Genomic DNA, 55,095 nt, shown 5'->3' on the forward strand with positions numbered 1-55,095 from the left:
CCCTCCCGCAGTCAGGGCGGGCCGCACCCCCGCGCCGGCGGTCGGGGGACCGCTGCCCGGTCCCCCGACCGCCTCCCCGCCCCCGGCGGTGCGGTCCGGCGGTGCGGCTATCGTGCACGGGTGCACGAGGCGGCCCGGAACACCGGGCACGGCACGTGAGGGGAGTCCCAGGTGATCGGACGGGCGCTGAACGGGCGTTACGAACTCGTCGAGATACTCGGCGTCGGCGGCATGGCCACCGTCTGGCGCGGGCTGGACCACGTGCTGGGCCGTCAGGTGGCCGTCAAGGTCCTCAACGGGGGACTCGCCGACGACCCCCGCTTCGCCGAGCGGTTCAGCCGCGAGGCGCAGCACGCGGCCATGCTGGTGCACCCGAGGATCGTCATGGTCTTCGACTCGGGCGTCGACCAGGGCACGCCGTTCATCGTCATGGAGCTCGTCCACGGCCGTTCGCTCGCCGCCGTGCTGGCGCAGCAGCCGGGTCTGCCGGTGGAACGCGCCGTCGGCATCGCGGCGGCGGTCTGCGAGGCGCTGGCGGTCGCGCACGCGGCCGGGCTGGTCCACCGGGACATCAAACCCGGCAACATCATGATCACCGACGACGGCGGGGTGAAGGTCGTCGACTTCGGCATCGCCCGGGCCGGTTCGTCCAGCAACCTGACCCAGACGGCGAGCGTGCTCGGTACGGCCGCCTACCTGTCGCCCGAGCAGGCCACCGCCTCGCCCCTGGACGGCCGCACCGACCTCTACGCGGTCGGCTGCGTGCTCACCGAAATGCTCACCGGCGAGACGCCGTTCACCGCCGAGACGCCGGTGGCGATCGCCTTCAAGCACGTCAGCGAGCAGCCCCTGCCGCCGTCCTACCGCCGCCCCGGCCTGCCGCCCGCGCTGGACGCGGCCGTGCTGCGCCTGCTCGCCAAGAACCCCGCCGACCGGCCGGCGGACGCCGTCGCGGCGCGGGCCGAACTCCTCTCCACCATCCCCGGGTTGGCGGTCGGCGACCCGACGGCGGAACTCCTCGCCACCGCCGCCGCCACCCAACTGCTGCCGCCCGTACGGCCGGTGAACCCCAACCAGCAGCACACCACCCTGCTCCCGCCGCAGGCCCCGGCCGTCACCTCGCTGATGGCGCCCGTCCCGCAGGCCCCGCCGGCCACTTCGCTGATGGCGCCCGTCCGGCAGGCCCCGCCCGGGGCCGCCGGCCGCAACCGCAACCGCCGCCGCAGGCCCCTCGTCCTCGGCGCACTGGGCGTGGCCGGACTCGCCGGCGTCACCGCCCTGGCCGTCGCCGCCCTGGACGAGCCCGCCGGCAACGCCGCCGCTCCCGCTCCCGCCAAGCCGCCGGCGGCCACCGCCCCCAGCACCCCGGCTGCCGCGCCCAGCACCCCGGCCCGCGCGTCCACCCCCGCGGCGACCCCGACGCCCACCACCGCGGCCCCCACCACCCCGGCCGGTCTCCCCACGGCCCCCAACCCGGGCGTCCCCCGCAACCAGGGGGCGGCCCTCCAGCTCAACGCCTTCCGCCAGGCCGTCGTCCAGACCCCGGTCGGGGGCAAGGAGCACGACCGCCAGGCGGAGCTGCTGCGGATCCTCGACGACGCCTCCGCCCGCCTCAACGAGGGCAATCCGGACGACGCGGCCCAGGAGCTCAAGGACGCCCAGAAGGTGATCCGCGACCTGGCCAAGAAGCACGCCATCGACGGCCCCACCAGCGCCAACTGGAACGCCCGCCTCGGCGCCCTGCTGATCACCCTGCACGCCACGGCCGCCGACAACCAGGACTGGTGACCGCAGGGCCCAAGTTCTGTCCGGCGGGGCGCTTCAGCGCGCGGCCGCGGGCTGTTCGGCGGCCCAGGCGAACCCGTCCGGGTCGGTGAAGGTTCCGGCGGTGCCGCCGATCACGAGCCGGTGCGATCCGCTGCCGTCGGGGGAGACTCCGGCGTCCTTGGCGAGGGCCCGGCGCTTGTACAGCGCGAGCTTGACCGGGCTGGACCCGGTGGCGAACTCGACGTACACCGGGCCGAAGCTCTTCGCCACGGCGAGGCCGCGGTCGACGTAGAACCGCTTGCTCGCGGAGACGTCCGCGACTCCCAGCAGGAGCACGAGCCGGTCGATCCGCCGGGTGGCCGGGCCGGTGTCCTTCTTCGCGGAGGTCGCGATCTTCCAGATCGTCCCGTCCGGGGCCTGGACGACGCCGCCGTAGCCCCAGAGCGACTTCGCGGCGGGCTTGAGGGCGGTGGCGCCGGCGTCGAGGGCGGCGTCGACGAAGCCGTCGACGGTGGCGGGCTGGGACACCGTGAGCGACAGCGTGAACCCGCGGAAGCCGGTGGTCGGCTCCTGCGAGGCCCGCAGGCGCAGCTGCGTGTCCAGGCCGAAGGCGGTGGTGTAGAAGCTGCGGGCGGCCGTGGGGTCGGCCACGTCGAGGATGAGGGAGTCGATGGAAGTCATGTCCTCCACGCTAGGTGGGGCCCGGTGGCCGGGGCTTCTCGAATCCTGACCGGTCCGGGGGCCCGTCGTGCGCGGCGCCGGTAGTCGTCGGGCGGCATGCCGACCAGTTCGGTGAAGCGGGTGCGGAAGGCGTCCGGCGAGGTGCAGCCGACCGCGCGGCGGACCGCGGTGACGCCGAGGCCGCCGCAGCGCAGGAACGCGGCCGCGCGCTCGACGCGACGCGCCGTCAGGTAGTCGTACGGCGAGTCGCCGTAGGCCAGCCGGAACTCGCGGCTGAGCTGCCCGGCCGCCAGGCCGGCGTCGCGCGCGAGCGCCAGGACGTCGAGCGGCCGCGCGTACTCGCGGTCGATCCGGTCCCGGACGCGGCGCAGCCGCGCGAGGTCTTTCAGTCGCTGCGCCGCCGCGCGGGCGCGGGCCCACGAGGGGTGACACACGGGAGGACTCCTCTCACCGGGCCCGACTCCGGCCGTCGCGGCCGTCAGGGACTGCACGGCCCGTACGGCCGGCGCGCGGCCGGACGGCTCAGCGCAGCTCCTGGATGCGGATCAGGTTGCCGGCGGGGTCGCGGAAGGCGCAGTCGCGCATGCCGTACGGCTGCTCGGTCGGCTCCTGGACGACCTCGGCGCCGCCGGCCTGCACCGCCCGGAAGGCGCCGTCGAGGTCCCGGGTGGCCAGCAGGATCCAGCCGTAGGTGCCCTTGGCCATCATCTCGGCGATGGTGCGGCGCTCGTCCTCGGTGACCCCGGGGTCGACGGCCGGCGGCGCCAGGAGGATGGAGGTGTCGGGCCGCCCGGCGGGGCCGACGGTGATCCAGCGCATCTTGCCCTGCCCGACGTCGCCGCGGACCTCGAAGCCGAGGACGTCGCGGTAGAAGACCAGGGACGCGTCCGGGTCGTCGTGCGGGAGGACGCTGGTGTGAATGGTGATGTCCATGGCGCCGATGCTAGGTGTGGCCGCGCGGGCGTGCTTCTCGGATCCTGACCGATCGGGCGCGGCCGTCCACAGCCTGTGGACAACGTCACGGCTTGCGGTGGCTCCGGGTCTCGACGTTCGCCCGGATCGCCCGCGACAGCGTCCCCGCCGCCGTGGCGAGGAAGACGAAGGTGTACCCGATCTGCAGGATCACCACGAGGCGGGGCGCCTGTGCGGCCGGGGTGATGTCGCCGTAGCCGACGGTGGCCAGGGTGACGACGGTGAAGTACAGGGCGTCGAGCCGGGTGACCAGCCCATCGAAATCGCCCGGACGGGCGGCCATGACGTAGTAGGTCGCGGCGAAGATGGTCATCGCGAGGAAGATCAGGAAGGACAGCCAGGCCACCGGGCGCTTCGCGTCGCCCCGCAGCACGGCGGTGGTCTTCGCCAGCAGCAGGCCGCTCAGGCCGACCAGCGCGGCGGTGAACACCAGCCAGCTGAGGACGGGGTGGTGGTAGCCGAGCCGGCGCAGGGGGAGAATCCAGTACGCGAGGATCAGCGCGGTGCAGGCGCCCAGCAGCCAGAGCGCGGACCTCGGGTCGACCCGGCCTTGCGGTGGTGGTGGCTGGCTTCCGGACATCGCGTCCAGCCTGCGGCTGCGCCGGGCCGGCCGCGTCCCGGGCTGGGCCGTTCGGGCCGGACCGTCCGGGGGCGGGCCGGCGGCGGCCGCGGCACCGGCCCCCGCCGACCGCCCCTCAGGCGGAGGCCGGGGCTCCTCCGTCCGGTCGGCCGGGCTCGTCCAGCAGCTCCAGCACCGCCAGGACGGCGACCAGCGCGAGCGCCAGACAGAGCGTCACCAGCACCGTCGGATAGCTCCACAGCACGAACGCCAGCGCCGCGCCCGCGACCGCCGCCCAGCCCAGCCAGGCCTTCCAGCGGTGGACGAACCGCCCGACCGGCCCGAGCCGCAGCCCGGCCCGCTCGGCGGTGCTCCGGGCCGCGCCGAGCCCCGCGTGCCAGCTGCCGCGCGCGGTGCGGGCCCAGCGCCCGCCGCCGCTGATCCAGGCGCCGAGCGCGACGATCAGGCCGAGCGCGATCACCACCCGGACGGCGGAGCGCAGGTAGCGCACCAGCGCGTCGTACACCGCCTGGGCGGCCGACTGGTCCACCCCGGCGGGGAGCCCGTCCAGGTAGACGGCCCGGAACACGCTCAGCCCGATGCCCAGCAGCAGCGCCCCGCCGGCCATCCCCAGCGCCACCGTGACCGCCGCCCGGCGCCGCCGGACCGCGAGCAGCACCCCGCCGACCGCGCAGGCCAGCGTGATCACCGGCATCCAGAAGCCGGCCAGGTCCAGCAGCCGCAGGCCGGTGCGGACCTTGGGGATGGCGGAGGACTGCACCAGCGTGAACGAGGTGTGGATCTCCGGGATCCTCGCGGCCGGCGTGAGCCCGTTGTCGACCAGCGCGGTCTTCACCCGGGCGATCACCGGGGCGAGGTCGAGCACCACGGTGTCGTTCCTGACCTCGACGGCGCCGCCGCCCTGCCCGGTCAGCATCCGGTCGATCGCGGTGTGCGCCTGCCGGTTGACGTCCGTCCAGAGGGTGGCGAAGGCGTCGCTGTCCACCACCCGCTGGACCTGGTTGCGGACGAAGCCGGTGAGCCCGTCGGTGAGGGCCTGGCCGATGCCGTTCAGCAGCGCGCCGAGCTTGGGCCGGTCGTCGGGGGCGATGGTGTCGAGCAGCGAGTCGACCGGGATCCGCGTCACGATCTCGTCGGTGACCCGGTTGGTGACGGCCGCCCTGACCGCCGGGTCCCTGGCCAGCGGCGCCATGGTCGCGACGTACCGGTCGGTGTCGCCGATCTCCGACCTCGCCCACACCGCGACGGCGCTCAGCGGGGTCAGCACGCAGGCCAGCAGGATCAGCAGGACGGCGAAGAGGGAGCGCACCCGGTGGCGGTCCGGGCGGGTCTCCAACTGCCGGGTGAGCCGCGCCTGGTGGGCCTCGGCGGCGTTCAGGCGGGCCCGCAGGTCGGCCAGCTCGTCGGGCGACCCGGCAGGCGGTTCACCGGGGGATTCACCGGGGGGTCCGCCCGGGGGTCCGACGGGCGGTCTGACGGGCGGCTCGTCGCCCGGTTCGTCGGTGGGCATGCCGCGACTCCGTTCCTCCGGTAGGTGCATACCAGGAGATAACGGATCAGATCGGACGGCCAGTCGGGAGGGCCGTGAGCAGCCCGGATGCAGCAGAAACCCCCGGCACCGTCATCGGACGGTACCGGGGGCTTCCGGAAAAGAGCGGGACTCAGACGGCCGTCTCGGGCCGCTTCGTCTCGGTGGCCTTGGTCACGTTGGTCGGCGTGACGGCCGGCGGGGTCGTGGCGGCCGGCTGCGGCGCGGCGGTGCTCTGCGCGGTGCCGGCGCTCTGCGCCGCGTCCGCCGGGGCTTCGTCCTCGCGCAGCGCCTTCGTCTCCGCCTTCAGGATGCGCATCGACTTGCCGAGGCCGCGGGCCATCTCCGGCAGCTTCTTCGACCCGAACAGCAGGATGACGATCGCCAGCACCACCAGGAGGTGCCAGGGCTCAAGACCGTTCCGCAGCATCCCTGGCCACCGGTCCCTTCTTGTCTAGAGTCAAGGGTGGGCGAGCGCCCGTGCTGGCCAGTATGCCTGGCGACGACGGCGAACGGATACACCGGTCGGGAAACGCTGGCCAAAAAGCAGGTGCCGTTCGAGCGGAACGCGAGCGCCCGCGGCAGCGGCCGGAACCGGCCCGGTCCGGCTCGCACACCCGTGACCAGCCCGCACGGCACCGCGCCGCGCAACACCCGCCCCTCGGGCCCCTTCGCTCCCGTCGCCAGGGGTCGCAGCCGACAACCGCCCGATCGGCGGCGGCTCAGTACACGAAGGGCACGAGTCGCTTCGACATCCGCCGGTATTGCGCGTACTCCGGCCCGAAGGCGGCCAGCAGCAGCCGCTCCTCGGCGGCGATCCGCCAGCCGTACGCGCCGAGCAGCAGCGCCGGCACCAGCAGGGCCGCCGGCCAGCTGCCCAGGCCGAGCGCGTAGCCCGTCCAGACCAGCAGGCTGCCGGCGTAGCCGGGGTGGCGGATCTGCCGGTACGGGCCGCTGCGGACGACGCGCTGGGTGTCCACGGTGCGCAGGGTGCGGGTGTAGTAGCGGCCCAGGGTGCGCATGCCCCAGGCCCGCAGCGTTAGCCCGGCGGCGATCAGTGCGATCCCGAACCAGCGGGCCCAGGGCGGCAGTTCGCCGATCCCGGCGCGGCCGAACAGCACCACGACCAGCACCGCGGCGACGTAGCAGGCGAGCAGCAGCCGGGTCGAGCCGCGGTCGCGGCCATCCGCGCGCCAGGTGCCGGCGGCGGAGTCCTCGCGGCGGCGCAGCATCAGCTCGTAACCGACCCAGCACAGCATGCCGAGGAGGGAGAGCAGGGTCGTCAGGGACATGCGGCGGCTCCCGGCGGATAGGAGGGACGGGCCAGTACCCCTTCACGGTCCTCCCCGGGGGCCGCCGACGCACGCCCCCGGGGGTGGACGCCCCGCCCTCCACCCCCAGGTGGACCGTCCGGCCCGCCCGTTGACGAGGCCCGTCCGTTGCCGCCCGCGATCTGCGGTCGTGCCGCCGACCTCGGCACACCAATGGACGTACAACCGCTACCTTGATGCCATGGGCGAGCCAGTGATCGAGCCGATGGCCGAGGTCCGGAGCCACCTCGCGGACGTGATCGACCGGGCCCGACGTGACGGAACTCCGACGATCATCACGAGGCGCGGCCGGCAGGAGGCGGTGGTGATCGACATCGCCGAGTACCAGCACCTCGTGGAAATCGCCGAGCAGGCCGAGAACGAGAGGCTGAACCGCCTCGCGGCCGAGGCCGAGGCCGAGGGCCTCGAAGGCTCCGTCTAGCTGGAGGGGATGGCCGCCCTGCTCCGCGATCACCACGGCCGACCGTGAGGGGCTGCTCCACACTCGCCGGGTGCTGTACACCGTCGAGGGCGGGGTGCTGATCGTCTGGGTCATGGCGGTCGGCAACCGTCGTGAGGTCTACCGGCACCGGTAGGGGCCGGCGGGAACGGCGGAGAGCCCCCGCCCGTGGGGGCGGGGGCTCTCGATGACTCGCGTGGATCGGTCCTGGTGGGTCAGACGGTGACGGCCTCCGGGGCCGGGGCGGCGGCGGGGAGGTGGCGCATCAGGCGGTAGGCCAGCAGGGCGGCGCCGAGGGCGAAGACCAGGCCGACCACCGCGGCGACGTGCAGGCCGTCGGTGAAGGCGGCCCGGGCGGTCTCCAGCAGGTCCGTGCCGATCCGGCCGGGCAGGTGGCCGGCGACGGTGACCGCGCCGCCGAGGGTGTCCTGGGCGGTCCGGGCGGCCTCGCCGTCGACGCCCGCGGGGAGGGCGCCGTCCAGCTGGTGGCGGTAGACGGCGGCGCCGGCCGCGCCGAGCAGGGCGATGCCGAGTGAGCTGCCGAGTTCGACGGCGGTCTCGGAGGTGGCGGAAGCGGCGCCGGCCTGCTCGACGGGGGCGGCGGAGACGACCATTTCGGCGGTCATGGTCATGGTGCCGACGGTGCCGGCGGCGAGGACGCCCGCCGCGACGAGGATGAGCGCCAGCGGGGAGTGCGCGCCGACCTGGGTCATCAGCGCGAAGCCCGCCGCGCCGACCAGGAACCCGCCGCCCATCAGGGCCGCCGGGCGGACCTTGCCGGCCAGCGCCGAGCTGGTGCCGACGGCCGCGCCGACGCCGACGCTGGGCACCAGCGACCAGAGCGAGGCGGTGAGCGGGCTCATGCCCTTGACCAGTTGCAGGTACTGCGAGGTGAAGAGGGAGAAGCCCATCATCGCGAACATCGCGATGGTGTTGACGCTGATCGCGCCGCTGAAGGTGCGGATCCGGAACAGGCCGAGGTCGATCAGCGGGTCGGCGGCGGTGCGCTGGCGCCGGACGAACGCGGCGGCCAGCAGCAGGCCGACGGGGACGGCGAGGGCGGGCAGCGGGCTCCAGCCGTCCACGGCGAGGGTCTTGACGCCGTAGACCAGCGGCAGGATCGCGGCCATCGAGAGCGCGGCGCCGGGCAGGTCGAAGCGGCCGGTGCGGGCGGTGGAGCGGTACTCGGGGAGCAGGGCGGGCGCGGTGAGCAGCACCAGGGCCATCACCGGGACGGCGACCAGGAACGTGGAGCCCCACCAGAAGTGGTCGAGCAGCAGGCCGCCGACGACCGGGCCGAGGGTGGCGCCGGCGGTGAGGACGCCGCCCCAGGCGCCGAGGGCGATCTGCCGCTGCTTGGGGTCGTGGAACATGTTGCGGATCAGCGCGAGCGTCGAGGGCATCACGGTGGCCCCGGCGACGCCGAGCAGGGCGCGGGCGGCGATCAGCTGGTCGGCGGTGTCGGCCCGGGCGGCCAGCAGCGAGGCGCCGATGAAGCCGGCGGCGCCGATCATCAGCAGTCGGCGGCGGCCGATCCGGTCGCCGAGCGAGCCCATGGTGATGAGCAGCCCGGCGAGCAGGAACGAGTACATGTCCATGATCCACAGCTGCTGGGTGCCGCTGGGCGCCAGCGTGGTGGAGATGAAGGGGACGGCGAAGAAGAGCACGCCCATGTCCATGGCCAGGACGAGGGTCGGGAGCAGGAGGACGGCCAGGCCGATCCATTCGCGACGGCCTGCGCGGCCGGTGGTTGCGGTCATGGGGAAGACGGTACGGGCGTGTCAGACGCCTGTCTAGTACATCCGTGTAAATCGCTCGTGCGAGACAAATGTATGAGACGACCGTGCGAGACATTTGTGCAGTCCTTCCGTAGGATCGGGTCATGGGAAACCGCGAAGACCTGATGGCCGGCGCCAAGCGCTGCCTGTACGAGAAGGGGTACGGGCGCACCACCGCCCGTGACGTCGCGACCGCCTCGGGCGTCAGCCTGGCCGCGATCGGCTACCACTTCGGTTCGAAGGACGCGCTGCTCAACGCGGCGATGATCGAGGCGATCGGGGAGATGGGGGCGGCCCTGGGCGCGGTGGTGGACGCCGCCAACCGGGTGTCGGACGACCCGGAGGAGCGCTTCGCCGCGGTCTGGGACGGCCTCAGGACCGTCTTCACCGAGCACCGCGGGCTCTGGGCGGCCCAGTTCGAGGCGCTCGCCCAGGCCGCGCACGCGCCCGAGCTGGCGCACGCGTTCGCGGAGGCGCAGAAGGAGGGCCGGCTCGGTCTCGCCGCGCTGTTCCAGGGGCTGCCCGAAGTGCCGGACACCGAGGAGGAGATCGTCCGCGGCTCCTTCTACCAGACCCTGCTGGCCGGGTACGCCGCCCAGTGGCTGGCCGCCCCCGAACTGGCGCCGAGCGGGCGGGACTTCCTGCGCGGGCTGCGGCTGGTCAGCGCAAGCGTGCTCAGCCCCGCGGTGCCGTCACCGCCCGCTGCCGCCCGCTGACGGCTGCCGCCCGTCGCCCGCTGACAGTTGCCGCCCGCTGTCGACGGCGCCGCCCCGCTAGGCGGTGACCACCGTCAGCAGCACCACCGAGTCGACGTGGGCCAGCAGCCCGTGCCGCTCCTGCGGCACCGGCTCCAGCCGTCCGACCGGCAGCTCCTGGTGCCGGCCGGCGATGGTCAGCGAGACCCGGCCGCGCAGCACCTGGACGCTGCCGGCGGTCGGCGGGGTGTGCTCGTCCAGCGAGGTGCCCGCGGTCAGCGCGATCACGGTCTGCCGTAGGACGCCGTCGTGGAGCACCAGGTGGGCGCTGCGCCCGTGTGGGCTCTCGGCCGCCCGGGCGAGGTGTTCCACGGCGAGCTGTTCGAGATCGGGCATCGCGCGTCCTCCTGACCCGGCGTGCCGGGCCGACCCCGGGCGCCCGGACCGGCGCCGTGTGCCCAGGTTCGCGGACGCGCCCGGCTCGCGCACCCGGAGCCGTTCGACGTGCAGCCCCCGGCGAGTGCCCGCATCGTGGAGGCATGGCGATCAACGAGACAATCTCCGGCGGGTTCCAGGTCAACCGCTCGCTGCTGGCCGGCGGCGCGCTGCTCACCGGTATCGGTGCCGTGCTCGGCGTGGCCGGGGCGGCGATGGTGTGCGCGGCGCTGGCCACGGCGGGCCGCAGCTGGGTGCGCAGCCTGGAGACCGCGCCGGCCGCGTTCGCCCAGCGGGCGCTGCGCGAGGCGAAGGTGGCGTCCAGTGCGGGCTGGGAGGCCTGGCGCGCGGAGCACGGTTCGCCCAACTGAGCGCACCCGCCCGCCTGAGCCGCACCCGCCCGCCCCGCCGAGTGCCCGCACCCGTCCGGGTGCGGCGGGCCGCCATGGGGGTGCGGCCCGCCGCGGCTGTGGACCCGCCTGCCCCGCCTACAGGCCGAGCGACTTGGCGATGATGCTGCGCATGACCTCGCTGGTGCCGCCGTAGATCCGGAACACCCGGTTGTCGGTGTAGAGCCGGGCGATCGGGTACTCCAGGATGTAGCCGTAACCGCCGTGCAGCTGAAGGCACTTGTCGATGACGGTGGAGGCCGACTCGGTGCAGAACAGCTTCGTGGCGGCCGCGTCGGCGACGGTCAGCTCCCCCTGCTGGTACAGCTCCAGCGCGCGGTCCACCATCGACTGCTGCGCCACCACCTGGGCCTCGCAGTCGGCCAGGGTGAACTTGGTGTTCTGGAACTCGGCCACCGCCTTGCCGAACACCTTGCGGTCCTTGACGTACTGGAGCGCGAACCGCACCGCCGCGGCCGCCGACGCGTACGCGCTGACGGCGATCGCCAGCCGCTCCTGCACCAGGTTGTGGGTCAGGTAGGAGAAGGCCCGGCCCTCCTCGCCGAGCAGGTTCTCCACCGGCACCTTGACGTCGCTGAAGGCCAGTTCGGCGGTGTCCGAGGTGCGCAGGCCGATCTTCTGCAGCTTGCGGCCGACCGTGTAACCGGGGGACGTGGTGTCCACGCAGAGGATGGACAGGCCGGCCCGGCGGTTGTCCGGGTCGTACGGGGCGGTGCGGCAGACCACCAGGACGAGGTCGGCCAGCACGCCGCCGGTGATGAAGGTCTTGGCGCCGTTCAGGACGTAGTGGGTGCCGTCCTCGGAGAGCCGCGCGGTGGTGGCGATGCCCGCGAGGTCGGAGCCGGCGCCCGGCTCGGTCATCGCGATGGCGGTCATGATGTCGCCGGAGACGAAGCCGGGCAGCCAGCGCCGCTTCTGCTCCTCGGTGGCGTACTCCAGCAGGTAGGGCAGGACCAGCGCGGTGTGCACGCCCGAGGAGCCGAAGCTCACGCCCGCCCGGGCGGTCTCCTCGGTGATCACCGTCTGGTACTTGAAGCCGCTCTCGCCCGCGCCGCCGTACTCCTCCGGCACTTCGATGCCGTAGACGCCGAGCGCGCCGAGCTGTCGGTAGAAGTCGCGCGGCGGGTGGCCGTCGGCCTCCCAGCTCTCGTAGACCGGGACGACCTCGTTGGCGATGAAGTCCCGGATGGTCTCCCGGAAGGCCTCGTGGTCCTCGTTGAACACGGTGCGGCGCACGGCGGCGCTCCCTTCGGTGGTGACCGGCTGCGGGCGCCGGCGGGGGCTGAACGTGCCAGGTGATGGCCTCACAAGTTAATCCCGGGTAGCTTCGGCTGTCCAGGGTCGACGGCCCCGGAAAAGGCCGGTGGCCACCGGCGGTCGGCGCCCTCAAGTGAATCCTTGCTAGCCTTCGGTCGGCAGTCCGGAGCGCGGGAGGGAGGCTCGCCATGGTGGTCCGACGACCGCCCGGGCGGCGCGCCCAGATCCTCGCCGTGGCGGCCGACCGGTTCCACCGCAGCGGCTACCACCAGGTCTCCATGACCGAGGTCGCCGCCGGGGTCGGCATCACCGCGCCCGCCCTCTACCGGCACTTCCGCGGCAAGCCCGAACTGCTCGACCGTGCCGTCCGGCTGGGACTGGACGCGCTGGCCTGCGGGCTGCGCGGGGCCCGCACCACCGGCGACCTCGGCGCCGCGCTGGCCGCCGTCGCGGTCGGACACCGCCCGCTCGGCACCCTGGTGCAGCGCGACGCCAGGCTGCTGCCGCCGGCCCGGCGGGCGGCGCTGCGCCGCGAACTGCGCGCCGACGTCGCGCTGATGACCGCCGTGCTGCGCGCCGGACGGCCGGAACTCCCGTCGCCGGACGCCGAGTTGCTCTGCTGGTCGGCGCTCTCCGCCTGCACCGGGCTCTCCTACCAGTCGGCCGCGCCGCAGCCGCGCCGCGCCGAGGCGGTGCTGCGCGAACTCGTGGCCGCAGTCCTCGCGGCCTCCCTGTGCGGCGCCGCTGCTCATCCGGATCCCGCCGCCCACCCGGATCCCGCTGTCCACCCAGGTCCCGCCCTCATCCCCGTCTCCGCCGCCGATCCCGTCGCCCCCGGGCCGCCGGAGCCCAGGCCGCAGGCGCGCCGCGAGGAGCTGCTCGCGGCGGCCGTCCGGCTCTTCCACCAGCGCGGCTTCGACAACGTCAGCACCGACCAACTCGGCGCCGCCGTCGGCATCTCCGGCCCCAGCGTCTACCGGCACTTCGACAGCAAGGCCCAGTTGCTCGCCGCCTCGCTGGTGCGCAGCCGCGAACGGCTCTGGCAGGAGGTGGACGGCGCGTTCGCGGCCGCCGCCGGGCCGGAGGCGGCGCTGGCGGCCGGCCTGGGCGCGTACGTCGGCTTCGCGCTGCGCAACGGCGACTACCTGGGCGCGATGCTGAGCGAGACGGAGCGGCTGGCCCCGCCGGACCGCCGGGTCGCGGTGGACTTCCGGCGCGACTTCCTGCGCACCTGGGTCGGCCTGCTGCGGCGGGTCCGGCCCGAGTACGACGCGGTCGAGGCCCGGATCCGGGTCCACGCCCTGTTCGCGCTGGTCAACGACGGGGTGCGGAACCGCCCGCACAGCGCCCGCCCGGACCTCGGGGACTGCCTGCTGCACCTCGGCCGGGCCGTCCTCGGACTGCCCGGAACGGACGGCGGCCGGGTGCCCGCCCCGCGCTGACGGGGCGGGCACCCGGCCCGTGGGGTGTGGCTGCGCCCGGGGCGGGGCGGCTCTAGCCGACCGGGAAGAAGGCCCGGGCGTCGAGGTTGCCGTTGCCCTGCAGGGCGCCGATGTTGCCGCCGTTGCCGGTCGCGGCGAGGCCGTTGTTCTGGTTGCTCGCGCCCGAGCCGGTGGCCGTCTGCTGGGTGACGACCACGTTGCCGTGGACGTTGCCGATGACGTTGGCGGAGCCGGTGTTGCTCACGACGCTGCTGTTGGAGTGGTCGAGGGCGCCGGCGCCGTTGTCGGCGTGGGCGCTGGCGGCGCCGAAGCCGACGAGGAGGAACGCCCCGAGGGCGGTGACGGCGGCGGCTGCGCGGATACGGGACACGGTGGTCTCCCTGAGCTGGGGGTGCGAAATGTGGCGCGATCCGGAGTGGCCGCTCCGTGGCGCCGTTGCCTGACGTCGCACGTTCAGCATTCACCAACAGCGCGGACGAACTCCACCAAACGGGTGGCAATTCCCCCGATGGTGTCATGGTGACGCCGTATCCGGAGATTGCCCGATGGTCGCGACGAAGGCATCTCAACCCATCAAAACTGCTGGTGGAGAGGGAAGTTGATGCACAAGCGGCGGAGTCGGACAACCCTGTGCAGTCAACACAGAGTTGACTGAGTTTTCTCAGAGAGAAAGAAATGGTGGCCGGATAGTCGCACTGGCACACTGGGGACCCATGTCTGAAGGTGCCCCGCCCGAGCCCGCCCCCGCCGAGGATCTGCGTACGACCGAGGTCGATCTCGGCGGACTGGTGAACGTCCTCGCCACCCACCTCTACTCCACCCCGCTGGTCGCTCTGCGCGAACTCGTCCAGAACGCCCACGACTCGCACACCCGCCGACTCCTGGAGGACCCGGACGGCGACCACCGCCCGCTGATCCGGGTGCGCGGCGACGCCGCCCGGCGGACCGTCTCCATCGAGGACACCGGCGCCGGCCTCACCGAGCCGGAGATCCACTCCTACCTCGCCACCGTCGGCACCGGCTACACCCGGATGCTGCGCGACCTCACCGGCAACCAGGAGCTGATCGGCGCCTTCGGCCTCGGCTTCCTCTCCGCCTTCTCGGTGGCCGACGAGGTCGCCGTCACCACCACCTCGCACCGCGAACCGCACCTCGGCCACCGCTACCGCAGCCGGGGCGGCGAGCAGTACCAGGTCGACCCGGTGGCCGCCCGGCCCCGCCCCGGCACGGTCGTCGAGCTGACCCTCAAGGCCGAACACGCCCACCTCGCCGACGAGGACGCGCTGCGCGACGTGCTCGGCCGGTACTGCGTGCTGCTGCCGATCCCGGTCTACGTCGGCGACGACGAGCAGCCCGTCAACAACGTCGAGGTGCCCTGGCGCCACAGCGTGCCGGGTGACCAGCACGCCGCCCGGATGCGCTTCGCCACCGCCTTCGGCCGCCGCTTCGAGCCGCTCACGGCCTTCCCCGTCCACCCGGCCGAGAGCGGCACCGAGAGCGGCACCGGGGGCGGCACCGGGGGAGGGGCCGAGGGAGGCATCGACGCGATCGGCCTGCTCTGGGTCCAGGACGGTGGCACCTACGGCAGCAGCGACAACCGCGACCTCGCCGTCTACCTGCGCGGCATGCTGCTCGCCGAGGACGCCCGCGACCTGCTGCCCAGCTGGGCCGGGTTCATCGGCGGCGTGGTCGAGTCCAGCCGGCTCACCCCCACCGCCAGCCGCGAGGACCTCCAGCGCGACGACCACTACCGCGCGCTCCAGCGCGCCCTCACCGACGCCATCGTCGACGGCCTGTACGAGACCGCCCGGCTGCGGCCCGCCGCCTGGCGCCGCATCCTCACCCGGCACGGCCAGGACCTGCTCGGCGCCGCGCTCTGCGACGAGCGGCTGTTCACCCTGCTCGCCGACGACGTCCCCGTCCCCACCTCCCAGGGCGACCTCACCGCCGGCGCGCTGCGGGCCGCGGGCGGGGGCGCGGTGCACGTCGCGCTCGGCAGCGGCGGCGGCTTCGAGGAGATGCTGTACCGGGCGATGCGGGTGCCGATCGCCCGCGGCGACCGTTACGCCGTCCTGCCCTTCCTGCGTCGCTACGCCCAGCTGCGCGGCTGCCGCCTGGTCGAGCTGGGCAGCGAGCACGGCGACCGCGAGCTGTTCCGCGACCCGGAGCGGCCGCTGCCGGCCGGCGAGGCGGCCTGGCTGGCCGGCGCCCTCGCCGACGAGGGCGAGCAGCTCGTCCCGGCCCGGTTCGACCCGCCCGGCCTGCCGCTGGTCCTGGTGCCGGACCGCGAGGCCGAGCTGAAGGCCCGGATCGAGGACGACCAGGCCGACGCCCGCATCCCGTCCGCGGCGCTGCGGCTGGCCCGGGCGTTCACCGCCCGCACCGACGGCGAGGTCAGGGCCCGCCTCTACCTCAACCTGTCCTGCCCGGCCGTGCTGGACCTGCTCGCCGCCTACCGTGCCGGGCACACCGGCAGTGCCACGGCGGCCGGGCTGCTCCGCTCGCTCAAGGTGATCATGGCCGCCGCCTCGGCGGGCTCGACCGGCGCGTCCGGCGGCGACCTCACCGCCGCGCTGTCCGGCGTCGGCACCGCGGTCTCGGCGCTGACCGCCGCCGTCCCGGCCGGCCTGCCGGGCGTCCCGGACACCCTCGACGCCCTCCCGGACGAGGCGTGACGGACGAGGCGTGACGGACGGATTGTCAGTGGTCCGCGGTAGACATCACATCAGCACCACGCAGGGGGACACCACATGAGTACCGACATCTGGGCCTGGGTCCACGACGCCCACCGCCAGCTGGCCGAGGCCGGCCACCGGCGGCTGGCCGACGCCATCTACGAGCTGCCCGGCCACGCCAACGAGGGCCGCAACGACCAGGTGGACGCCGTATACCCGGAGGCCCTGGCCGCCTCCCGGGCGCTCGGCCTGCCCTGGGTCGAGGTCTACCTGCGGCACTGGCGGATGCAGAACCTGCTGAACAAGCGCCACCAGGGCGAGCAGGCCCTGCCCGAGGCGGTCGACCTGCTGGAGTTCGCCCACCGCGAGGAGACGGCGGGCTGCCCGCAGTCCGTCTGCGTGGTGCAGGACTTCGCGATCTGCCACGCCCGGGTCGACGGCCCCGGCTACGTGCCGGAGCGGCTGGCGGTGCTCGGCGAGACGCTGGAGCGGATCGAGCCCGGCCGCGCCTGCTTCGACTGCCTCTCCCGCGAGTACTCCGACGCGCTGGAGGACGACGGCCGCCACACCGAGGCGCTCGCCCACCTGGACACCGCCGCCACCCGGATCCAGGCGGCCGGCGAGCGGCTCTCGCTGCACTTCCACCACGCCCGGGCCGGCACCCTGCACCGGCTCGGCCGGCACCAGGAGGTGCTCGCGCTGCTCGACACCGCCGAGCAGGCCGAGCGCTCCCGCGGCCACGAGATCGACGAGAGCGACCGGCTCTGGGGCGGCCTGCTGCGGGCCCGCGCGCTGGCCTCGCTCGGCCGGACGGAGGAGGCGCTGGCGCTGCTGCCCGACCGGGAGGCCGCCGAGCGCCACGCCGACCTGCGGGACGGCTGGACGCACACGGTCGAGCTGCTGGTCGCGGCCGGCGCCTGGGAGAACGACGCCGAACTGGGCGCCGCCGTGGCCGGCTGGGTCGGCTACCTGGACGGCACCGGCTCGCACCGCCCGTGCGTGGACCTGCTGCTGGCGGCGGGTCGGCTCGCCCTCGCCCGCGGCGCGCGGACGGTGGCGCTGACCCTCGCCGCGACGGGGGAGCGCAAGCTCGCCCAGCTGCGCCGCACCGACGGCGTGGCCGCGGAGGTCGCCGCGCTGCGGGCGGCCGCCGAGGCGCTGCCGGAGCCCGAGCTGCCCGTCCCGCCCGGCGAGCTGACGGCGCACCTGGCCGAGGTCGGAGTGCCCTACGAGACCGGCGCCGACCTGCTCTCCGTCGCCCTGGACCGGTACCGGGGTGAGCAGGCCGGCGCCACCGAACTGGCCGTCAACCTGGCCGCGGTGCTCGGCGGCCTCGGCCACGCCCGGGCCGCCGCCGACCTGCTCTGGCACTGGCTCGACACCGCCCCGGCCGACGAGGTGCTGATCGGCATGCTCGGCTCCGCCCTGATCGACGCGGGGGACGGCGAGGGCGTCCGCCGCCTCGCCGACCGGCTGGCCGACGACAGCCCGGAGGACGGGCACTGGATACGCGCCCGCTGGGCCGCCGCCGAGGGTCGCTGGGCCGAGGTGCTGGAGCAGTGCGAGGCGATCCTCGCCCTGGACGCCGGCCGGATCAACACCCGCCGGCTGGCCGCCGGCGCCGCCACCGAGCTGGGCGACCACGCCACTGCGCAGCGGCTGTACCAGGAGCTCCTGGAGCACGCGCTGCCTGCCGAGGCCGCCCCGGAGGAGGAGCGCCACCGCACCGTCCAGGAGCCCGACCTCTGGCACCTGATCACGGCGGCCACCGCCAACCGGGACTGGGCCGCGGTCCGTTCCGCGGGCGCGCTGCTCGGCATCGAGTTCGACGAGCCCGAGGGGCCGGTGGACGAGGAGTGGCAGCTGGTCACCGTCCGGGCCACCCGCACCAACGGGGCCACCGCCGACCTGCCCGCCGTCCGCACCGGTCCGGCCACCGCCCGGATACTGCCGGTGCTCGGCGAGGACCTGACGCTCAACCACGGCGACGTGGTGGTCTTCGCCCCGGCGCTGCTGGAGCCGCCGCCGGCCGAGGACGCCCCCGAGGAGGAGCGGCGCGGCTGGCACCCGGTGTTCGAGCTGCTCACCCTGCTCGACCCGGCGGGGTACACCACGTACTGGATCGACGGCGGCTGGCCCGGCGACGAGCCGTGGGCGGCGCTGCGCGAGAGCCTCCAGCAGGCCGGCTTCGCGGTCTGGGCGTACAGCGGGGAGCAGTACCGCATCACCGACCCGGCCGACGAGGACGGCACGCTGCCCGGCGTCTACGCCGCCCTCGGGGTGCCGCCGACGGCCTCCGCCGCCGAGGCCGACGCGCTGCTGCACCGGCTCACCGGCGACTGGCCGCACCCGCTCGCCTGGCTCGACCTGGCCAAGGCGGCGGGCGCGGACGCAGCCCGGCACGAGGAGATCGTCGAGCGCTACGGCCTCTGACCCGTTCCCGCTCCAGCCCGGTCCGGCTCTGACCCGGTCCGGGCACGCGCGCCACGGGGGCGGGGCGCGCGTGCCCGGGGCGGGAACCATCCCGGGATCTGTCGAGTCTTGGTAAATGCTTTACCATTTCATTGCCAAGACTCGACCCCCAGGAGTGTCCGCCCGTGACCAGCCTCGCCCTCGGCCCGTCCTGGCTCGATCCGACCAACCTGATCTCCGCCTTCAACCTGTTCGGTGTCCTGGCCATCGTCTTCGCCGAGTCCGGGCTGCTGATCGGCTTCTTCCTGCCGGGGGACTCGCTGCTGTTCACCACCGGCCTGCTGGTGGCCGACGGCACCTACCTGCACCAGCCGCTCTGGCTGGTCTGCGCGCTGATCGTGGCCGCCGCGGTGGCGGGGGACCAGGTCGGCTACCTGTTCGGCCGCAAGGTCGGGCCGAGCCTGTTCCGCCGCGCCGACTCCCGGCTCTTCAAGCAGGAGAACGTGGAGAAGGCCGCCGCCTTCTTCGACCGGCACGGGCCCAAGGCGATCGTGCTGGCCCGCTTCGTGCCGATCGTGCGCACCTTCACCCCGATCGTCGCCGGGGTGAGCAGGATGAACTACCGCACCTTCGTGGTCTTCAACCTCGTCGGCGGCGTGCTGTGGGGCGCCGGCGTCACCGTGCTCGGCTACTTCCTGGGCCAGATCCCGTTCGTCCGGGAGAACATCGAGGCGATCCTGGTCGGCATCGTGCTGGTCTCGGTGGTCCCGGTGGCGGTCGAACTGCTGCGGGCCCGCCGTTCCGGCGCGGCGTCCGCCGACCGCCACCGCGCCGGGTAGGAGTCCGCGGCCCCCGTCGGGGTACGCCGCGTACATGTGCGTCCGGCAGTTCGATCAGGCAAGGTGTAACCCGAGATCGAACGGTGGCCGACGGCCGCCAGGGGTGGCAAGGAGCGGAAGTGCCTAAGCGGGGCCGACCGGGCGCAGGCAAGCGGGCGAGGGGAGGCCGGGCGGTCCGTCAGACCCGGCGGACGCCGCCGGTACGGCCGGTGGACCCCGCCGAGGCGCCGCCCACCGAGGGCCTGCTGGGCCATCCGGCCCCGACCGTCGAGCCCGCCACCGTCGTCCCCTTCGTCCCGCCGATCACGGAGACCAGGGGCCTGCTGTCCCCGGAGCCGGAGCCGGAGCGGGAACCGCCCGCCGAGTCCGGGCCGCCCCCCGCGCTCGGGCCGCACCCTGCGCTCGGACAGGCACCCGGCCCGGAGGACGCGCGCCCCGCCCGCCGCCGATCGGTCGCCGAGGACACCCTCACCCCCGAGGAGTGGCGGGCCGCCGGCTACACCCCGCCGATGGGCATCCCGGTCCCGGAGCTGACCGCCGGCGCCCCCGGCGAGGCGCCCTGGCCGGACCGGATGCGCACCCTGCTGCGCATGCCGATGTCCGAGCGCCCCGCCTTCGAGCGGACCGCCCGCGAGCTGCACCCCTCCGCGGGCGCGACCCGCAACGTCCCCCGCATCCTCGACCTGACGCTGCGCATCGGCGAGCTGCTGCTCGCCAGCGGCGAGGCCGCCGAGGACGTCGAGGCGGCGATGCTCGGCATCGCGCACGCCTACCGGCTGGACCGCTGCGAGCCGCAGGTGACCTTCACCCTGATCGGCATCTCGCACCAGCCCTCGCTGGTCGAGCCGCCGATCACCGCCGACCGGGTGGTGCGCCGCCGCACCTCCGACTACACCCGGCTGAACGCGGTCTACGAGCTGGTCGCGGACATCACCGCGGAGAAGGTCACGGTCAACGACGCCTACCGCCGGCTCGCCCTGATCCGCCGCAACCGGCACCCGTACCCGGGCTGGATGCTCGCGCTGACCACCGGTCTGCTGGCCGGCGCGGCCACCTTCCTGGTCGGCGGGCGGATCGACGACAAGGCCTGGCTGGTCTTCGCCAGCGCCTTCGTCGCGGCCGTCCTCGGAGACCGGCTGGCCTCCACGCTGGCCCGGCGCCGGCTGCCGGAGTTCTACCAGTTCGTGGCAGCCGCGATGCCGGCCGCCGCCTCCGGGATCATCCTGTCCTTCAACGACTGGGGCCTGCGCGGCTCGGTGGTGATCACCGGTGGCCTGTTCGCGCTGCTGCCCGGCCGGGCGCTGGTCGCCGCCGTCCAGGACGGCCTGACCGGCTTCTACATCACCGCCGCGGCCCGCCTGCTGGAAGTGATCTACCTGGTCGCGGGCATCGTGATCGGCGTGATGCTGATCCTCTACCTGGGGGTCGGCTTCGAGGCGAAGCTGCGGCCGGACGAGAGCCTGGCGGGCGTCACCTACCCGCCGGTCCAGATGATCGCCGCGATGCTGCTGACCCTGGCCTTCGCCACGCTGCTGCAGACCGACCGCCGCTCGCTCGCGCTGGTCACCCTGAACAGCGGCATCGGCTGGGCCAGCTACGGCGTGCTGGCGTACAACGCGGGCATCTCCCCGATCGTGGCGACGGGGGTGGCGGCCGGCCTGGTCGGCCTGTTCGGCCAGCTGATGGCGCGCTACCGCAACGGCTCCGCGCTGCCGTACGTGACCGCCGCGATCGGCCCGCTGATGCCCGGTTCGGCGCTCTACCTGGGGATGCTGTCCTTCGCCCAGGGCCACGCCAGTGCGGGCCTGGTGTCCGTCTCCCGGGCGGCGGCGATCGCGATGGCACTGGCGATCGGGGTGAACCTGGGCGGTGAGATCGCCCGGATGTTCATGAAGCTGCCGGTCGGCGGCGAGCGCCCGTCGCTGTACCCGGTCGTGCCGCGCCGGGCGGCCAAACGCACCCGCGGGTTCTGACCGCACGTTGGACCGGTGTTGGGCTCCGGGCCATGTCACGGCAGGCCGCACGCAGGACCAGGAACGAAGGTAAGACGCATGACCACACTGCTGGACGGCTACCGCGAGCACATCGTCGCCGCGCACAAGCAGCCGTTGTTCCTGCTGCTGGTCGGCTTCATCACCTCCTTCGTGTTCATCCGGTTCAGCGTCCGGATGATCCGCGCCGAGGTGCGGTGGTGGTTCGGCAACGTCACCCCCGGCGGCCTGCACATCCATCACATGGTGTTCGGCCTGGGCTTCCTGCTGGTCGGCGGCGTCGGGGTGTTCGCCACGTACGGCGGGCACCCGTGGATCGACTGGTTCGGGCTGGTCTTCGGCATCGGCTGCGGCCTGGTGCTGGACGAGTTCGCGCTGATCCTGCACCTGGACGACGTGTACTGGAGCGAGCAGGGCCGCAAGTCGGTGGACGCGGTGATCTTCGGGATCCTGTTCACCGCCCTGCTGCTGGTCGGGTACGTGCCGCTCGGCGTGGTGCCCAGCCAGGAGACCAGGTGGGGCCTGATCACGGTGATCTCGGTGAACGCCCTGGCCTCGGTGATCACCCTGATCAAGGGCAAGATGTGGACCGGCCTGCTCGGCATCATGGTCCCCGGCCTGTCCTGGATCGGGGCGATCCGGCTGGCCCGCCCGAGCAGCCCGTGGGCCCGCTGGCGGTACGCCACGCGCCCGCGCCGCCGGGCGCGTGCGCTCCGGCGCGAGCGCCTGCTGCACCGGCGTGCGGACCGGGCCCGCACCTGGCTTTTCGACCTGATCGCCGGCGCCCCCGACAAGGTGCCCGCGAACCACCCCGCCGCCCACCGGGTGGCCGAGCGGATGTCGGCCCGGGCCACCGCCCACCTCGACGCGCACGCCGCCCGGGCCCTGGCCCGGCGTCAGGCGCGGCTGGCGGACCGCCGCTCGGCGGCCGCCGCCGGGGCCGCCCCGGCGGCGGTGGGCGGGGCGTACGGCGCGGGCGACAGCGGTGGGGGCCCGTCCCTCGGGGCGCAGCAGCGCCGTCGCGCGATCCGGGCGGGGCGCAACCGGACGTACGCGGTTCGTCCGACCGGGGTGGAGCACCGGTCCGGGCGACACCCCCACCTGCGTCCGCACACCCGCCGGATCCATCGGTAGTTCGTATACCTGGTGCGCCTGACTGAAGGTGACCAGCGGTCAGATCATCTGATGGTCACCCGCTCGGCGGAGCGCGTTCGAGGTGTGAAAAGCGCCGGAGTTGAGAACATGATCGACGAGTGACCGTTCTGTCATGTGATGGGATGATTCGTCGGACCTGCTCCGCCCGGCCGCCCCGCCCGAGCGCCGCGGACCGTCCGCCGCCGTCCCCTCCGGACCCGTGAGAAGGGGATGTCTCGTGGCGCGCAGGCTCCTGCCGACCCTCCTGTTGTCCCTCACCGCCCTGCTCGGGCTGCTCCCCGCAGCCCAGGCCGCCCCGGCGGACCCCGAACCGGCCGCCGGCCCCGCCCGGACGGAGGACCCGTACCCGACCACCGGGGAGATCGACCGGGCCCGCGCCGAGGCCGACCGCACCGCCGCCTCCGTCACCGCCATCGAAGCCGGCCTCGCCGCCGCCCGGACCGAACTCGACCAGGCCGGCCGCAGCGCCGAACAGGCCGTCGAGGCCTACAACGGCGCCCAGCTTGCCCTCGTCCGGGCCCGCGCCGACGAGACCACCGCCGCCCGGCGCGCCACCGCCGCCGAGGCCGACCGCACCGCGGCCGCCGAGGACGCCGCCCAGCTCGCCGCCGAAACGTACCGCCAGGGCGCGGGCGCCGCCCTCTCCGCCCTCAACGCCCTGCTCGGCGCCCACGGCCCGCGCGAAGCCGGCGACCGCGCCGCCGTGATCGGCGTCGCCAGCGAGCGCACCCGGCAGATCCTCGACGCCGCCACCTCCACCGCCGCCGCCGCGACCCGCGCCTCCGCCGCCGCCCGCGCCGCCACCGAGACCGCCGAGAAGGCCGCCGCCGAGGTCGGCGCCGCCAAGGCCAGGGCCGAGGCCCGGCTCGCGGCCCAGCAGGAGGCGGTCGTCGCCGCCGACCGCCGCCGCGAACAACTGCTCACCGACCTGGCCGCCGCCCGGCACACCACCGTCGACCTGGAACGCCGGCGCAGCGAGGCCCTGGAGGCGATCGCCGCCCGCGAGGCCGCGGCCGCCGCCCGCGCCGCCGCCGAGAAGGCCGCCGCCGAAGCGGCCGCCGCGGCCGAGGCCGCCGCCAGGGCCACCCCGGCCGCACCCCCCGCCGCCGACCGCCCGTGGTCCGCCGAGGGCGCCGCCGCCGCCATCGCCTTCGCCCGCTCCAAGATCGGCCTGCCCTACATCTGGGGCGGCGAGGGCCCGGCCGGCTACGACTGCTCCGGGCTCACCATGATGGCCTGGCGCGAGGGCGGCAAACAGCTCAACCACTTCGCCGCCGACCAGTACGCCGAGAGCACCCCGGTCAGCTACCGCCAGCTGCGCCCCGGCGACCTCGTGTTCTGGACGGGCACCGGCCGGGCCGTCGACATCCACCACGTCGGCCTCTACATCGGCGACGACCAGATGATCGAGGCCCCCCGCGTCGGCATGCCGGTCAAACAGGCCAGCCTCTGGATCATGGGCACCCCCGACTTCTACGCCCGCCCGTAGCGCCCCGGCTGTCGGCGGCGGGCGCTAGCGTGGCCGCGTCGATCACTCGGGAGGAGACGCGATGAGGCTGCGGGACGTCGAGGCGGGGGACGTCGGGGCGTACGTCCGGATGCGGTGCGACGCGGTGATGATGGCCGAGCTGGGCGGGCCGCTGCCGGAGGAGCGGGTGCGGGAGCGGCTGCGCAAGGACGTCGTGGAGGTCGCCGAGGACCGTTCGTGGATCAAGGTGATCGTCCCGGACGGCGCCGGGCCGGAGGTGGTGGCCGGCTCCGTCACGCTCTGGTCGCACGAGGAGGACGGCGCCGCCGTGGCCGAGATCGGCTGGATGGTGCTGCCCGAGTTCCAGGGGCGCGGCCTCGCCAAGGCGGCCGTCCGGGAACTGCTGGACGCGGCCGCCCGGGACGGCCGGTGGGGCCCGGTGCACGCCTTCCCGGCGACGGCCAACGGCCCGTCCAACGGGATCTGCCGGGCGCTCGGCTTCCGGCTGCTCGGCGAGCTGGACGTCGACTTCGCCAACCGCGTCCTGCACTGCAACCACTGGGTGGTGGTGCCGGGGGAGCACCGCGCATCGGGCACGGAATAAATGGGATGCCGCCCGAAAGCGACGCCCGTACGGTGGCCCGATGGGCAACACAACCGATGACGGGGCCGTCGACATCGTGAACGGCCTCCAGACCCGCGCGATCGCCGAGAGCGAGGTGGCCGCGTGGGACCGGGCGCTCGCTCTGGGCTTCCTGCGCTCGCACGCGGAGAGCACGGCCGACTTCCGCCGCCTGCAGTGGGAGCCGGGCCGGATGCTGGCCGGCTTCGACGGCGACCGCTGCATCGCCACCTTCCGCAGCTTCGACGTCGAGCTGACCGTCCCGGGCGGGGCCACCGTCCGGGCCGACGCCGTCACCGCCGTGACGGTCAGCGCCACCCACCGCCGCCGCGGCCTGCTCGGCACGTTGATGCGCCGCGACCTCGCGGCCGCCGCCGAGCGGGGTTCGGCGGTCGCCATCCTGATCGCCGCCGAGTACAACATCTACGGCCGCTACGGCTTCGGCCCGGCCACCCGCGGCCACGGCTGGAACATCGACCTGCACCGCACCCGCGGCCTGCGCGACGGCCTGCCCACCGTGCCCGGCGGGCGGATCGACTTCGTGACCATGGAGCAGGCCCGCGAGCTGGGCCCCGACCTGCACGAGCGCTGGCGGCGCACCCAGCCGGGCGCGATCGCCCGCGACGAGCTGTGGTGGAAGCGGAACACCGGCGAACTCCAGTTGCCGGGCCACGAGTTCAAGGAGCCGTTCGTGGCCGTCCACCGGGACGCCGACGGCACGGTCACCGGCCTGGTGGCCTACCGGGTCGACGACGCCTGGGACGGCAGCTACCCGAACTGCACCCTGACCGTGGCCGACTTCCTCGCCCTCGACCGGGCGACCGCTGCCGAGCTGTGGCGCTTCGTCCTCTCCGTCGACTGGGTGCGCAAGGTCGTCGCGGAGAACATCGGCCCGGACGACCCGCTGCCGCTGCTGCTCCAGGAGCCGCGCGCCGCCACCCCGTACGTGGACAACGCCGACTTCACCTGGCTGCGGGTGCTGGACGTGGCGGCCGCGTTCGACGCCCGGACGTACGGCGCGCCCGGCCGGGTGGTCCTGGAGGTCGAGGACCGGCTCGGCTACGCCTCCGGCCGCTGGGCGATCGAGGTCGCCGCGGACGGCACCGGCCGCTGCACCCGGACCACGGACGACGCCGACCTCGCCCTGGACGCCTCCGAGCTGGCTTCGCTCTACCTGGGCGGCGAGACGGCGCCCCGGCTGCTCGCGGCCGGCCTGCTCACCGAACTGCGCCCCGGCGCGGCGGTCGCCGCCGACCTGCTGCTGCGCACGCCGCTGCAACCCTGGAACCCGGACGGCTTCTGAGCGGCCGTCACGCCGGGGGCCGGACCGCACCGCTGCGGTCCGGCCCCCGACGCGTCCGAGCTGCCCTCGGGCGGGCTACTTGACGGCGGTTTTCCCGATGGTCGGCAGGATGAAGTCCTGGATGAGGCCCTTGGCATCGCGGACGATCGGGCGGAATACCCGATAACGCGAGAGGTTGATCACCCGGGCCGCCATGGGGGTGGACCGGCGGACGAATTCCCGTGTCCGCTCGGTGTCCTCGGTCCGGTCGAAAACCCAGTAGAGCACCACGACCATCAGGTGCAGCCAGAGCACGTCGGGCAGCAACTCTCCCAGCTCGGCATCCAGCTTGGGCGCCAGCTCCGAGCCCTGCAAGACGTCGCGGAACAGTTCCACGGCGGTTGCCCGGGCCGGGTGGGACTCGTTGGAGAACGGGCTCAGCGAGCTGGTCGGGTCGGCAGCGGTGCGGAAGAACTGGGCGGCGAACTCGTGGTACGGCGCGGCCGTGTCGAGCCAGGAGGTCAGCGCGATTTCCAGGCGCTCGGCAAAGTTCCGCGTATTGGCCATGCGATTCCTGGCCTCCGCCGCATGGTCGTACGTCATTCGGTCATAGAATCCCTGAATTAGGAATTCCTTCGCCGAAAAATAGTAGTAAGCATTGCCGACCGAGACGCCCGCCTCGGTGGCGATCGCGCGCATGGTGGTCTTCTCGTAGCCGCGCTCCTGGAAGAGCCGCATCGCGGTCTCCAGGATCAGCGCCCGGGTCTGCTCGCTCTTGTCGGTCTTCGGCTGCGCCCGACCGCCGGGCATGGGCCCGCTGTCGGTGCCGGGCCCGCTGTCGGCACCGGGTGCGGTCGCGGGGTCGGTCGCGGTGTCGGCTGCAGGGTCGGTCGGGGTGTCGGCCGGGGTGTCGGCCGGGGTCGCGGCCGCACCGCTCGTGCCGTCCGTTCGGTTCGTCGCTGCCAGGTCGTCCACGGGCACGAGCCTAACCGGAGACGAAGCTCCAACCCGTGTCGGTGGACGCGGCACCGGGCGTCCCCTCCGTGCTCGGTGCCACATCCACCACCCCCGCCATTTCGAACGCGTTCAAAATGATGTGAGCACTGTAGAGGTTTCGCTTGAACATGTTCAACTCCAATCTGTGGGAGGCTCGTCACATGATCAGTCCCGTGCAGACCACCATCCGGCGCGGCGGAGCTCAGGACGCCGCGGCCGTCGCCGACCTGCACGCCCGCAGCTGGAGCACCGCCTACCGCGGGATCGTCCCCGCGGACGCACTCGGCGACGGACTGCCCGTCCAGCGGCGCGAGCTGTGGGAGCTGCGGCTGACCGTCGACTACGGCGATCCGGCCGCCGAGCCGGAACTGCTGATCGCCGACCAGGCCGGGGAGACGGTCGGGTTCATCTACCTTGTCCCCCAGCCGGACGGCCGGGTACTGGTCGACAACCTGCACGTCCGCCCCGGCCGGACCGGCGGCGGCATCGGCCGCGCACTGTTCGCCGCAGCCCGCGCCCACGTCGTCGAGCGGCACCCCGGGGCCGAGCTGTACCTGGAGGTGCTGCGCGACAACATCCGCGCGATCGCCTTCTACGAGCGCGAGGGCGGTGTACGGACGCGGGTGCAGGAGGGCGTGTTCCCGGGCGGGTACGTGCTGCCCGAGTGCGTGTACAGCTGGCCCGCCGAGAGCCTCGCGGCGCAGGCGGTGCCAGCACAGGCGGTGCCGGCTCAGCCGACGTCGTAGACCGTCACCGGCACCCCCCGCTCCACCAGTCGCGCGGACACCAGCGGTTCGACCCGCTCCCAGCGCCCACCGGCCAGGCCGCAGCCGATCCGCGGCATGTGGACGGAGGCGCCGAGCTCCCGCGCGTGGTCGCCCAGCGCGGCCAGCGCGGTGTCGATCGCTTCGTACCGGACCGGCACTCCGGTGGAGCGCCCCATCCGGATGCCGCGCTGGCCGACCAGGTTGGCCACCCAGACGTACGGCTCGACCTGCACCAACTGCAGGGCGCCGAGCCCGAAGTCGTTCCCCGCCCGCTCCCGGTGCCAGCGCCGGAACGCGGCCTCGGGCTCGGGCCAGCGTCTGGACAGCGCGAGCACGAAGCCCTTGCCCCAGCCGCCGAGGTCGTTGCAGACGTGCGCGATCACCTTCACGCCCTTGCCCTGCGGCGCGGTGGCATCGCCTCGGACATAGGTGATTTCCGCCATGCCCCGAACGCTAGACCGAGCCACTGACAACCCGCACGGCACTTTCCGCCGGGGCCCCGGCGGCGTGCAGGTGCCGCCGCCCGGCCAGGGCGATCAGCAGCGCGAGCGCGGCGGCGCAGGCCGGCAGGGCGTAGCCGGTGCCGGGGGCGGCGTGCTCGGCGACCGCGCCGGCGAGCGCCGCGCCGCCCGAGATGCCGACCACGATGCCGGACACCGCGATTGCCATCCCCTCGTTGAACTGCCGCCCCGGCAGCAGTTCCTGGACCAGCGTCATCCCGGTCACCATGGTCGGCGCGGTGGCCGTGCCGGCCGCGAACAGCGCGACCCCGAGCAGGCCGAGTCCGGCCCCGCCGAGTCCGGCTGCGAGCGGCAGCAGCAGCCCCCCGGCCATCGCCGCGGCCCCGGACAGGAAGCGCACTCCGGGTGACCGACGCGGCGTCAGCAGCCCGAACACCAGCCCGGCCAGGCAGGATCCGCCCGCGACCAGGGCCAGCAGCGCGCCCGCCGCCGCCTTGTGCCCGAGCGCGTCGGCGTACGCCACGGTGGTGATCTCGGTCGAGCCGAAGACGACGCCGGTGGCGAGGAAGGCGAGCAGCAGCACCCGCAGCCCGGGCACCCGCAGCGGCGAGCCGTGGCGGTCGCCCTCCGCGCGGGCGGGCAGCGGTGGTTCGGTGCGCCGCTGGGCCGCGAACAGCAGGGCGCCGGTGGTGCCGAGCGCCCCGGCGGCGAGCAGCCCGGCCTCCGGGGCGACCGCCGTGCAGAGCGTCATCGCGAGGACGGGTCCGGCCATGAAGCAGAGCTCGTCCAGGGCCTGTTCGAGGGAGTTGGCCAGGTGCCGGGCGGCCGGGTCGGCCCGGTACAGGTGTGCCCAGCGGGCCCGGGCCATGCCGCCGAGGTTGGGCGCGGCCGCGCAGGCCGCCCAGCAGGCGTAGAGCGTCCAGTCGGGTGCGCCGAGCCGGAGGCAGAGCAGCAGGGCGGCGAGCGGGGCGGTGTTGTAGAGCGCGGCCGGTACGGTCACCCGCGCCTGCCCGTACCGGTCCACCAGCCGCCCGAGCAGCGGCATCCCGATCGCGCCGGTGATCAGCCCGACGGCCGAGACGGTGCCGGCCAGCGCGTACGAGCCGCGCCGTTCGGCGAGCAGCACGACCAGCGAGACGCCGTTCATCGACAGCGCGAGCCGGCCGAGCAGCCCGGCGAGGGTGAAGGCGGCGGCGCCGGGGGCCGCGAACAGCCGCCGGTAGGAGGTGAGGAGGGCGCGCGAGGGCATCGGGTTCCTGGGGAGAGTGAGGGGGACGCCCATCAGCCTCCCGTCGGTGCCGGGCGGCGGTCCAACACCTGTTCCGCCACATTCACAGCAGGTTGTTGTTAATCTGCCGCCCATGCCCCGTGACCTGCACCCCCGTCTGCTCCGCGGCTTCGTCGCGGCCGCCGAGAGCCTGCACTTCGGCCGGGCCGCCGGGCGGCTGCACGTCGCCCAGCAGGCGCTCAGCCGGGACATCCGGACCTTGGAAGGGCTGCTCGGCGACGCGCTGTTCACCCGCACCACCCGCAGTGTCGAACTCACCCCGGCCGGGCTGCGGTTGCTGCCCCGGGCGCGCCGGCTCCTCGCCCTGCACGACGAGATCCTGGCGGGCGCCGCGGCCCGGCCGCTGCTGGTGGACCTCAACAGCGACGTCACCGGCCCGGACCTCACCGCCGACCGGGTGCTCGAACGCGCCCGCGCCGCCTGGCCGGAGGGCGAACTGCTGGCCCGCTTCCACGGCGGCCTCGCCGCGGCCGCCGCCGAACTGCTGGCCCACCGGCTGGACGTGTCCTTCGGCCGGTTCGCCGGATTGCCCGCCCCGCTGCGCGGCCAACTCACCCAGCGGCCGGTCCGGTTGGATCAGATCTCGGTGATGATGGCGGACACCCACCCGCTGGCCGGCCGTCCGGTGCTGCGCGTCGCCGAGCTGACCGGGCACCCCGTCGACGTCTGCGCCGGCAACCCGGCCACCACCGAGTGGGCCGACCTCGGTGTCCGCCTGCTGCGCGAGCACGGCCTGACGCCGGCCGCGCCGTACGTGCCGCCGGTGGGTTTGGACGAGACGGCCCGTTACCTGGCCCGGCACGGCGATCCGATGCTGACCACCGTCGGCGGGCCGAGGATTCCGGGGGCGGTGACCGTGCCGCTGGTGGAGCCGATGCCGCTGAGCCTGGTCAGCCTCGTGCACCGGCCCGGTGAGCGCCACCCGGGGCTGGCTGCACTGGGCGCCGCGGCCGCCGGGCTCGGTGCGGCCGAGGGCTGGCTGCGGCGGCCGGCGGGCAGCTGGCTGCCGGCGGCGGACGCGGCGCTGCTCGGGTGACCGGGCCAAGTGCCGCGGCCGGGTGAGGGCCGGGTGACGGGAGCCGCCGGGACGCGATGCCGCCCCTGCCGTCGGGGGTCGGCAGGGGCGGCGGGTGGGCGGACCGGGCCGCGCGGCGGGTCCGGTGGCCCGGGTGGCAGTCGTGGACGGCCGGGTCAGGCCGCCTTGACGGCGGAGATGTCGAAGCTGAGCTTGACCTTCTCGCTGATCAGCACGCCGCCGGTCTCCAGGGCCGCGTTGTAGGTCAGGCCGAACTCGGTGCGGTCGAGGACGGTGCTGCCCTCGAAGCCGACCCGCTCGGCGCCGTAGGCGTCGGTGGCGCTGCCGGTGTACTCCAGGTCCAGGACCACCGGGCGGGTGGTGTCCTTGATGGTCAGCTCGCCGCTCATCCGGTACGTGTCGCCGCGCAGCCGCTCGGCCGAGGTGCTGCGGAAGCGGATCTCCGGGTAGGTGTCGGCGGCGAAGAAGTCGCCGGTGCGCAGGTGCTCGTCGCGCTGGGCCTGGTTGGTGTCGATGCTGGCGACCTTGATCACCAGGTCGGCGGAGGAGTTGCCAGGGGTGCTGCCGTCCAGGTGCAGCTTGCCGTCGTACTCGGTGAAGCGGCCCTTGACGTTCGTCACCATGGCGTGGCGCACCGAGAAGGCGACCTCGCTGTGCGTGGTGTCGATGGTCCAGTCGCCGGTCAGGTGGGCGAGGTTCGGGCCGGTCGGGGTCTCGGCGACGGCGACGGCGGTGGGGGTGGCGGTCTTGGTGCGGTTGAACAGGCCCATGGCTCCTCCTCGGGTCCGAAGCCATTTGTTTAGGCTTCAACTTGTTGGCTTCAGCGTAGGCCGCTTTCGTTCAAATTTCAACCACAGCCGTCGGCGTTTCGCGAAAGACTTGGCGGAGCGGCACTGTCGGACCGCCCGGTTAGGCTGCGAAGGACGGTTCCGCCGACCGGAAGGCCTCCCGCATGTTCGTCCTGCACGCGCTCTGGCGGGCGGGCGGACGGCTGGCCCTGTGGGCCGAGGACGCCCGCGCCCACCCGGGCACCGTGGAGCCCCGCCCCGACCGGGCGGCCCCGCGCGCCCACCCCTACGCCTGCCCGGCCGGCGAACTCGCCGCCGTCCTCGGCGGCATCGGGCCCGGCCTCGGCTGGCTCGCCGGCCAGGCCCCCGAGCGCTGGGCCACCCTGCTGCTGCCCACCACCGGCGCCCTGCCCGCGCCCTCGCCCGACCTGCCGGTCACCCCGGTCCGGGGCGCGGCCGTCCTGGCGCCCTGGCGCGTCCCCGCGCTGCTCTTCGACACCGGGGCGGCCGCCCAACTGCTCGGCGAGGTCTTCGACCCGCACTGGGCCGTCACCAGCACCGATCTGCCCGGCACCGGGCGCGTCGAGGTCGTCCAGGGCCCCTCGCTGCGCTGGCTGACCGGCGTGCACGACCTCGCCTGGCGAACGGTCGGCCGGGGCCGGGTGCTGCCGCTGCCCGTCCTGGCGGACGGCCGCCCGCAGGCCCGCTGGCGGCCCGACCCCACCCCGGCGGGCCGCCGGGAGGCCGCCGCACTGGCGGACGGCTGCCCGCCCGTCCTGCTGGGGGAGTGGCCGGCGGCCGGCGCCGGCACCGGCGAGGCCCTGCTGGACGCCGCGCTGGGCGCACTGGTGGACGCCGAGGCCCGGGCCGCCCTGGCCGGCACGCCCCCGCTGGGACCGGGCGACACCCGGCCCGGCGACACCCGAACCGGCGACGCCCGAACCGGTGGCGCTCCTGCCGACGCCACGACGGCCGCCGCGGTGGGGACCGCTGCCACGACGGCCGCCGCGGTGGGGGCCGCCGCCGAACGCTGGCTGCACGCCCTGACCACCCCGGACGGCGGCCTCACGGACGTCCGGTCCGAGGGCTTCGCCGAACTGCGCCGCCGACTCGCCGCCTGGTACGCCGCCGCCGAGCCCACCGCGCCCGCGCTCCGGCTCTGCTTCCGCCTGCTGGAGCCGCTCGGGCCCGACCCGGACGACCCCGAGGGCCGGCCCTCCGACGACGCCTGGCAGCTGGAGTTCCTGCTCCAGGCCGTCGACGAGCCCTCCCTCCTGGTCCGCGCCGCCGACCTGCACGAAGGCGGCGCCGCCCACGCCGCGCTGGCCCGCAAGGCGCCGGATCCGGCCGACGTCCTGGTCACCGAGCTCGCCCGCGCCGCCCACCGCTGGCCGGCCCTGGACGGCCTGCGGCACCGCTCCCGCCCGGCCGCCCTGCCGCTCGACCGGGCCGGCGCGCTGGACTTCCTGCGCACCGCCGCGCCCGCCCTCGCCGAGGGCGGCTTCGGCGTGCTGCTGCCCGCCTGGTGGCGCCGCCGGCCCAGGCTCGGGCTCGCCCTGCGGGCCACCACCCCGCCCGCGCCGGGCACGCTCGCCGTCGCCTCCCAGGTGGACCGGGACGCCGTGGTCGCCTTCCGCTGGCAGGCCGCGCTCGGCCCGGAGGGGGCGCCGCTCACCGAGCAGGAACTGGCCGAACTCGCCGCCGCCAAGCAGGGGTTGGTCCGGGTCCGCGGCACCTGGCTGGAGGCCGACCCGGAGCAGATCGCCGCCGCGCTCGCCTTCCTCGCCGACCGGCGCGACGGCGTGCTGGCCACCGCCGATCTGCTGCGGCTGGCCCTCGACCCGGAGGCGACCGTCGCCGGGCTGCCCGTCACCGCCGTCCGCGCGGACGGCCCGCTCGGCGACCTGTTGGCCGGGCGCGCCGCCCCGGCCCCCGCCCCCGCGCTGCCGCCCGACTTCCGGGCCACCCTGCGCCCCTACCAGGAGCGCGGCCTGGCCTGGCTGCGGGCGATGGCCGGGCTCGGCCTCGGGGCCGTACTGGCCGACGACATGGGCCTCGGCAAGACCGTCCAGACCCTCGCCCTGCTGGCCGCCGAGCAGGCCGAGGGGGCGGTCGGCCCCACCCTGCTGGTCTGCCCGATGTCCCTGGTCGGCAACTGGCAGCGCGAGGCCGAGCGCTTCGCCCCCGCGCTGCGGCGCCACGTCCACCACGGCTCCGGCCGCCTCGGCGCCGACCAACTCGCCGACGCCGTACGGGGCGTGGACCTCGTCATCACCACCTACGGGCTGGTCCAGCGCGACCTCGCCGCGCTGCGGGCGATCCGCTGGCGCCGGGTGGTCGCCGACGAGGCGCAGTACGTCAAGAACGCCGGCACCGCCCAGTCCCGGGCCGTCCGCGCACTGCCCGTCACCCGCCACCGGATCGCCCTGACCGGCACCCCGGTGGAGAACCGGCTCGCCGAACTGCACGCCGTCCTGGACTTCGCCAACCCCGGGCTGCTCGGCCCGGCCGAGCGCTTCAAGGAGCGCTACGCGATCCCGGTCGAACTGCACCGCAGCCCCGAGCGCACCGCCGAACTCCAGCGCCGTACCGCCCCGTTCGTGCTGCGCCGGCTCAAGTCCGACCCGGCGGTGGCCGCCGAGCTGCCGGCCAAGCAGGAGATGACCGTATGGTGCAGCCTCACCGCCGAGCAGGCGGGCCTCTACCAGGCCGTGGTGGCCGACCTGCTGCAGCGGGTCGAGGGGATCCGGGGCGTGGAGCGGCGCGGCACCGTGCTGGCCGCGATCGGCAAGCTCAAGCAGGTGTGCAACCATCCGGCCCAACTGCTGCACGACGGCTCGGCGTTGGGCGAGCGCTCGGGCAAGGTGGCCCGGCTGGCGGAGCTGCTGGAGGAGGCGCTGGCCGAGGGCGACCGGACGCTGGTCTTCACCCAGTACGCCGAGTTCGGCACGATGCTGCGCCCGTACCTGGCCCGCCGGCTCGGCGAGGAGGTGCTCTACCTGCACGGCGGCGTCCCCCGGGCCCGCCGTGAGGAGATGGTCGAGCGCTTCCAGTCCCCGGACGGGCCAAGGGTGTTCCTGCTCTCGCTGCGGGCCGGCGGCACCGGCCTCAACCTGACTGCCGCCAACCAGGTGATCCACCTGGACCGCTGGTGGAACCCGGCGGTCGAGGAGCAGGCCACGGACCGCGCGTTCCGGATCGGCCAGCGCCGGGACGTCCAGGTCCGCCGACTGGTCTGCGTCGGCACCGTCGAGGAGCGGATCGACGAACTCCTCGCCGCCAAGCGCTCGTTGGCCGCAGCAGTGGTGGGGGAGGGGGAGCGCTGGCTCACCGACCTGCCGGTCGAGGCGCTGCGTGAACTGGTCGCGCTCACCCGTGAGGACGCCGTCGCCGAGGAGGACGCATGACACCCGACCACCCCGCCCCCGTCCCGCCGGGAAACGCCCCGGCCGGGGACGCCCAACCCGTGAACGCCCAACCCGTGAACGCCCCCGCCGCGAACGCCCCCGCCGTGAACGTCGCCGCCTACTGGGGCGGCGGCTTCACCCTGCGCCCGGCCCCGCCCGGGCCCGAGGAGGAGCCCGACGAGCCCTCGCTGCGCCGCCTCGGCCGCTCCGGCGTCACCGTGCGCGGCCGCGACCTCGCCACCCTGCTCGCCCCCGCGTACGAGGCGTTCCGCGGCTGACGAGGCCTCGGCCCGCCGCCGCCCGTGCGGTAGCGTCGGAGCGGTGACCGACACCCTCGCCGACCCCGCCCTCGACGACTTCGAGCGGCACCGCCGGATGATCTTCGGTATCGCCTACCGGATGCTCGGCAGCGTCGCCGACGCCGAGGACCTGGTCCAGGACACCTGGCTGCGCTGGAGCGGGGTCACCGGCCCGGTCGCCAACCCGGCCGGCTACCTGGCCCGGACGGTCACCAACCTCGCGCTCAACCGGCTCGACTCGGCCGCCGTCCGCCGCGAGGCCTACGTCGGCCCCTGGCTGCCCGAGCCGCTGGTCGCCGAGCCGGACGCGACCGCCGACGTCGAGCGCGCCGAGACGGTCTCGTTCGCCCTGCTGGTGGTGCTGGAGAGCCTGTCCCCGCTGGAGCGGGCCGTCTTCGTCCTCAAGGAGGCCTTCGGCTTCTCCTACCGGGAGATCGCCGAGGCGCTGGAGCGCACCGAGGCCGCCTGCCGGCAGGTCGGCAGCCGGGCCAAGGCGCACGTCCGGGCCCGCCGGCCGCGCTACGACGCCCCGCCGGAGCTGCGCCGCCGCGCCACCGACGAGTTCCTCGCGGCCTGCGTCGGCGGCGACCTCAACCGGATGCTGGACCTGCTCGCCCCCGACGTCACCTCCTGGACCGACGGCGGCGGCGTGGTCCGCGCCGCGCTGCGCCCGGTCACCGGTGCCGACAACGTCGCCCGCTTCCTGCTCGGGGTGCTCGGCCAGCTGGGCGAGGGCGCAGAGCTCCGGCCGGTCCTGGTCAACGGCCAGCCCGGGCTGCTGGTCACCCGGGACGGCGCGATCGACGCCGTCTCGGTGTTCGACTTCGTCGAGGGGCCCGACGGCCGGCCCCGGATCGCCGAGCTGCGCATCGTCCGCAACCCGTCGAAGCTCGCCCACCTCGCCGGCCGGGCTTGACCCTCGACCTGGTCGAGCCCGCAGAGTCACCGGCATGGAGAGCGAGCTGCACAGCATCGGCGAGCTGGCCCGCGCCAGCGGCCTGGGCGTCGGCACCCTGCGCTACTACGACGGCGCCGAGGTGCTCACCCCCGCCTGGGTCGACCCGCAGACGGGCTACCGCTGGTACCGGCCCGGCCAACTCGCCGACGCCCGGCTGCTGGCCCGGCTGCGCCGGGTCGGCCTGCCGCTGGCCGGCATCCGCGCCGTGCTCGGCGCGGCGCCCGGCTCCGGCACGGCCGCGCGGGTGCTCGACGCGCACCTGCGCCGGCTGGAGGAGGGCCTCGCCGACGCCCGCCGCGAGCTCTCCCTGATCCGCGTGATGACCGACCAGAGGGAGCGACCGATGACCACCACCCCCGCCGAAGTCCGCTTCACCGTTTCGGCCGAGGAACTGGCCGCCGCACTGGACGCGGTCCGCTTCGCCGTCGGCGGCGACCCCGGAACGCCGGCGCTCGCCGGGGTGCTGTTCGAACCGGACGGCCCGGTGCTGCGCCTGGTCGCCACCGACCGCTACCGGATGGCGCTCGCCGAGGTGCCCGCCACCACGGCGCCCGACCGGCCGGACGGCGGCACGATCGTCCCCACCGCCCTGGTCGACGCCCTGCGTGCGCTGCTCGGCGCGGGCGCGGGCGCGGGCGCGGCCGACGCCGACGCCGAGGTCGCGCTGACCCTCGGCGGCGGCCTGGTCCGGGCCGAGACCGGCGGCCACCGGATCGAGGGCGCCGCCCTGGACTTCGACTACCCCGACCACCGGGTGCTGACCCGGCTCGAACCGGAGCACCGGATCGACCTGTCCGCCGCCGAACTGCGCGGCGCCGTCGAGACCGGCGCCACCCGCACCCTGCCCTCCGGCCCGAACGGCGCGGACTGCGCGGTCACCGTCCTCACCCTCACGGCGGACGGCCGCCTGGCGGTGGCCGATGCCGAGTCCGGCCCCGGATCCGCGTCCGGAGACCTGAGGGTGGCGGTCAACCGCGACTTCCTGCTGGACGCCCTGCGGGTCGGCCGGCCCGAGCAGCTGGTGCTCGAACTCGGCGGCCCGATCGCCCCCTTGGCGATTCGCACGCCGGGCCGGGAGGGCACCTTCTCGCTCCTGATGCCGGTCCGCGTCCCCGACCTCGGCTGAGCCCGCCCGCCGTTTGCTGTGGTTAGCATCCTGCTTGCATCTGCAAGCAGGATGTTGCAGTCTGCGGGTATGGCCTCACTGAACGTCGGCTCGCTGGGCGAGTACATCCGCGAGCAGCGCCGGAACGCGCAGTACTCACTGCGCCAGCTGGCGGAGGCCGCAGGCGTGTCGAACCCGTACCTCAGCCAGATCGAGCGCGGGTTGCGCAAGCCGAGCGCGGAGATCCTGCAGCAGATCGCGAAGGCGCTGCGGATCTCGGCGGAGACGCTGTACGTCCAGGCCGGGATCCTGGAGGAGCGGCGCGGTGAGGGCCTGGAGCTGCGGGCCTCGATCCTGGCCGATCCGCTGATCAACGAGCAGCAGAAGCAGGCGTTGCTCGCGGTCTACGACGCCTTCCTGAAGGAGAACGCCGTCCAGCGGGGCGCGGTGGCCGAGCGGCCGTCCGCGGCCGGTACCGACACCGGCGTTCCACCAGCCTCCGGCCCGACGACCGACGGCTCAGCCACCCAGAACACCCACCGGGAGGACCGGTAAGCATGCCGATCACCGACGAGATCAAGAAGACCCTCAGCGACCCGACCCCGCTGTACGCCATCGCCGGCGCCGGGGATCTCGCGTACGAGAAGCTGCGCGAGGTGCCGGGCCGGGTGGAGGCGCTCACCGCGGACCGCAAGGGCGCGCAGGAGAAGGCCACCGCCCGGTTCCAGGAGGCGCAGACGAAGCTGGCCGAGGCGCAGGCCAAGGTCACCGAGACCGTCACGACGCTCCCCGTCGACCTGCGGACCTTGCAGGAGCGGGCACAGGGCTTCGCCCTCCAGCAGGTCGGCCGCGCGGTCGAGCTGGCGGTGAAGGCCAAGGAGACGTACGACGAGCTGGCCGAGCGCGGCAAGGTCGTGGTGGACCGGGCCCGCCCGGGCGCGCCCGCCGGGCCGGGGCAGCCGGCCGAGGAATCGGAGCTCGCCAGGGCATCCGAGCCGGTCGAGGCCGAGCTGGTCGAGGACGACACCGACATCCCGGCCACCGACACCTCAGCCGTCGAGACCCCGGCCGCCGACACCCGGCCCGCCCCGAAGAAGGCCGCCCGCGCCCGGAAGACCACCGACCGCGCGGAGTGAGGGAAGGGCCGCCGGACGGGGCACATCCGGTGACCGCAGGACGTTGACAGGAGAGCGGACGGTCGACCGTGCCAGGATGGGCGGTGGCCGGAGCGCCGGAGGCGAGAGACAGAGGAGAGCGTGATGGGCGGAGTGGCCCAGATTCTGGACTTGGCCTATCTGAACCCGATCTGGTGGCTGTCCGTCGCCATCCTGGGCTTCAAGCTGTTCGCCCTGGGCGACGCGGTCACCCGCCGTGAGGACGCCTACCGGGCGGCGGACAAGAAGACCAAGCCGTTCTGGCTGGCGATCCTGGCGATCGCCTTCGGCTGGGACCTGCTGTTCGGGGTGAACTTCTTCACCGGCATCGGGACGCTCGCCGGGCTGGTCGCGTCGATCGTCTACATGGTGGACGTGCGCCCGGCGATCCGGGAGCTGACCGGTGGTGGCGGCCGTGGCGGCCGCAGCAACACCGGTCCGTACGGCCCCTGGTAGGCCGCGCGATCGGACGGCGATCGGGCAACGATCAGGCAACGGCGAGGCCCGGGCGGGGAGTTCACCCGCCCGGGCCTCGCCGTACCCGGCTCCAGCCGGCTCCGGCCGGCTCAGCCGAGGATCAGCTGCATCGGGTTGCGTTCCAGCAGCAGCACCGCGACGTCGTCCGTCAGCGCGCCGCCGTTCAGCTCCTCGACCTCGGCGATGGCGCTGTCGACGAGCCGGCCCCGGGTGAGCCCGGCGGACTGGTGGTCGCCGATGAGGTCGGCCAGCCCGTCCTGTCCGAGGCGGCGGGAGCCGGCCCCGACCCGGCCCTCGATCAGCCCGTCGGTGTAGAGCAACAACCGCCAGCCGGGCTGGAGTTCGAGCTGCTGGGCGGGCCACGCGGCCTGCCCGTCGTGGCACGGCAGCAGGCCGAGCGCCGGACCGGCGAGGTCGGCGGGCAGGGTGACCGGCTGGTGGTCGCGGCCGAGCAGCAGCGGCGCCGGGTGCCCGGCGAGGTAGAGCCGGGCAGGCTCGCCGGCGCCGAGCGAGTCGAGGCCGCCGCTGGCGCCGCCCGGCTCGATGACGAGCATGCAGAGCGTCGCGAAGATCTCGTCGCTGCGCCGCTCGTGTTCCAGCACGTGCTGGAGGGTGGTCAGCAGGGCCTCGCCGGTGAGGCCCGCGAAGACGAGGGTGCGCCACGCTATCCGGAGGGCGACGCCGAGCGCGGCCTCGTCCGGGCCGTGGCCGCAGACGTCGCCGATCACGACGTGGACGGTGCCGTCGTCGGTGCGGACGGCGTCGTAGAAGTCGCCGCCGAGCAGGGCGCGGCGGCGGCCCGGGCGGTAGCGCCGGGTGAAGGAGAGGCCCGCGCCGTCGAGCAGCGGGGTGGGCAGCAGGTGGCGTTGGAGGCGGGCGTTCTCCTGGCCGCGCAGCTCGGCCTCGACGAGGCGGCGCTGCGACTCGTCGGCGCGCTTGCGCTCGACGGCGTAGCGCAGGGCGCGGCCCAGCAGTGGGCCGTCCGTCGCGTGCTTGATCAGGAAGTCCTGGGCGCCCGCGGCGACGGCGGCCGCGCCCAGTTCGGCGCCGGCTGCGTCGGTGAGCACCACGACCGCGGTGTGCGGGGCGCGGCGGAGCAGTTCGTGCAGGCCTTCGAGGCCGTCGGAGTCGTCGGACGGGTGCGGCAGGTCGGCGGGTGCGGCGAGGTCGAGCAGCACGCAGCTGAAATCGCTGCCGCGGGAGCGCCCGCGCCGGGTGCCGGCCGGGGACACGGAGAGCAGTTCGGTGGCCTGTTCCAGCCCGCGGGCCCAGTGGATCTCGATCGAGGTGCCGCTGTCGGCGACCGCCGCCTTGATCAGCTGGGCGTCGGAGGCGTCGTCCTCGATCACCAGCAGTTTGAGCGGCGCGGTGCTGCTGGCGGCTGCGGTCGCGGCGGCGGGGGCCGAGGTGCGTCCGCTCTGGGGCCGGGGGTGCGGTATCGGGGGAGCGGCCGTCACCGGGCCGGCCGGCGTCGGGCCGGTCAGGGACGGGCGGTTGCGGGCATGGTCAACGGGGGCGCCGGCCTGGGCGCCCGACAGGCTCGTGGCACCAGGTGCCCGCCCGTCTCCCGTTGCGGGCATCGGTGGTTCCTCCCTTTCCCCGAGTGCGTAACGGTCAGCGCCCGTCCGCAGTGCCCGCCTGGCACCGTGCGCCGGGGAACTTCTCGCGACCATAACGTGATCTCCGGGGATTTCTCTGGCCGACCGGCGCCGTTGTGGTTTTTGCCACGCCGGTGGCGGTGCGGTGATCTGACTCGGACGACGGCTGGGATCCCCGCGTTGGCGGGGAGGGAAAGGGGACGGGCGATGGTGACGCGGATCACCCTGGTCGAGGGTGATGTCGGGGGCCGCAGGTGGACGCCGTGGCGCCGGGCGGCGACGGCGTACGGGCGGGTCGTCCGGCGGCGTCCATGGTGACGTGATGGGGCGTCAACACGCCAGTGGTATTCGATAACTCGTTCGAGTGAATGCAGCGGGTCGCTCACCCGCACCGGCCCCGGTCCGTGCCGGGCCGGCGACCCCGGCCGCGCGAACCGCTACGGCGCGAGCGCGCTCCACGGCACCGTGACCTCGCCCTGCCGCCACCGCCCGCGCGCGTCCACCAGCGGCCAGTCGCCCGCCAGCGCCGTGCAGGCCGCCACCCAGCGCTGCCGCGCCCCGAACGCCCCGTACGGCGCGGCCGCCGCCCAGGCCCGGTCGAAGTCGGCCAGGAAGGCGTGCACCGGCCGGCCCGGCACGTTGTGGTGGATCAGCGCCTTCGGCAGCCGTTCGGCGAGGTCGGAGGGCTGGCCGAGGCCGCCCAGTCGGGCCGCGAAGGTCACCGTCCGGGGCCCTTCCGGGCCGAGCGCGACCCAGACGTGCCGCCGCCCGATCTCGTCGCAGGTGCCCTCCACCAGCAGCCCGTCCGGGGCCAGCCGGGCGCAGAGCCGCTCCCACACCCCGGTCACCGCCGACTCGTCGTACTGCCGCAGCACGTTGGCGGCCCGGATCAGCTGGGCCGGCGCGCCGCCGTCCAGCGGGACCTCGAAGCCGCCGCGCCGGAAGGTGAGCAGCGGCGGTTCGGCGTACGGCAGCGCGGCCGCGACCCGCTCCGGCTCGATCTCGATCCCGACCACCCGGACGTCCGGGCGCACCGTGCGCAGCCGCCCGGCCAGTTCGACGGCCGTCCACGGCGCGGCGCCGTAGCCGAGGTCGACCGCCACCGGCGGGCGCCCGCCGGCGCGCAGCGTGCGGCCGAGGGTGTGGGCGATCCAGCGGTCCATCCGCCGCAGCCGATTGGTGTTGGTGGTGCCCCGGGTGACCGTCCCCACCGGCCGTCCGGTCCGCCCACGGGCGGGTGCGGTCGCGGAGTCGAAGGAGGCAGCCATGCCTGGAAGGGTAGTCGGGTCCGCGTCGGCACCGCTGTGACCTGGGACGTCATCCTGTCCGGCATCTCGTCCGCCGGACCGGGAATGCCGGACGCGGGCCGGGTGGTTGGCTGTCTGGTGGTGATGTGTGCCCGGGACGGGGCAGCGCACACCGGACAGCGGGCGGCCCGTGCGCGGGCCGCCGAGACGGGCCGCACAGAGGAGGCTTCAGCCAGGTGATCCAGCACCCCGTCCGTTCGGTACGCCGTGCCCAGCCCGCCGCGCCCGCGCGGGGCCGGCTCCAGTCGCTCGTCCCGGGCCGCCGCCGCCCGCGCCGGATAGCGATGCTGAGTGTCCACACCTCGCCGCTGCACCAGCCCGGCACGGGGGACGCCGGCGGGATGAACGTCTACATCGTCGAGCTGGCCAAGCGCCTGGCCGCGCTCAACATCGAGGTCGAGGTGTTCACCCGGGCGATCTGCTCGGACGACGCCCCCACCGTCGAGCTGGCCCCCGGCGTGCTGGTCCGGCACGTCACCGCCGGCCCGTACGAGGGCCTGCTGAAGGAGGACCTGCCCGCCCAGCTGTGCGCCTTCACCCACGGGGTGCTGCGGACGGAGGCGGGCCACCGCCCCGGCCACTACGACCTGGTGCACTCGCACTACTGGCTCTCCGGGCAGGTCGGCTGGCTGGCCGCGCAGCGCTGGGGGGTGCCGCTGGTGCACACCATGCACACCATGGCGAAGGTCAAGAACGCCGCGCTGGCCGAGGGGGACACGCCCGAGCCCGCGGCCCGGGTGATCGGCGAGACCCAGGTGGTCGAGGCGGCCGACCGGCTGATCGCCAACACCACCGAGGAGGCCGCCGAGCTGGCGCTGCACTACGCCGCCCGGCCGGACCAGCTGGCCGTCGTCCACCCAGGCGTCAACCTGGACGTCTTCCGCCCCGGCGGGGCGTCGGCGCGGGCCGCCGCCCGGGCCCGGCTGGGCCTGCCGCAGGACGCGGCGGTGCTGCTCTTCGCGGGCCGGATCCAGCCGCTGAAGGCCCCGGACGTGCTGCTGCGGGCGGTCGCCGAGCTGCTGGTGCGCCGCCCGGGGCTGCGCGAGCACCTGCTGGTGCCGGTGGTCGGCGGTCCGTCCGGCACCGGACTGGCCCGGCCGGAGAGCCTGCACAAGCTCGCCGCCCAGCTGGGCATCAGCGACGTGGTGCGGTTCCACCCGCCGGTCGGCCAGGCCGAGCTCGCGCAGTGGTACCGCGCGGCGACGGCGCTGGTGATGCCCTCGTACAGCGAGTCCTTCGGGCTGGTCGCGCTGGAGGCGCAGGCCTGCGGCACCCCGGTGGTGGCGGCCTCGGTCGGCGGCCTGCCGGTCGCGGTGCGGGACGGCGAGACGGGCACGCTGGTGCACGGCCACGACCCGGTGGCCTGGGCGCACGCGCTGGAGCCGTATGTCACCGACCGGGCTCTGGTCGCCCGGCGCGGCGCGGCGGCGGCCCGGCACGCGGCCGGCTTCGGCTGGGACACCGCCGCGGCCGGCACCGCCGAGGTGTACGCCGGCAGCCTGGCCCGCCCGGCCGGCCGTTTGGCCGCCGCCCGGCGGCGGCTGGCCTGACCGGGGCCTGACCGGGGCCTGATGCGGCCGGACCACGAGTCGGCTGCGGCCCGACCACGGCGGCCGGGGGCCCGCACCGCTGGTGCGCGCCCCCGGTACCGCCGAGTAACGTCACCCCCATGGCAACCCGCACCAAGGACGAGGCCCTGACCCTCCTGCGCACCGCCCTGGACGACGCCGGAGCGGCCTGGGAGCCCGCCGCCACCGACCCGTACACGCTGGTGGTGATGCTCCCGGGCACCCGCAAGCTGAGCACCGCCTGCGCGCTGCGGGTCGGCGACCACACCCTGTCGGTGAACGCCTTCGTGATCCGCCGACCGGACGAGAACCACGAGGCCGTCTACCGCTGGCTGCTGGAGCGCAACACCCGGCTGTACGGCGTCGCGTACGCGATCGACCCGCTCGGCGACGTCTACCTGGCCGGCCGCCTGCCCCTGGAGGCGCTCACCCCGGACGCCGTGGACCGGCTGCTCGGGACGGTGCTGGAGAACGCCGACGAGCCGTTCAACACCCTGCTGGAGCTGGGCTTCGCCTCGGCGATCCGGCGCGAGTGGGAGTGGCGGACCAAGCGCGGGGAGTCCACCCGCAACCTGGCCGCCTTCGCGCACCTGGCCGCCCCGGCGGCCCACTGACCCGGCAGCGGGGGCGGCGTCCTCAGATGCCCGCCGGAGCCTTCTCCTCGGCAGCGGGCACCGTCTCCTCCGTCGCCGTCACCCCGGTCACCGCGACCTCGGTCACTGCGGCCTCCGGCACCGCGACCTCCGTCACCGCCCCGGCGCGGCCCGCCGTCGCGTCCGTGCGCCGCCCGAGCACCACGTGCCCGGCCGCCGCGACCGTGCCGCAGACCCCGCACACGACCCAGAGCACCGCGGAGCCGGCGTACTGCAGCAGCAGACCGCCGATCGCCGGGCCGAGGAACGAGGCGAGCGACCAGGAGAGCGAGTAGACGCCCTGGTAGCGGCCGCGCGCGTGGGTCGGCGCCAGTTCGGCGACCAGGCCCATGATGGTCGGCGCGTTCAGGACCTCGCCGACCGTCCAGACCGCCACCGAGAGGGCGAACAACCACGCGGACGACCCGGCCAGCGCCGCCAGCCCGAAGCCCCAGCCCGTGATCAGGCAGCTGGCTATCAGCATGGCGGTCCGGGAGCGGGTCTCCATCCACCGGGTGAGCGGGATCTGGAGCACCACGATCAGCAGCCCGTTCAGGCCGATGACCAGCCCGTACTCGGTGGAGCTGATGCCCGCGGCGCCCATGTCGACGGCCAGGGTGGTGCTGCCCTGCTGGAGGATCAGGGCGAGCAGCAGGTTGAGCCCGACGACGGCCATGAACCGCCCGTCCCGGAACACCGCGCCGAGGCCGATCGCCGGCTCGTCCGCCCCCTTCCCGTGCCGGGGTGACTCCTGCGGCTTGGTCTCGGGGATCCGGATGAAGATCACCACCGCGCACACCAGCGTGGAGAGCGCGTCGAGCAGGAAGAGCGTGAGGTAGCCGTGGGTGGCGATCAGGCCGGCCACGGCGGCGGAGAGGCCGAAGCCGATGTTGATCGCCCAGTAGTTCAGCGAGTACGCGCGGACCCGGTCCTCGGCCGGGACGAGGTCGGCGATGATCGCCGAGGTCGCGGGTCGGGTGGCGTTGTTGCAGAGGCCGACCAGGAAGGCCACCGTGGCGATCGCCACCTGGCCGTCCGTGAAGCCGAGTACGGCGGTGAACAGCGCGGTGCCGAGCTGGGCGGCGACCAGGGTCGGGCGTCGGCCGATCCGGTCGGTCAGCACGCCGGCGCCGATCGCGGCGACCGCCGAGCCGAGGCCGTAGAGGGAGGCCACCAGGCCCGCGTAGGAGGCCGAGTAGCCCCGGTTGGTGGTCAGGTAGAGCGCGAGGAAGGTGAGCACGAAAGCGCCCAGCTTGTTCACCAGCGTGCTCACCCAGAGCCACCAGAATTCCCGTGGTAGCCCGCCCACCGTCTCCTGTATCAGCCTTCGGATCCGGGGGTTGGTGAACAGGGCGACGGGCATGTGGGGGGCTCCCGGGGCAGGCGTCCGCCGAGCGGCACGGGCAGGTCCGGTCAGCCGACGTATGTAAGTGTCAGATAGGAGGTGCACACATTACACATCTGCCGTAGGTCCGGACCAGCGCTTTTCCTGCCTCCACTAAGCTGGGGGCCATGGCTGACACGACGTACCGACTCATCCTGCTCCGCCACGGCGAGAGCCAGTGGAACCAGAAGAACCTGTTCACCGGTTGGGTCGACGTCGACCTCAACGAGAAGGGCGAGAAGGAGGCCGCGCGCGGTGGCGAGCTCCTGGCCGCCGAGGGCCTGTTCCCGGACGTGCTGCACACCTCGCTGCTCCGCCGTGCGATCCGCACCTCGCAGATCGCCCTGGACAAGGCCGACCGCCACTGGATCCCGGTCAGCCGCAGCTGGCGCCTGAACGAGCGACACTACGGTGCGCTCCAGGGCAAGGACAAGGCCCAGACCCTGGCCGAGTTCGGCGAGGAGCAGTTCCAGCTGTGGCGTCGCTCGTACGACACCCCGCCGCCGGTGCTGGCCGATGACGCCGAGTACTCGCAGGCCGGTGACGCCCGCTACGCGGACATCCCGAGCGAGCTGCGTCCGCGCACCGAGTGCCTGAAGGACGTCGTCGACCGGATGCTCCCGTACTGGTACGACGCCATCGTCCCGGACCTCGCCGCCGGCAAGACCGTCCTGGTCACCGCCCACGGCAACAGCCTGCGCGCGCTGGTCAAGCACCTCGACGGCATCTCCGACGAGGCCATCGCGGGCCTGAACATCCCGACCGGCATCCCGCTCGTGTACGAGCTCGACGCCGACTTCAAGCCCGTCACCAAGGGCGGCCGCTACCTCGACGCCGACGCCGCCGCCGCGGCCATCGAGGCGGTCAAGAACCAGGGCAAGAAGTAAGCCACTTGCCGACACGGCCCCGCCTCCCGGTTCGCCGGGGGCGGGGCCTTCGTCGTTCAACCGGCCTGTGCGGAAGCCGAGTTGAGGTCGGATTCGGCGGTCGGATCCGGGCTCGTCCCAATAGTGGTTCAGACCATTGACGGGTGGCGGAGTCCGCTCCTACGGTGAGGGCGCCGGACTGCCGCAGGCATGCCAAGGATCTCCCCGTCCCGGCCGCCGCACCCCCACGCGCGCGCGTCTGCGTCCCGGCGCACTCTCCATCCACCCCCACGGAGGAGCATCATGCGCACACGTCACATCGTCGGGGCGGTGGTCGCCGCGCTCGCGGTGCCGCTCACCCTCGCCGTCCCGGCGCAGTCCCACGGGTACATCTCGACGCCGCCCAGCAGGGCCGCGCTCTGCGGAGCGGGCGGGGTGTCGTGGGACTGCGGCGACATCCAGTGGGAGCCGCAGAGCGTCGAGGGCCCCAAGGGCTTCCCGAACGCCGGGCCCGCCGACGGCACCATCTGCGCCGGCGGCAACTCCCGCTTCGCCGAGCTGGACGACCCGCACGGCGGCGCCTGGCCGACCACCGCGGTGACGGCGGGGCAGCAGCTCACCTTCACCTGGACGTTCACCGCCCGGCACGCGACCACCGACTTCCGGTACTACCTGACCAAGCCGGGCTACGACGCGAGCCAGCCCGTCACCCGGGACAGCCTGGACCTGACGCCCTTCCTGATCGCCCCGTACGGCGGGAAGCAGGTGCCCAGCACGCTCAGCCACACCGCGACCGTCCCGAGCGGGCGCACCGGCCACCAGGTCGTGGTCTCGGTCTGGACGATCGCCGACACCGGGAACGCCTTCTACTCCTGCACCGACGTCCAGTTCTGACGCCCGGGGCGGCACGGCGGACGCCGTGCCGCGAACGCGCGGCACCAGGACGCGCAACGAGGTGCACGGCCGACGGAAGGCCGTGCACCTCGGGAACTCCTCGGCGGCGGACCGCTCAGTGGCCGCCGCAGCAGCCGCCGTCCGCGCCGCCGCACTGGCAGGGCGCGCCGGACTGGCAGCCGCAGCCGCAGCCGGGGCCGCAGCCGCAGCCGGCCGCGAGGACGGGCAGGAGCTTCGGGGTGGGCGGCTCGACGGTTTCGTGGGCGCGTGCCGGTCGGGTGGGGTTGGCCTTCATCGAGCTGTTCCCTCCTAGTGACGGGCACAGTCCTGTGCCCCCAACGTCGAGTGAAGCCGCCGATCGGAGGGAGCGTCAACGGGCGCGCAGTGGTGGGATGTACGGGTCGTCGTGCGCCCCCACCACCCCTGTCGCAGGTTTACTCACCCTGTGGGGGGAGCGGCCGCCCCTTGAAGCCCCGAGTCCCAAGCTGCCGAGCCCCGAGGCGGCCGCACCGCACCCGCACGAGGTCACTCCGCCGCCGCGGCCTCCGAGGAGGCCACGAACTCGGCCACGTGCTCGCCCGTCACCAGGTACACCACGCGCTTGGCGACCGACACCGCGTGGTCCGCGAAGCGCTCGTAGTAGCGGCCGACCAGGGTGATGTCGACGGCGGTCTCGATGCCGTGGTGCCAGCGGTCGTCGATCAGGTGCGACAGCAGCTCGCGGTGCAGGGAGTCGATCGCGTCGTCGTCCTGCTCCAGCTCCAGGGCCTTGTCGACGTCCTTGGTGGCGATCACCAGGCCGGTCTTGGCCACCAGGCGCTGGGCGAGCTGGCCCATCTCCAGGACGGTGGAGTGCAGGTCGCCGGGCACGGCGGAGTCGGGGTAGCGCATCCGCGCGACCTTGGCGACGTGCCGGGCGAGGTCGCCGCAGCGCTCCAGGTCGGAGCTCATCCGCAGCGAGGTGACGACGATGCGCAGGTCGGTGGCGACCGGCTGCTGGCGGGCGAGCAGGTCGATCGCGCGGTTCTCCAGCTCGTGGTGGAGGTCGTTGATCTTCTCGTCGGCGGCGATCACGCTCTCCGCCAGCGCCAGGTCCGCGTCGAGGAGTGCGGTGGTGGCCCGGCCCAGGGCCGAGCCGACCAGTCGGGCCATCTCGACCAGGCTGTCGCCGATCGCATCGAGTTCCTCGTGGTACGCGTCGCGCATGCTCTCTCCTCAGTAGCTGTGTCGGTGGCGGTGCCGACCGGCCGGCCCGTCCGACGATCGTCTTGTCGTCCGGGTGACCGCTGCTGGTGGCGCGAATCGTACGCGCACACCTGAGACGGCGGCCGGTGGTTCGGCCCGCCGCCCACTCCCACACGGGCTGCATGGCCAACTCTGGGCCGTCCGGGCGACGATGCACGGCCGGTGTGGTGAATCAGCGGCCACGTGAAGGTGAATTCTCGGCAACGCGTGGCCGATGCCTTGATCGGGCCCTTGGGGAGTGCCCTGGCCGTGCGCTTACGCTGGCCACATGGACGTGAACGTGGCCGCCGCCGCTGCCTGCGCCATAGCCGGGCTCGGCGTCGGCCTCACGGCCTCCATCGCCTTCCGTTGGAGCGAGCGCGAGCAGGCCAGGGGCAGGTACGGCGGCACCAGCAGCAGACACCACGGTCGGCACCAAGGGCTGGGCGCCGGCACCCCGGAGCCCCCGCTGCCGCCGGGGGTGGACACCGTCCTCTCCGTCCTCCGCTCCTGCGCGATCGTGCTGGGCGAGGGCGACGAGGTGGTCAAGGCCAGCTCCGCGGCGTACGCGATGGGACTGGTGCGCGGCGGCGCGGTCGCCGTGGACCAGATGCTCTCGCTGGCGCGCGCCACCCGCCGGGACGGCGAGATCCGCCAGGTCGAACTGGAGGTGCCCCGCCCCGGTGTGGCCCGTGCGGGCGAGCCGCTCGCGGTCTCCGTCCGGGTCGCCCCGCTGGGCTCCCGGCTGGTGCTGGTGCTGGTCGAGGACCAGACCGAGCGCCGCCGGGTGGAGGCGGTCCGCCGGGACTTCGTGGCCAACGTCAGCCACGAGCTGAAGACCCCGGTGGGCGCCCTGTCGCTGCTCTCCGAGGCGGTCGCCGACGCGTCCGACGACCCGGAGGCGGTGCAGCGCTTCGCCGGCCGGATGCAGATCGAGGCGACCAGGCTGGCCAGCCTGGTCCAGGAGATCATCGACCTCTCCCGGGTGCAGGACGACCGGCTGATGGTGGACCCGGAGCCCGTCGCGGTGGACGAGCTGATCGCCGAGGCGATCGACCGCTGCCGCCAGCAGGCCGCCGCCAAGCAGATCCTGATCACGGCCGGCGGCATCGCCGGGCTCTACCTGCACGGCAACCGCGGCCAGCTCGCCGCGGCACTCGGCAACCTGGTCGAGAACGCCGTCAACTACAGTCCGCCCCGTACCCGGGTGGCGATCGCCACCCGCCGGATCTCCAGCGCCGCGGCGCTCGGGGAGGCGGACGGCGAGCTGATCGAGATCTCGGTCACCGACCAGGGCATCGGCATCTCGGAGAAGGACCGCGAGCGCGTCTTCGAGCGCTTCTACCGGGTCGATCCGGCCCGCTCCCGGGCGACTGGCGGAACCGGCCTCGGCCTGTCCATCGTCAAGCACGTCGCCGCCTCGCACGGCGGTACGGTCTCGGTGTGGAGCGTCGAGGGCCAGGGCTCGACCTTCACCATCCGCCTGCCCGCCGGGCAGGCGCCCGAGGCCGACGACCTCGACGACACCGACGACACCGGCGCCCGCGATGCCACCGGCAGCCGTGGCGCCGCCGCCGCGCCCACCAGAACCCTCACCACGGACCGGACGGCCACCACAGGCCGCACGGACCGTCCGCTCCCCACGGGGGAGCGGGAACACCCCCTGTCAGACACAACCCCCCAGCTTGCCCCGGAGGCCTGATCGTGACCCGAGTACTGGTGGTCGAGGACGAGGAGTCGTTCAGCGACGCCCTCTCGTACATGCTCCGCAAGGAAGGCTTCGAGGTGGCTGTCGCCGCCACCGGCCCCGACGCCCTGGAGCAGTTCGAGCGCAACGGCGCCGACCTCGTCCTGCTCGACCTGATGCTGCCGGGCCTGCCGGGCACCGAGGTCTGCCGTCAGCTGCGGGTTCGCTCCAACGTGCCGGTGATCATGGTCACCGCCAAGGACAGCGAGATCGACAAGGTGGTCGGTCTGGAAATAGGTGCGGACGACTACGTCACCAAGCCCTACTCCACCCGTGAGCTGGTCGCCCGGATCCGGGCGGTGCTGCGCCGCCGCGGTGAGGACGGCGGTGCCGGCGAGAACGGCGGCGGCCCGGGTGCCCTGGAGGCTGGCCCGGTCCGGATGGACGTCGACCGGCACGTGGTGACCGTGGACGGCGCCAAGGTCGACCTCCCGCTGAAGGAGTTCGACCTGCTGGAGATGCTGCTGCGCAACGCGGGCCGGGTGCTCACCCGCATGCAGCTGATCGACCGGGTCTGGGGCGCGGACTACGTCGGCGACACCAAGACCCTGGACGTCCACGTGAAGCGCCTGCGGGCCAAGATCGAGCCGGACCCGGGCGCCCCGCGCTACCTGGTCACGGTCCGCGGCCTGGGCTACAAGTTCGAGCCGTAAACCGCGGGCGCGGACAGACGCGGAAGGCCCCCGCCGGCAGTCGCCGGAGGGGGCCTTCGCGTTGGTGTCCGGCAGGCCCGGGAGGGCTCGCCGGACGCCGGGTGGTGCGTCAGTGGGCGCCGACGGACTGGGTGGCACCCGGGGTGGCGGAACCGGACGGTGCGGGCGTACCGGTGGTGGCCGGGGCGGCCGGGGTGGTGGTGCCGGCGGCCGGGGTGGTCGCGGCGGTGGCGCCCTTGGTGGGAGCGGCCGCCGGGGCCGGCGTCGGGCCGAAGCCCTTGTAGAGGCCCGCGTTCGGGCTCACGCCGGCCTGGGCGTCGACCTTCTGGCCGTCCTTGAAGGTGAACGAGGTGGGGGTGAAGCCGCCGACCTGGACGCCGACCGAGGCGACCTTGGCGGACGGGTTGCCGGTGCCACCGATCGCCACGGCGCCGCCGGCCGGGACGACGATGGTGGACAGCGGGGCGCCCGCGGCGTCGGAGAACGCGGCGGTGGCACCGTTGCCGACGGTGATGGACTGCAGCTCCGCCGGGGTGCTGCCCGTGTTGGCGATGTTGACGGTCACGTTGGCGGGACCGTTGTGCTCGCCCGAGGACTCGTCCCCGGTGACGACCACGATGTTGTTCAGCCGAAGGTTCGTTCCGAGGGTTGCCGCCGCGTTGTCGGGCTTGACCTGCAGCGTGTCCGGCGTGTTGCCGGCGGCGCAGGACGACAGCGAGGCGATGGCGATGGCGGCGATGGCGGCGATGCTGCCGCGTCGAAGGCTGCGGCTCACGGCGGCGGCTTCTCCTAAGTCAACGTGTCGATAGGTCAGGTCTCAGATTATCGACCTCACTTATGCGCTCCTCACGGGGTGGTCCCCGTGTCGCACTCCCGGGGTTCGCGGGGCGGCCGTCCGGCCGCACTTGTGGCGTGTCCGGGTCACTCTCGGGACAAGCTTCGACCAAGATCGAATAACGATGTGGATACGGCCCGATAAACGGTGAAAACCCAAGATCCAATCATGGTTTCCAGGGTGTTGCGCAAGGTTTCGCCGAACGCTGGAACCGCCTCCGACCTGCGGGAAGCCCTCCTCGAACACCGGTCGCAGCACGTCATGGGGGTCCTTGTCAAGCCCCGAGACCGGCCCTGACCTGCGAAAACGCCCTTCGGGTGCGCTGAAAAGCGTGTTATTCTGGAAAGCCACGGAAGGGGTCCTGTCACATGACGTTCAAGGTTGGCGACACGGTGGTCTACCCCCATCACGGGGCCGCGCTGATCGAGGCCATCGAAATTCGCCAGATCAAAGGTGTGGACAAGACCTACCTGGTGCTCAAGGTGCAGCAGGGAGACCTGACGCTCCGCGTGCCCGCTGAGAACGCGGAGTTCGTCGGCGTGCGCGATGTAGTCGGCCAGGAGGGTCTGGACCGGGTCTTCGAGGTGCTGCGCGCACCGTACACCGAAGAGCCGACCAACTGGTCCCGTCGCTACAAGGCGAACCTGGAGAAGCTCGCCTCTGGCGACGTTATCAAGGTCGCCGAGGTTGTGCGCGACCTCTGGCGCCGTGAGCGCGAGCGCGGCCTCTCGGCCGGCGAGAAGCGGATGCTCGCGAAGGCGCGCCAGATCCTCGTCAGCGAGCTCGCGCTGGCGGAGAACACCAACGAGGACAAGGCGGAGACGCTGCTCGACGAGGTGCTGGCCTCGTAGCGCAGTCGGGCTGCCGCCCACCGCTCACAGCGCCCGGTGTCGGCGCGCCGCTCCCAGGACGAAGCGTCCCGGGGTGGTGCAGTGGCACTTCGGGCGCTGAGGCGTGTCCGGACGACGCCCCCGCCCCGAGCCGGTCCAGGCCCGGCAAGACCGTTTTCCGTCCTGCAAGACCGATTCTGCGGGATTGTGCGGCGGACGGTTGGACCGTAATTCTTCGGAAGGGGCCCGTAGCGCCCGCCGGGCACGCCAAGGCCATACCCACTTCTCCGAAGGAGTGAAACCTGAACGCCTCAGCAGCAGTCGCAGCAGCAGTGGTGCCCGCCGCCGGACGCGGTGAGCGGCTGGGGCCCGGTGCCCCGAAGGCCCTGCGGGAACTGGGCGGCGTGCCGCTCCTGGTGCACGCCGTGCGGGCGCTGGCCCGCAGCCGGGCGGTCGGCCTGGTCGTGGTCGCCGCGCCCGCCGACGGGGTGGCCGAGGTGGTCGCCCTGCTGGACAGCCACGGGCTGGACGGCAAGGACATCCGGGTGGTCGCCGGTGGCGCCACCCGCCAGGAGTCGGTCCGGCTCGGCCTGGCCGCGATCCCGGCCGAGGTGGAGATCGTCCTGGTGCACGACGCGGCCCGCCCGCTCGTCCCGGTCGAGGTGGTGGACGCGGTGGCGGCCGCCGTCCGGGCCGGGGCCGGGGCGGTGGTGCCCGCGGTGCCGCTGGCCGACACGGTGAAGCGGGTCGAGCCGAACCCGGGCCGCCCCGAGCCGGTGCTCGACACGCCCGACCGGGCCACCCTGCGCGCGGTCCAGACCCCGCAGGGCTTCGACCGGGCCACCCTGGTCGGGGTGCACGCCAAGGCGCTGGCCGAGGAGGCCGCGGGCGCCGCCGACGCGCCGCCGGTCACCGACGACGCGGGCCTGGTGGAGCGCTACGGCGGCCAGGTCGTCGTGGTGCCCGGCCACGAGGAGGCGTTCAAGGTCACCCGTCCACTGGACCTCGTGCTCGCCGAGGCCGTACTCGCCCGCCGGAGGGCCGCCGATGCCTACTGACCCGCTGACGCCCGCCGACCGGGCCCCGGCCCCCGTGCTGCCGCGCGTGGGCATCGGCACCGACGTGCACGCCTTCGAGGCCGGCCGCCCGCTCTGGGTGGCCGGACTGGAGTGGCCGGACGCCGGGGTCGGGCTCTCCGGGCACTCGGACGCCGACGTCGCCGCGCACGCGGCCTGCGACGCGCTGTTCTCGGCCGCCGGGATCGGCGACCTGGGCGCGCACTTCGGCACCGACCGGCCGGAGTGGGCCGGCGCGTCCGGGGTGAAGCTGCTCGGTGAGGCGGCCCGGCTGGTGCGCGCGGAGGGCTTCGAGATCGGCAACATCGCGGTCCAGGTGGTCGGCGTCCGGCCGAAGATCGGCAAGCGGCGGGCCGAGGCGCAGGCCGCGCTGTCGGCCGCGGCCGGTGCGCCGGTGTCGGTGTCCGGCACCACCACGGACGGCCTGGGCCTGACCGGTCGGGCCGAGGGACTGGCCGCGATCGCCACGGCCCTGGTGTACGAACGGCGTTGAGCCGGGCGCGGTCGGCAGGGCCGGAATGGGCGGGCCCTGACGAGTGTTCACCCGGCGTGGCGGTGGATCGGTCGGTAGTGTGCGGTTTCGGGCCCGGGCGGGGCTTCCCCTCGGGCCGTACCGCCGACGATGAGAAGAGGTTCTCGATGGGCGTCGAACTCTCAGGCCCCGCCAAGGAATTGCTCGACCGCAAGAGCTTTGCCGTGGTGTCCACGATCCAGCCCGACGGCAGCCCCCAGTCCTCGGTCGTCTGGGTCACGCGGGACGGCGACGACATCCTGTTCTCCACCGTCCAGGGCCGCCGCAAGCACCTCAACCTGGTGCGGGACCCGCGCATCTCGCTCGTGGTCAACCCGCCGGAGAACCCGTACGAGTACGTCGAGGTGCGCGGCTCGGCGACGATGACCACCGAGGGCGGCCGGGAGCTGATCAACGAACTGTCCCGCAAGTACCGCGGCGAGGAGTACGGGTTCGACGGCCCGGACGACGTCCGGGTGGTCGTCCGGCTCAGCCCGCGCAAGGTGGTCGGCAACATCTGACCGGCCCGTGCGGCCCGTGGTTCCCCGGGAGTGCTGCATATCATTCCCGGGGAATGTCGCGGGGCACCCCCTCCTGCCCACTACGCTTGACGCTGTGAGCATTCGCCTGTACGACACCAGCACCCGCCAGGTACGCGACTTCGTCCCGCTTGTACCGGGTTGTGTCTCGATCTACCTGTGCGGCGCTACCGTCCAGTCGGCGCCTCATATCGGGCACATCCGGTCCGGTCTCAACTTCGACATCATGCAGCGGTGGTTCGCCTACCGCGGCTACCAGATCACCTTCGCCCGGAACGTCACCGACATCGACGACAAGGTGATCGCCAAGGAGCGCGAGTTCGGCATCCCGTGGTGGCAGATCGCCTACGAGAACGAGCGGGCGTTCAACGACGGCTACACCGCGCTCGGTTGCCTGCCGCCGACCGTCGAGCCGCGGGCCACCGGGCACATCCCCGAGATGGTCGAGATGATGCGGGGGCTCATCGAGAAGGGCCACGCCTACGCGGCCGACGGCAACGTCTACTTCGACGTGAAGTCGTACCCGGAGTACCTCGCGCTCTCCAACCAGAAGCTCGACGACCTGCGCCAGCCCGAGGGCGAGGGCGAGACCGGCAAGCGGGACCAGCGCGACTTCGCGATGTGGAAGGCCGCCAAGCCGGGCGAGCCGAGCTGGGAGACCCCGTGGGGCCGCGGCCGGCCGGGCTGGCACCTGGAGTGCTCGGCGATGGTCCACAAGTACCTCGGCCCGGCCTTCGACATCCACGGCGGCGGGCTGGACCTGATCTTCCCGCACCACGAGAACGAGATCGCCCAGTCCAAGGCCTACGGCGACGCCTTCGCCAGCTTCTGGGTGCACAACGCGTGGGTCACCATGGCCGGCGAGAAGATGAGCAAGTCGCTGGGCAACTCGGTGCTGGTCTCCGAGATGGTCCAGCGCTGGCGTCCGATCGTGCT

At 74.1% G+C, this 55,095-nt stretch carries 54 protein-coding genes (1 of these 54 only partly in view); 33 read left to right on the forward strand and 21 right to left on the reverse strand.

Annotated elements, in window-relative coordinates:
• Positions 1–171: 171 nt before the first annotated feature.
• Positions 172–1,788: a protein kinase gene (locus tag ACFWPI_RS27865; RefSeq protein ID WP_380380330.1), complete on the forward strand. Its 1,617-nt coding sequence runs from the start codon at positions 172–174 to the stop codon at positions 1,786–1,788.
• Between the two features lie 33 nt (positions 1,789–1,821).
• Here the strand turns inward: ACFWPI_RS27865 and ACFWPI_RS27870 are convergent, their stop codons facing one another.
• The 7 genes from ACFWPI_RS27870 to ACFWPI_RS27900 all read right to left on the reverse strand — a co-directional run bounded on the left by ACFWPI_RS27870 (position 1,822) and on the right by ACFWPI_RS27900 (position 6,820).
• On the reverse strand, positions 1,822–2,448 hold the full coding sequence (locus tag ACFWPI_RS27870) for a glyoxalase (protein WP_380346440.1): 627 nt from the start codon (positions 2,446–2,448) through the stop codon (positions 1,822–1,824).
• A complete protein-coding gene (locus ACFWPI_RS27875) occupies positions 2,445–2,882 on the reverse strand; it encodes a helix-turn-helix domain-containing protein (protein ID WP_380380328.1) in 438 nt (145 codons plus the stop codon). The genes ACFWPI_RS27870 and ACFWPI_RS27875 overlap by 4 nt, the downstream gene beginning before the upstream one ends.
• Positions 2,883–2,970: 88 nt before the next feature.
• Positions 2,971–3,381, reverse strand: coding sequence for a VOC family protein (locus ACFWPI_RS27880; protein WP_380380326.1), 411 nt, complete (start codon positions 3,379–3,381; stop codon positions 2,971–2,973).
• 85 nt (positions 3,382–3,466) lie between these two features.
• A complete protein-coding gene (locus ACFWPI_RS27885; protein WP_079135787.1) occupies positions 3,467–4,000 on the reverse strand; it encodes a potassium channel family protein in 534 nt (177 codons plus the stop codon).
• A 115-nt stretch (positions 4,001–4,115) separates the two neighbouring features.
• Entirely contained in the window at positions 4,116–5,510 is a 1,395-nt protein-coding gene (locus ACFWPI_RS27890; protein WP_380380324.1) for a hypothetical protein, read from the reverse strand.
• 151 nt (positions 5,511–5,661) lie between these two features.
• Positions 5,662–5,958, reverse strand: coding sequence for a Sec-independent protein translocase subunit TatA (tatA, locus tag ACFWPI_RS27895; RefSeq protein WP_063348755.1), 297 nt, complete (start codon positions 5,956–5,958; stop codon positions 5,662–5,664).
• A gap of 292 nt (positions 5,959–6,250) precedes the next feature.
• Positions 6,251–6,820, reverse strand: coding sequence for a methyltransferase family protein (locus ACFWPI_RS27900; protein WP_380380322.1), 570 nt, complete (start codon positions 6,818–6,820; stop codon positions 6,251–6,253).
• 244 nt (positions 6,821–7,064) lie between these two features.
• Between ACFWPI_RS27900 and ACFWPI_RS27905 the strand changes: the two genes are divergently transcribed.
• The gene (locus ACFWPI_RS27905) at positions 7,065–7,280 is read left to right on the forward strand and encodes a type II toxin-antitoxin system Phd/YefM family antitoxin (RefSeq protein WP_380380332.1); all 216 of its coding nucleotides are present in this window, start codon (positions 7,065–7,067) and stop codon (positions 7,278–7,280) included.
• A 233-nt stretch (positions 7,281–7,513) separates the two neighbouring features.
• Here the strand turns inward: ACFWPI_RS27905 and ACFWPI_RS27910 are convergent, their stop codons facing one another.
• Complete coding sequence (locus ACFWPI_RS27910) at positions 7,514–9,058, reverse strand: MFS transporter (protein ID WP_380380320.1); 1,545 nt, start codon at positions 9,056–9,058, stop codon at positions 7,514–7,516.
• A gap of 122 nt (positions 9,059–9,180) precedes the next feature.
• Between ACFWPI_RS27910 and ACFWPI_RS27915 the strand changes: the two genes are divergently transcribed.
• Positions 9,181–9,792 carry a TetR/AcrR family transcriptional regulator gene (locus ACFWPI_RS27915; protein ID WP_363375054.1) on the forward strand — a complete coding sequence of 204 codons (612 nt, stop codon included), beginning with the start codon at positions 9,181–9,183 and terminating at the stop codon, positions 9,790–9,792.
• Positions 9,793–9,849: 57 nt separating this feature from the next.
• Here the strand turns inward: ACFWPI_RS27915 and ACFWPI_RS27920 are convergent, their stop codons facing one another.
• Positions 9,850–10,167 carry a cupin gene (locus ACFWPI_RS27920; RefSeq protein ID WP_363375056.1) on the reverse strand — a complete coding sequence of 106 codons (318 nt, stop codon included), beginning with the start codon at positions 10,165–10,167 and terminating at the stop codon, positions 9,850–9,852.
• 143 nt (positions 10,168–10,310) lie between these two features.
• On the opposite strand from ACFWPI_RS27920, the gene ACFWPI_RS27925 reads away from it, so the two are divergent.
• Positions 10,311–10,577, forward strand: a complete 267-nt coding sequence (locus tag ACFWPI_RS27925) for a hypothetical protein (protein WP_363375057.1) — start codon at positions 10,311–10,313, stop codon at positions 10,575–10,577.
• A 117-nt stretch (positions 10,578–10,694) separates the two neighbouring features.
• On the opposite strand, the gene ACFWPI_RS27930 is transcribed toward ACFWPI_RS27925, so the two are convergent.
• On the reverse strand, positions 10,695–11,852 hold the full coding sequence (locus ACFWPI_RS27930; RefSeq protein ID WP_380380317.1) for an acyl-CoA dehydrogenase family protein: 1,158 nt from the start codon (positions 11,850–11,852) through the stop codon (positions 10,695–10,697).
• Between the two features lie 209 nt (positions 11,853–12,061).
• Here ACFWPI_RS27930 and ACFWPI_RS27935 point away from each other — a divergent pair, with 209 nt between their 5' ends.
• Positions 12,062–13,315, forward strand: a complete 1,254-nt coding sequence (locus ACFWPI_RS27935; RefSeq protein WP_380425111.1) for a TetR family transcriptional regulator — start codon at positions 12,062–12,064, stop codon at positions 13,313–13,315.
• A gap of 52 nt (positions 13,316–13,367) precedes the next feature.
• Here ACFWPI_RS27935 and ACFWPI_RS27940 read toward each other — a convergent pair whose 3' ends face one another.
• Positions 13,368–13,685, reverse strand: coding sequence for a hypothetical protein (locus ACFWPI_RS27940; RefSeq protein WP_063348764.1), 318 nt, complete (start codon positions 13,683–13,685; stop codon positions 13,368–13,370).
• A 343-nt stretch (positions 13,686–14,028) separates the two neighbouring features.
• On the opposite strand from ACFWPI_RS27940, the gene ACFWPI_RS27945 reads away from it, so the two are divergent.
• From ACFWPI_RS27945 to ACFWPI_RS27980, 8 genes are all read left to right on the forward strand, one after another.
• On the forward strand, positions 14,029–15,990 hold the full coding sequence (locus ACFWPI_RS27945; protein WP_380380607.1) for an ATP-binding protein: 1,962 nt from the start codon (positions 14,029–14,031) through the stop codon (positions 15,988–15,990).
• Between the two features lie 75 nt (positions 15,991–16,065).
• On the forward strand, positions 16,066–18,423 hold the full coding sequence (locus ACFWPI_RS27950) for a hypothetical protein (protein ID WP_380380605.1): 2,358 nt from the start codon (positions 16,066–16,068) through the stop codon (positions 18,421–18,423).
• Between the two features lie 164 nt (positions 18,424–18,587).
• A complete protein-coding gene (locus ACFWPI_RS27955) occupies positions 18,588–19,241 on the forward strand; it encodes a DedA family protein (RefSeq protein WP_380380603.1) in 654 nt (217 codons plus the stop codon).
• Between the two features lie 209 nt (positions 19,242–19,450).
• Positions 19,451–21,214, forward strand: coding sequence for a threonine/serine exporter ThrE family protein (locus tag ACFWPI_RS27960; RefSeq protein ID WP_380380601.1), 1,764 nt, complete (start codon positions 19,451–19,453; stop codon positions 21,212–21,214).
• Positions 21,215–21,292: 78 nt separating this feature from the next.
• On the forward strand, positions 21,293–22,366 hold the full coding sequence (locus tag ACFWPI_RS27965) for a hypothetical protein (RefSeq protein WP_063348769.1): 1,074 nt from the start codon (positions 21,293–21,295) through the stop codon (positions 22,364–22,366).
• Positions 22,367–22,604: 238 nt separating this feature from the next.
• Positions 22,605–23,876 carry a C40 family peptidase gene (locus tag ACFWPI_RS27970; protein WP_380425114.1) on the forward strand — a complete coding sequence of 424 codons (1,272 nt, stop codon included), beginning with the start codon at positions 22,605–22,607 and terminating at the stop codon, positions 23,874–23,876.
• Positions 23,877–23,937: 61 nt separating this feature from the next.
• Positions 23,938–24,459: a GNAT family N-acetyltransferase gene (locus ACFWPI_RS27975; RefSeq protein WP_380378067.1), complete on the forward strand. Its 522-nt coding sequence runs from the start codon at positions 23,938–23,940 to the stop codon at positions 24,457–24,459.
• 40 nt (positions 24,460–24,499) lie between these two features.
• Complete coding sequence (locus ACFWPI_RS27980) at positions 24,500–25,780, forward strand: GNAT family N-acetyltransferase (RefSeq protein ID WP_380378066.1); 1,281 nt, start codon at positions 24,500–24,502, stop codon at positions 25,778–25,780.
• A gap of 75 nt (positions 25,781–25,855) precedes the next feature.
• Here ACFWPI_RS27980 and ACFWPI_RS27985 read toward each other — a convergent pair whose 3' ends face one another.
• Entirely contained in the window at positions 25,856–26,734 is an 879-nt protein-coding gene (locus tag ACFWPI_RS27985) for a TetR family transcriptional regulator (protein ID WP_380378064.1), read from the reverse strand.
• A 182-nt stretch (positions 26,735–26,916) separates the two neighbouring features.
• On the opposite strand from ACFWPI_RS27985, the gene ACFWPI_RS27990 reads away from it, so the two are divergent.
• Positions 26,917–27,501 carry a GNAT family N-acetyltransferase gene (locus tag ACFWPI_RS27990; protein ID WP_380378062.1) on the forward strand — a complete coding sequence of 195 codons (585 nt, stop codon included), beginning with the start codon at positions 26,917–26,919 and terminating at the stop codon, positions 27,499–27,501.
• On the opposite strand, the gene ACFWPI_RS27995 is transcribed toward ACFWPI_RS27990, so the two are convergent.
• The gene (locus ACFWPI_RS27995; protein WP_380378060.1) at positions 27,486–27,965 is read right to left on the reverse strand and encodes a macro domain-containing protein; all 480 of its coding nucleotides are present in this window, start codon (positions 27,963–27,965) and stop codon (positions 27,486–27,488) included. The two genes, ACFWPI_RS27990 and ACFWPI_RS27995, sit on opposite strands and share 16 nt — an antisense overlap.
• 10 nt (positions 27,966–27,975) lie before the next feature.
• Positions 27,976–29,232 carry an MFS transporter gene (locus ACFWPI_RS28000; protein ID WP_380378058.1) on the reverse strand — a complete coding sequence of 419 codons (1,257 nt, stop codon included), beginning with the start codon at positions 29,230–29,232 and terminating at the stop codon, positions 27,976–27,978.
• A gap of 112 nt (positions 29,233–29,344) precedes the next feature.
• Between ACFWPI_RS28000 and ACFWPI_RS28005 the strand changes: the two genes are divergently transcribed.
• Positions 29,345–30,307 (forward strand): LysR family transcriptional regulator, encoded by a 963-nt coding sequence (locus ACFWPI_RS28005; protein ID WP_380378057.1) that lies wholly within the window; start codon positions 29,345–29,347, stop codon positions 30,305–30,307.
• Between the two features lie 155 nt (positions 30,308–30,462).
• Here ACFWPI_RS28005 and ACFWPI_RS28010 read toward each other — a convergent pair whose 3' ends face one another.
• Complete coding sequence (locus ACFWPI_RS28010; protein ID WP_380378055.1) at positions 30,463–31,077, reverse strand: YceI family protein; 615 nt, start codon at positions 31,075–31,077, stop codon at positions 30,463–30,465.
• Between the two features lie 182 nt (positions 31,078–31,259).
• Here ACFWPI_RS28010 and ACFWPI_RS28015 point away from each other — a divergent pair, with 182 nt between their 5' ends.
• From ACFWPI_RS28015 to ACFWPI_RS28045, 7 genes are all read left to right on the forward strand, one after another.
• Complete coding sequence (locus tag ACFWPI_RS28015; protein ID WP_380378053.1) at positions 31,260–34,502, forward strand: SNF2-related protein; 3,243 nt, start codon at positions 31,260–31,262, stop codon at positions 34,500–34,502.
• The gene (locus ACFWPI_RS28020) at positions 34,499–34,780 is read left to right on the forward strand and encodes a hypothetical protein (protein ID WP_380378051.1); all 282 of its coding nucleotides are present in this window, start codon (positions 34,499–34,501) and stop codon (positions 34,778–34,780) included. The genes ACFWPI_RS28015 and ACFWPI_RS28020 overlap by 4 nt, the downstream gene beginning before the upstream one ends.
• Before the next feature lie 43 nt (positions 34,781–34,823).
• Positions 34,824–35,717, forward strand: a complete 894-nt coding sequence (locus tag ACFWPI_RS28025; RefSeq protein ID WP_380378049.1) for an RNA polymerase sigma-70 factor — start codon at positions 34,824–34,826, stop codon at positions 35,715–35,717.
• A gap of 34 nt (positions 35,718–35,751) precedes the next feature.
• Positions 35,752–36,885 carry a MerR family transcriptional regulator gene (locus tag ACFWPI_RS28030; RefSeq protein ID WP_380378047.1) on the forward strand — a complete coding sequence of 378 codons (1,134 nt, stop codon included), beginning with the start codon at positions 35,752–35,754 and terminating at the stop codon, positions 36,883–36,885.
• Between the two features lie 69 nt (positions 36,886–36,954).
• On the forward strand, positions 36,955–37,419 hold the full coding sequence (locus tag ACFWPI_RS28035; RefSeq protein ID WP_380378045.1) for a helix-turn-helix domain-containing protein: 465 nt from the start codon (positions 36,955–36,957) through the stop codon (positions 37,417–37,419).
• Between the two features lie 2 nt (positions 37,420–37,421).
• Positions 37,422–38,000 carry a hypothetical protein gene (locus tag ACFWPI_RS28040; protein WP_380378044.1) on the forward strand — a complete coding sequence of 193 codons (579 nt, stop codon included), beginning with the start codon at positions 37,422–37,424 and terminating at the stop codon, positions 37,998–38,000.
• A gap of 123 nt (positions 38,001–38,123) precedes the next feature.
• The gene (locus tag ACFWPI_RS28045; protein WP_063348783.1) at positions 38,124–38,474 is read left to right on the forward strand and encodes a DUF2516 family protein; all 351 of its coding nucleotides are present in this window, start codon (positions 38,124–38,126) and stop codon (positions 38,472–38,474) included.
• Between the two features lie 110 nt (positions 38,475–38,584).
• Here ACFWPI_RS28045 and ACFWPI_RS28050 read toward each other — a convergent pair whose 3' ends face one another.
• Positions 38,585–40,075: a PP2C family protein-serine/threonine phosphatase gene (locus ACFWPI_RS28050; RefSeq protein ID WP_380378042.1), complete on the reverse strand. Its 1,491-nt coding sequence runs from the start codon at positions 40,073–40,075 to the stop codon at positions 38,585–38,587.
• 455 nt (positions 40,076–40,530) lie between these two features.
• The gene (locus ACFWPI_RS28055; protein ID WP_380378040.1) at positions 40,531–41,361 is read right to left on the reverse strand and encodes a class I SAM-dependent methyltransferase; all 831 of its coding nucleotides are present in this window, start codon (positions 41,359–41,361) and stop codon (positions 40,531–40,533) included.
• 218 nt (positions 41,362–41,579) lie between these two features.
• On the opposite strand from ACFWPI_RS28055, the gene mshA reads away from it, so the two are divergent.
• Both mshA and ACFWPI_RS28065 read left to right on the forward strand, forming a co-directional pair.
• Positions 41,580–42,950 (forward strand): D-inositol-3-phosphate glycosyltransferase, encoded by a 1,371-nt coding sequence (gene mshA / locus ACFWPI_RS28060; protein ID WP_380378071.1) that lies wholly within the window; start codon positions 41,580–41,582, stop codon positions 42,948–42,950.
• A gap of 119 nt (positions 42,951–43,069) precedes the next feature.
• Positions 43,070–43,582, forward strand: coding sequence for a YbjN domain-containing protein (locus ACFWPI_RS28065; RefSeq protein WP_380378039.1), 513 nt, complete (start codon positions 43,070–43,072; stop codon positions 43,580–43,582).
• Between the two features lie 22 nt (positions 43,583–43,604).
• Here ACFWPI_RS28065 and ACFWPI_RS28070 read toward each other — a convergent pair whose 3' ends face one another.
• On the reverse strand, positions 43,605–44,963 hold the full coding sequence (locus ACFWPI_RS28070) for an MDR family MFS transporter (RefSeq protein WP_380378037.1): 1,359 nt from the start codon (positions 44,961–44,963) through the stop codon (positions 43,605–43,607).
• Between the two features lie 149 nt (positions 44,964–45,112).
• Here ACFWPI_RS28070 and ACFWPI_RS28075 point away from each other — a divergent pair, with 149 nt between their 5' ends.
• Positions 45,113–45,871, forward strand: coding sequence for a phosphoglyceromutase (locus ACFWPI_RS28075; protein ID WP_063348789.1), 759 nt, complete (start codon positions 45,113–45,115; stop codon positions 45,869–45,871).
• Positions 45,872–46,153: 282 nt separating this feature from the next.
• Positions 46,154–46,744, forward strand: coding sequence for a lytic polysaccharide monooxygenase (locus tag ACFWPI_RS28080; protein WP_363375136.1), 591 nt, complete (start codon positions 46,154–46,156; stop codon positions 46,742–46,744).
• 115 nt (positions 46,745–46,859) lie between these two features.
• Here the strand turns inward: ACFWPI_RS28080 and ACFWPI_RS28085 are convergent, their stop codons facing one another.
• On the reverse strand, positions 46,860–47,039 hold the full coding sequence (locus ACFWPI_RS28085; RefSeq protein WP_063348791.1) for a hypothetical protein: 180 nt from the start codon (positions 47,037–47,039) through the stop codon (positions 46,860–46,862).
• A gap of 230 nt (positions 47,040–47,269) precedes the next feature.
• On the reverse strand, positions 47,270–47,950 hold the full coding sequence (gene phoU, locus ACFWPI_RS28090) for a phosphate signaling complex protein PhoU (protein ID WP_063348792.1): 681 nt from the start codon (positions 47,948–47,950) through the stop codon (positions 47,270–47,272).
• Between the two features lie 307 nt (positions 47,951–48,257).
• Between phoU and ACFWPI_RS28095 the strand changes: the two genes are divergently transcribed.
• Positions 48,258–49,670: a sensor histidine kinase gene (locus ACFWPI_RS28095; protein WP_380378035.1), complete on the forward strand. Its 1,413-nt coding sequence runs from the start codon at positions 48,258–48,260 to the stop codon at positions 49,668–49,670.
• Positions 49,671–49,672: 2 nt separating this feature from the next.
• On the forward strand, positions 49,673–50,368 hold the full coding sequence (locus ACFWPI_RS28100) for a response regulator transcription factor (protein ID WP_030061050.1): 696 nt from the start codon (positions 49,673–49,675) through the stop codon (positions 50,366–50,368).
• 109 nt (positions 50,369–50,477) lie between these two features.
• Here the strand turns inward: ACFWPI_RS28100 and ACFWPI_RS28105 are convergent, their stop codons facing one another.
• Entirely contained in the window at positions 50,478–51,143 is a 666-nt protein-coding gene (locus tag ACFWPI_RS28105; RefSeq protein WP_380378033.1) for a DUF461 domain-containing protein, read from the reverse strand.
• Between the two features lie 428 nt (positions 51,144–51,571).
• Between ACFWPI_RS28105 and ACFWPI_RS28110 the strand changes: the two genes are divergently transcribed.
• The 5 genes from ACFWPI_RS28110 to cysS all read left to right on the forward strand — a co-directional run.
• On the forward strand, positions 51,572–52,054 hold the full coding sequence (locus tag ACFWPI_RS28110) for a CarD family transcriptional regulator (protein ID WP_030244332.1): 483 nt from the start codon (positions 51,572–51,574) through the stop codon (positions 52,052–52,054).
• 311 nt (positions 52,055–52,365) lie between these two features.
• Positions 52,366–53,091, forward strand: coding sequence for a 2-C-methyl-D-erythritol 4-phosphate cytidylyltransferase (gene ispD, locus ACFWPI_RS28115; protein ID WP_107452910.1), 726 nt, complete (start codon positions 52,366–52,368; stop codon positions 53,089–53,091).
• Complete coding sequence (ispF, locus tag ACFWPI_RS28120) at positions 53,081–53,602, forward strand: 2-C-methyl-D-erythritol 2,4-cyclodiphosphate synthase (RefSeq protein WP_350878367.1); 522 nt, start codon at positions 53,081–53,083, stop codon at positions 53,600–53,602. The genes ispD and ispF overlap by 11 nt, the downstream gene beginning before the upstream one ends.
• 146 nt (positions 53,603–53,748) lie before the next feature.
• Complete coding sequence (locus ACFWPI_RS28125; protein WP_063348796.1) at positions 53,749–54,141, forward strand: PPOX class F420-dependent oxidoreductase; 393 nt, start codon at positions 53,749–53,751, stop codon at positions 54,139–54,141.
• Between the two features lie 94 nt (positions 54,142–54,235).
• Positions 54,236–55,095, forward strand: partial view of a cysteine--tRNA ligase gene (gene cysS / locus ACFWPI_RS28130; protein ID WP_380378032.1) — the 5' portion only. Its footprint extends 550 nt past the window's final position; only the first 860 of its 1,410 coding nucleotides appear in the window; its start codon is at positions 54,236–54,238; its stop codon lies off the right edge, out of view.

The organism is Kitasatospora sp. NPDC058492 (assembly GCF_042720685.1).
Classification (GTDB): Bacteria; Actinomycetota; Actinomycetes; order Streptomycetales; family Streptomycetaceae; genus Kitasatospora.

What these genes read in the sequence shown, in the direction of transcription:
- ACFWPI_RS28000 (WP_380378058.1), bottom strand. Translation starts at nt 29,232, where the DNA reads ATGCCCTCGCGCGCCCTCCTCACCTCCTACCGGCGGCTGTTCGCGGCC.
- ACFWPI_RS27990 (WP_380378062.1), top strand. Translation starts at nt 26,917, where the DNA reads ATGATCAGTCCCGTGCAGACCACCATCCGGCGCGGCGGAGCTCAGGAC.
- ACFWPI_RS27995 (WP_380378060.1), bottom strand. Translation starts at nt 27,965, where the DNA reads ATGGCGGAAATCACCTATGTCCGAGGCGATGCCACCGCGCCGCAGGGC.
- ACFWPI_RS27910 (WP_380380320.1), bottom strand. Translation starts at nt 9,058, where the DNA reads ATGACCGCAACCACCGGCCGCGCAGGCCGTCGCGAATGGATCGGCCTG.
- ACFWPI_RS28075 (WP_063348789.1), top strand. Translation starts at nt 45,113, where the DNA reads ATGGCTGACACGACGTACCGACTCATCCTGCTCCGCCACGGCGAGAGC.
- phoU (WP_063348792.1), bottom strand. Translation starts at nt 47,950, where the DNA reads ATGCGCGACGCGTACCACGAGGAACTCGATGCGATCGGCGACAGCCTG.
- ACFWPI_RS28055 (WP_380378040.1), bottom strand. Translation starts at nt 41,361, where the DNA reads ATGGCTGCCTCCTTCGACTCCGCGACCGCACCCGCCCGTGGGCGGACC.
- ACFWPI_RS27900 (WP_380380322.1), bottom strand. Translation starts at nt 6,820, where the DNA reads ATGTCCCTGACGACCCTGCTCTCCCTCCTCGGCATGCTGTGCTGGGTC.
- ACFWPI_RS28065 (WP_380378039.1), top strand. Translation starts at nt 43,070, where the DNA reads ATGGCAACCCGCACCAAGGACGAGGCCCTGACCCTCCTGCGCACCGCC.
- ACFWPI_RS27965 (WP_063348769.1), top strand. Translation starts at nt 21,293, where the DNA reads ATGACCACACTGCTGGACGGCTACCGCGAGCACATCGTCGCCGCGCAC.
- ACFWPI_RS28110 (WP_030244332.1), top strand. Translation starts at nt 51,572, where the DNA reads ATGACGTTCAAGGTTGGCGACACGGTGGTCTACCCCCATCACGGGGCC.
- ACFWPI_RS28030 (WP_380378047.1), top strand. Translation starts at nt 35,752, where the DNA reads ATGGAGAGCGAGCTGCACAGCATCGGCGAGCTGGCCCGCGCCAGCGGC.
- ACFWPI_RS27975 (WP_380378067.1), top strand. Translation starts at nt 23,938, where the DNA reads ATGAGGCTGCGGGACGTCGAGGCGGGGGACGTCGGGGCGTACGTCCGG.
- ACFWPI_RS28095 (WP_380378035.1), top strand. Translation starts at nt 48,258, where the DNA reads ATGGACGTGAACGTGGCCGCCGCCGCTGCCTGCGCCATAGCCGGGCTC.
- ACFWPI_RS28035 (WP_380378045.1), top strand. Translation starts at nt 36,955, where the DNA reads ATGGCCTCACTGAACGTCGGCTCGCTGGGCGAGTACATCCGCGAGCAG.
- ACFWPI_RS28070 (WP_380378037.1), bottom strand. Translation starts at nt 44,963, where the DNA reads ATGCCCGTCGCCCTGTTCACCAACCCCCGGATCCGAAGGCTGATACAG.
- ACFWPI_RS27920 (WP_363375056.1), bottom strand. Translation starts at nt 10,167, where the DNA reads ATGCCCGATCTCGAACAGCTCGCCGTGGAACACCTCGCCCGGGCGGCC.
- ACFWPI_RS27950 (WP_380380605.1), top strand. Translation starts at nt 16,066, where the DNA reads ATGAGTACCGACATCTGGGCCTGGGTCCACGACGCCCACCGCCAGCTG.
- ACFWPI_RS27925 (WP_363375057.1), top strand. Translation starts at nt 10,311, where the DNA reads ATGGCGATCAACGAGACAATCTCCGGCGGGTTCCAGGTCAACCGCTCG.
- ACFWPI_RS28080 (WP_363375136.1), top strand. Translation starts at nt 46,154, where the DNA reads ATGCGCACACGTCACATCGTCGGGGCGGTGGTCGCCGCGCTCGCGGTG.
- ACFWPI_RS28010 (WP_380378055.1), bottom strand. Translation starts at nt 31,077, where the DNA reads ATGGGCCTGTTCAACCGCACCAAGACCGCCACCCCCACCGCCGTCGCC.
- ACFWPI_RS27890 (WP_380380324.1), bottom strand. Translation starts at nt 5,510, where the DNA reads ATGCCCACCGACGAACCGGGCGACGAGCCGCCCGTCAGACCGCCCGTC.
- ACFWPI_RS27870 (WP_380346440.1), bottom strand. Translation starts at nt 2,448, where the DNA reads ATGACTTCCATCGACTCCCTCATCCTCGACGTGGCCGACCCCACGGCC.
- ACFWPI_RS28040 (WP_380378044.1), top strand. Translation starts at nt 37,422, where the DNA reads ATGCCGATCACCGACGAGATCAAGAAGACCCTCAGCGACCCGACCCCG.
- ACFWPI_RS27980 (WP_380378066.1), top strand. Translation starts at nt 24,500, where the DNA reads ATGGGCAACACAACCGATGACGGGGCCGTCGACATCGTGAACGGCCTC.
- ACFWPI_RS28015 (WP_380378053.1), top strand. Translation starts at nt 31,260, where the DNA reads ATGTTCGTCCTGCACGCGCTCTGGCGGGCGGGCGGACGGCTGGCCCTG.
- ACFWPI_RS28125 (WP_063348796.1), top strand. Translation starts at nt 53,749, where the DNA reads ATGGGCGTCGAACTCTCAGGCCCCGCCAAGGAATTGCTCGACCGCAAG.
- ACFWPI_RS27945 (WP_380380607.1), top strand. Translation starts at nt 14,029, where the DNA reads ATGTCTGAAGGTGCCCCGCCCGAGCCCGCCCCCGCCGAGGATCTGCGT.
- ACFWPI_RS28085 (WP_063348791.1), bottom strand. Translation starts at nt 47,039, where the DNA reads ATGAAGGCCAACCCCACCCGACCGGCACGCGCCCACGAAACCGTCGAG.
- ACFWPI_RS28005 (WP_380378057.1), top strand. Translation starts at nt 29,345, where the DNA reads ATGCCCCGTGACCTGCACCCCCGTCTGCTCCGCGGCTTCGTCGCGGCC.
- ACFWPI_RS28050 (WP_380378042.1), bottom strand. Translation starts at nt 40,075, where the DNA reads ATGCCCGCAACGGGAGACGGGCGGGCACCTGGTGCCACGAGCCTGTCG.
- ACFWPI_RS27905 (WP_380380332.1), top strand. Translation starts at nt 7,065, where the DNA reads ATGGCCGAGGTCCGGAGCCACCTCGCGGACGTGATCGACCGGGCCCGA.
- tatA (WP_063348755.1), bottom strand. Translation starts at nt 5,958, where the DNA reads ATGCTGCGGAACGGTCTTGAGCCCTGGCACCTCCTGGTGGTGCTGGCG.
- ACFWPI_RS27915 (WP_363375054.1), top strand. Translation starts at nt 9,181, where the DNA reads ATGGGAAACCGCGAAGACCTGATGGCCGGCGCCAAGCGCTGCCTGTAC.
- ACFWPI_RS27885 (WP_079135787.1), bottom strand. Translation starts at nt 4,000, where the DNA reads ATGTCCGGAAGCCAGCCACCACCACCGCAAGGCCGGGTCGACCCGAGG.
- ACFWPI_RS27935 (WP_380425111.1), top strand. Translation starts at nt 12,062, where the DNA reads ATGGTGGTCCGACGACCGCCCGGGCGGCGCGCCCAGATCCTCGCCGTG.
- ACFWPI_RS28020 (WP_380378051.1), top strand. Translation starts at nt 34,499, where the DNA reads ATGACACCCGACCACCCCGCCCCCGTCCCGCCGGGAAACGCCCCGGCC.
- ispF (WP_350878367.1), top strand. Translation starts at nt 53,081, where the DNA reads ATGCCTACTGACCCGCTGACGCCCGCCGACCGGGCCCCGGCCCCCGTG.
- ACFWPI_RS28045 (WP_063348783.1), top strand. Translation starts at nt 38,124, where the DNA reads ATGGGCGGAGTGGCCCAGATTCTGGACTTGGCCTATCTGAACCCGATC.
- ACFWPI_RS27880 (WP_380380326.1), bottom strand. Translation starts at nt 3,381, where the DNA reads ATGGACATCACCATTCACACCAGCGTCCTCCCGCACGACGACCCGGAC.